We start from the raw sequence: 57,671 nt of genomic DNA on the forward strand, positions 1-57,671 counted from the left end.
TCTAAATTAAAAGTAAATATGAAGAATAAAACTATAGAAATAATAAAAAAACAAATAAAAAATAATAAAATCATATTATATATGAAAGGAACACCAAGTTTTCCAAAATGTGGTTTTTCAGCACAAGCTGTTAAATTTTTAGTAAAATACTTAAAAAACTTTACGTTCGTAAATGTTTTAGAAAATTTTAATATTAGATATGAATTACCAAAATTTTCTAATTGGCCTACATTTCCACAACTTTGGGTTAATTCTAAATTTATAGGAGGTAGTGATATTATGGCTGAAATGTATAAAAATGGTGAATTAAAAAAATTAATTAAAAATTTTAAATAGCTAAGGAAATTTTAATAATGTCTAAAAAAGTTATTCTTGCTTTTTCGGGTGGATTAGATACTTCTGCTATTGTTAAATGGTTACAAGATACATATGGTTATGAAGTAATTACTTATACTGCTGATTTAGGACAAGAAAAAAAAGATATTAAATCTGCTTATAATAAAGCAAAATTCTTAGGAATAAAAAAAATTTATATAGAAGATTTACGAGAAATTTTTGTAAAAAATTATATTTTTCCTATGTTTAGAGCTAATACGATTTATGAAGTGGGATATCTTTTAGGCACTTCAATAGCACGCCCTTTAATTATTAAAAGGTTATTAGAAATAGCTAAAATAAATAATTCAAATATTATATCACATGGATCTACAGGAAAAGGTAATGACCAACTCAGATTTGAATTAGGTGCTTATTCATTAAATCCATATATAAAGATAATTGCCCCTTGGCGTGAATGGAATTTAGATTCCCGTAAAAAAATTATAAAATATTGTAAAAAAAATAATATAATGATTGATTATTTTAAAAAAAATAAATCTTTATATTCTATGGATAATAATTTATTACATATTTCTTATGAAGGAGGTTTATTAGAAGATACTTGGGGTGAACCAGAAACTAATATGTGGAGATGGAGTAAGAATTTAAATATTACTCCAGATAAAGAAACTGTTATTGATATAACTTTCCAAAACGGGGATCCAATAGCAATTAATAATGAATATTTTAAACCACATGAATTAATAATAAAATTAAACAAATTAGGAAGTAAACATGGGATTGGTAGAATTGATATGGTGGAAAATAGATATCTAGGCATAAAATCGAGAGGGTGTTATGAAACACCTGGTGGTACCATATTATATAATGCACATAAAGCAATAGAATCTATAACTTTAGATCATGAATCTATTAAATTAAAAGATATTTTAATGCCGATCTATGCTGAAATAATTTATAATGGATATTGGTGGACCCTAGAAAGAAAAATGTTACAATCTTTAATTGATACTTCTCAAAAATATGTTAATGGAATAGTTAGATTAAAATTATATAAAGGTAATGTAATTATAATAGGTAGAAAATCTGATCAATCTTTATTTAATTCATCTTATGCTACATTTGAAGAAGATAAAGGTATATATAATCAAAAAGATGCAGAAAGTTTTATAAAATTAAAATCTATACGGTTAAAAATAGCATCAATTAAACAAAAAATTAAATGGAGTTAATTTTTTTATACTTGAAATTAAATTATTTATCCACAATAACTAAAAAAAAGTATAATTTTTAATTTATTTTGTAATTCAGGAGAACGGAAAATGAAAATACGTCCTTTGCATGACCGGGTTGTAGTTCGTCGTGTGGAACAGGAACAAAAAACTTCTGGGGGAATTGTGTTACCAGGTAATGCACAACAAAAACAAAAACGTGGTGAAGTAATAGCTACTGGAAAAGGAAAAATACTTGAGAATGGTGCTATTCGTCCGTTAGATGTTAAAATAGGTGATATAGTAATATTTAAAGAAGGCTTTGGAATAGAAAAACAAAAAATAGAAGGTGAAGAACTTTTAATAATGAGTGAATCTGATATTCTTGGTATATTAGAAGAATAATTTTTTATATTAGAAGAATAATTTTTTTTATTAAAGGTACAAATACTATGGCAGCTAAACAGATTAGATTTTCTGAAGATGCAAGAACTCGTATGGTACGAGGAGTTAATGCACTTGCTGATGCAGTTAGAACCACCTTAGGACCTAAAGGCCGGAATGTGGTTTTAGAAAAGTCATTTGGCGCACCTACAATAACTAAAGATGGAGTTTCTGTAGCAAAAGATATAGAATTAAAAGAGAAATTTGAAAATATGGGTGCTCAACTGGTTAAAGAAGTTGCCTCCAAAACAGCAGATGTAGCAGGAGATGGAACAACAACAGCTACCGTTTTGGCACAAGCCATAGTTAATGAAGGAATTAAACAAATTAATTCTGGAAGAAATCCTATGGATTTAAAAAGAGGGATAGATAAAGCAATAAGAGCTTCTGTTGAAGAAATAAAAAAAATATCTGTTAAATGTGCAGATTCAAGATCAATTGCTCAAGTTGGTACGATTTCAGCTAATGGAGATAGTAAGATTGGGCAGTTAATAGCAAAAGCTATGGAAAAAGTTGGAAAAAAAGGCGTAATAACAGTAGATGAAAGTAGGGGATTTGAAGATGAATTAGAGGTTGTAGAAGGTATGCAATTTGATAGAGGTTATATTTCTCCTTATTTTGTCACTAATCAAGAAAATATGACAGTAGAATTAGAATCACCATATATTCTTATAGTAGAGAAAAAAATTTCAAATATTCGGGAATTATTGCCGTTATTAGAAAGTGTTGCGAAATCAGGAAAGCCGTTAATGATAATATCAGAAGATATAGAAGGTGAAGCATTAGCCACATTAGTAGTTAATAATATGAGAGGGATAGTTAAAGTAGCAGCAGCTAAAGCGCCAGGGTTTGGCGATCGGCGTAAAGCAATGTTACAAGATATAGCAATCCTTACAGGAAGTACAGTAATTTCTTCAGATATAGGACTAAATATTGAAAAAGCAACATTAAATAATTTAGGGAATGCTCGTAGAATTACTATGTCTAAAGAAACTACTACAATAATTGATGGAGCAGGTTCAGAAAAAGATATAGAATCTAGGGTAAAACAAATTAGAAAACAAATAGAAGAAACTACTTCTGATTATGATAAAGAAAAACTTCAAGAAAGAGTAGCCAAACTAGCAGGTGGTGTAGCTGTAATTAGAGTTGGAGCAGCTACAGAAATAGAAATGAAAGAAAAAAAAGCTAGAGTAGAAGATGCTTTACATTCTACACGGGCTGCTGTAGAAGAAGGGGTTGTAGCAGGTGGAGGAACAGCTTTAATTAGAATATTAAATAAATTACAAAATTTAAAAGGTAAGAATGACGATCAAACTCATGGAATAAAAATTGCTCTAAAAGCATTTGAATCACCTTTAAGACAAATTGTTAAGAACGCAGGTGAAGAATCATCTGTTATACTTAATAAGGTTAAAGAAGGGGAAGGAAATTTTGGATATAATGTTAATACAGGGGAATTTGGTGATTTAATAAATATGGGTGTTTTAGATCCTGCTAAAGTTACAAGAACTGTTTTACAATCTGCTGGTTCAATAGGCGGAATGATAATAACAACAGAAGCAATGATAGCAGACCATACTGAAGATAATAAAAATAATACTAATAATCACCCTAATGCTCCAGAAATGAGTGGAATGGGTGGAATGATGTAAAGAAAAATATACCCGTTATTTAATTTTTCTTAAATAACGGGTTAGTTTATAATTTATCAGATAATGTTATTTTTCTATTTTTTCTATCAATATTAATAATATATGCAGAAATCTTATCACCAATTAGATAGCCGTTATTATTAATATTAGCAATAACATTATTATTTAATTTTACTAGTGTTTCATTTTCATTAATTTCTATAATTTCTCCATTTACTAAAGATCCTTTATAAAAAACTGTCAGAGGATCTTGTTTTAGATGTTTAATACTTAAAGAAATACGTTCCCTCTCAGGATCAATAGATAAAATTAAGGTTGAAATTATATCACCTTTCCTATATTTACTACGGATTACTTTATCATCTATTTCATTCCACGAAATATCTGATACATGAACTAAACCATCAATTCCTCCCTTCAAACCTACAAAAATCCCAAAATCTGTAATGGATTTTACTAGCCCTTCAACCCGATCATTTTTTTTGTATTTTAAACTAAACGTTTCCCATGGATTTAATTTACATTGTTTTAGACCTAATGATATTCTTCTTCTTAATTCATCTATTTCTAGAATCATAACTTCTACTATTTCACCGATATTTACTAATTTAGATGGATTAATATTTTTATTAGTCCAATCTAACTCAGAAACATGAACTAAACCTTCTATTCCATCTTCTATTTCTGCAAAACATCCATAATCAGTAATATTAGTAATACGTGCTTTTACTTTTTTGCCTACTGGATAACGTTCTTTTATATTTTTCCAAGGATCTTCACTTAGTTGTTTAAGGCCTAAAGAAACACGATTGCGTGCCCGATCAAATTTTAAGATTTTTACTTCAATTTCATCACCTAAAGAAACTATTTCAGAAGGATGTTTAACACGTTTCCAAGCCATGTCTGTAATATGAAGTAAGCCATCAATCCCACCTAAATCTATAAATGCACCATAATCTGTTAAATTTTTTACTATACCTTTAATAGATTTATCTTCATGAATTTTTTTATTTAATATTTCTTTTTCATTACCTATTTCTAATACAGCTCTTCTCGATACAACAACATTATTTCTTTTTTTATCTAATTTTATTAATTTAAAATCAATATATTTTTTTTCTAAATGTAATATATCTCTGACAGTCCGAATATCAACTAATGAACCTGGTAAAAAAGCACGTATTGAATTAATTTCTACAGTAAAACCACCTTTTACTTTACCAATAATTATTCCTTTAACTCTTTCATTATTATTAAAAGCTTTTTCTAAATTTTTCCAATTTTCTAATCTTTTTGCTTTTTCACGAGATAACCTTGTCTCTCCAAAACCATCTTCTATTGCTTCTATTACTACATTAATCTTATCACCTATTTTAACGCACACTTCATCTTTATCATTTTTAAATTGATCAATATTTATTTTTCCTTCTGATTTTAAACCTGCATTAACTTTTATCCAATCTTTATCTATATTAATTATAGTTGCTTTAATTATAGATCCTGGTTTAAGATTTATATTATTTAGTGATTTTTCATATAACTCAGCAAAGCTTTCGCTCATAATAATCCTACATAATTAACTTTTTAATAATTCCGTACTATAATATAAAAGCACGACCCATATATTAATATTAATTTATTTTATTTATTTAAGCTACTATATATTACTACTAAATTTTTACTTCTTTTATTTTTATACCTATATTATTTGATAGTTCTTTAAAATTAGGAAAGGAAGTAGATACATTTATACAATCATCAATAACTATTTCATCACTAGCTTTTAATGCTGCTATTGTGAAAGACATAGCTACACGATGATCCCCGAAACTATTAATATAACCTCCTTTATAATTTTTTGTTCCAATTATATCTATTCCATCTTCATATACTTTATTTTTTACCCCAATACAAGTAAAACCTTTAGCCATTGAAATAATTCTATCAGATTCTTTTACTCTTAATTCTGAAGCCCCACGTAATCTAGTTATTCCTTCTGCATTAGCAGCAGCAACTAACAAAATTGGTAATTCATCAATAGCTAATGGTACTTGATCTTTAGGAATATCAATTCCTTTTAGATTTGTATATTTTACACGAATATCTGCTACTGGTTCATTACACCAATTAGTTTCATTTAATAATTTAATATCTGCTCCCATATACCGTAAAATATTAATTACTCCAATCCGTGTAGGATTTATTCCAACTTTTTCTAATAATAATTCTGAATTAGGTATAATTGAAGCTGCTACTAAAAAAAAAGCAGCGGAAGAAATATCAGATGGTATCTTAATATTAGTAGCTTGTAAATTATACCCGCCAATTAAAGATATAGTACTATTTTTAGTTTTGATTTTATAACCAAAATTTTTTAACATCCGTTCTGTATGATCTCTTGTACAACCTTTTTCAATTATTTTAGTTTCACCTTTTGCATAAATTCCAGCTAACAATAAACATGATTTTACTTGAGCACTAGCTATTGGCATAATATATTTTATTCCTTGGAGCCTTTTACCAATTATTTTAAGTGGAGGTCTACCATTTTTATAAGTTTTTATTTTTGCTCCCATTAATCTTAATGGGATTGCAACTCTATTCATAGGCCTACTCGAAAGAGATTTATCTCCTGTAATTTGAGTCTTAAACTTTTGTCCTGATAATAATCCTGCTAACAATCTCATACTAGTTCCGGAGTTACCTAACTTTAATTTGTTTTTTGGATTTTTTAATCCATATATTCCAACCCCTTTAATACATAATTTTTTATTTTTAGGCCCAAAAATCGAAACTCCCATATCTTTAAATGCTTTTAAAGTAGCTAAACTATCATATCCTTCTAAAAAACCTTTAATATTAGTAATTCCATTTGACAAAGATCCAAACATAACTGCCCGATGTGATATCGATTTATCACCTGGTACTTTAATTCTACCTTTAATTGGTTTAATAACTTTTTTTACTATATATTTAACATTATTCTTCATAAGACTTATCTTCTCTTATTAATTGTTCTGGGTAAGAACCTAATATTTTTATTTCTGCCCCTCGCATATCTACTTCTTTTAATATTTTTTCTAACAACTTAGATTTCCGATGTCCTTTAATTTCAATAAAAAATATATAATTCCAAACTCCATTAGTTTCTGGAGCTGGCCTATTTATTAAACGTAAAATCTCAATCTTATAACGATAAAACGGTTCTATTAATAAATAAAAAGAACCTATTTTATTTTTAATTGATAACATTAATAATGTTTTATCATCTCCTGTTGCAGCAACATCTTTATCTGATAAAATTAAAAATCTTGTAAAATTATTAATACGATCTTCTATATTTTTAGCAATTATTTTTAAAGAATAATAACTAGCAGCAATATCTCCCGCAATTGCTGCACTCTTACTTTCAGTTTCAACTATTTTTGAAGCTTCTGCATTAGAAGATACTAAAATTCTTTTAGCACTAGGATAATTATTATTTAACCAATTTCTACATTGAGCAAATGATTGTTGATGTGAATAAATTTTTTCTATATTTTTATTTATATTTTTTTTTCCAACCATTAAATTCTGATGTATTGGTAATATTACTTCTCCACATATTTTTAATTTTGAATAAATAAAAGAATCTAAAGTATTATTTACTATACCTTCTGTAGAATTTTCTAAAGGTACAACTCCATAATTATATTTTTTATTTTCTATTGTATTAAATACATCTTTTACAGGGATACTTATTACAGATTTACCAAAATGTTTAATTACTGCTTTTTGAGTAAATGTACCCTCAGGCCCCAGATAAGCAACTTTTATTGGGAATTCTAAAGCTAAACAAGTAGACATGATTTCTCTAAATAATCTTGATATTTCTTCATTAGATAATGGCCCTTTATTATTTCTTATTATATTTCTTAATACCTGAGCTTCACGTTCTGGACTATAAAATTTTGTTTTTGGATCTTTAGATATTTTTATCTTTGCAACTTTTTTAGCACACCTAGCTCGTTGACTAATTAAATTTAATAATTGAATATCAATCTTATCTATATATTTTCTAATTTTTTTTAAATCTTTTTTTATTTTTAAAGACATTTTAGTAATCCTATCATATTTATTATTATATTACTTTAAATCAATCTTTTCACCTAATCTTACAACCGATACTAATTTTTCTTCTTTATTAACACGTATTAATTTAACCCCTTGGGTATCTCGGGAAATACAAGATATTTCTTTAACTCTAGTACGTACTAACTTCCCCCTATTTGTTATTAAAATAATTTCATCACTTTCTTTAACTTTTATCGCTGATACTAATTTACCATTTCGTTTTGAAGATCGCATTGCGATTACTCCTAGTCCACCACGCTTTCTTAAATTAAAATCTTCCAAAAGAGTACGTTTTCCATATCCTTTTTCTGAAGCTGTTAAAATATAATATTTTTGTAATTTTTTTTGATTTTTTATAATTATTAAACTAATAATTTTATTTTTAGGAAATAAACGCATACCCATTACACCTGTAGCATTCCTGCCCATTACACGGACTTCACTTTCTTTAAAATAAATAGATTTTCCATTCGAAGCAAGTAACATTACATTATCTTTGCCATAAGTAATAGCTGCACCTATCAACCTATCTCCTTCTTCTAAATTAAGTGCAATAATCCCACAATTACGTTGTCTGGCAAATTGTTTCATATACGTTCTTTTTACTTTACCCAAAGCGGTTGCAAAAAATATATAATTATTTTTATTACTATTTTCATCATTTATTGCAAGGATTGCTGTAATTTTTTCATTTTCATCTAAATAAAGTAAATTAACTAAAGGTCTCCCTCTATAACTTCTACTCTTTTGTGGTATTTCATAAACTTTAAGCCAATATACTTTGCCTTTATCAGAAAATAATAAAATTGTATCATGATTTGATGCTACTAATAAATGTTCAATTACATCTTCATCAGTTATTATTGTTGCTAATTTACCTCTCCCACCTCGTTTTTGTGCTTGATAAACTGAAATCGGTTGTATTTTAGCATATCCTGATCTAGAAACTGTAACTACCATTTTTTCTTCATTAATAAGATCAACTGTATTTATCTCATTACGAATAGCATTAATTTTAGTTTTTCTATTATCTCCATATTTAGAACTTATTTCAAATAACTCATTACGAATTATTTCCATTAAATAATCAAAGGAAGATAATATTTTTTTTAAATTAGTTATTTTATTCAAAGTATTTTTATATTCATAAATATAATTTTTACTTTCTAAACTTGTTAAACGATGTAATTTTAAATCCAGAATTGCTTTAATTTGATATTCAGTAAATATATATTCATCAATAATAATTTCTTTATATAATTTATTTTTTTTCCATTTTATATTAATTAATTTATTTTTAGCTTGTTCTAAAGAAGAAGCTGATTTTATTAATTCTATAACAACATCAATATTAGATATTGCAATTATTAAACCTTCTAGAATATGTTTACGTTTTTTTAATTTTTTTAATTCATATAAAGTACGTCGTGTTATTACTGAAATACGTTGATTAATAAAAGCTTCGATAATTTGTTTAATATTAAATTTTTTAGGTTTACCTTTATCTACAGCTACCATATTAATACTGTAAACTACTTCAAGTTGAGTATGTGCAAAAAGATTATTTAATATTACCTCACCTGATTCATAACGTTTTGTTTCAATAACTATCCTTAAACCATCTTTATCTGATTCATCTCTAAGCTCATTTATACCAAATAACCGTTTCTTTTTTACTAAATAAGCTATTTTTTCAATTAATCTAGCTTTATTAACTTGATATGGTAATTCTGTTATAATAATTTTTTCATTACCTGTTATCTTATTTTTTTCTATTATATATTTTGCACGTATATAAATCCTACCTTTTCCTGTTTTGTAAGCATCTAAAATTCCTGATTTTCCATGTATAATGCCTGATGTTGGAAAATCAGGCCCCTTTATATATTTCATTAAATCTTCTATTGAAATTTTGTTATTATCAATAAAAGCTAAACATGCATTAATAACTTCTTTTATATTGTGAGGAGGTATATTAGTTGCCATTCCTACAGCTATACCACTAGTTCCATTTATTAACAAATTAGGTATACGACTAGGTAAGAATTCTGGGATTTTTTCAGACCCATCATAATTATCTACCCAATCTACTGTAGATTTTTCAATATCATATAAAAATTCATTAGTTATCCGAGACATTCTTACTTCTGTATATCTCATAGCTGCCGCGTTATCACCATCTATTGATCCAAAATTTCCTTGCCCATCAATTAATACATATCTCATAGAAAACACTTGTGCCATTCTTACAATTGCATCATAAACAGCACAATCACCATGTGGGTGATATTTACCAATTACATCACCCACGACCCGTGCTGATTTTAAATACTTTTTATTCCATATATTATTTAATTCGTGCATAGCAAAGATCACGCGACGATGCACTGGTTTCAAGCCGTCCCGTATATCTGGAATAGCTCTGCCAATAATTACGCTCATTGCATAATCTAAATAAGATTGTTTTATTTCATCTTCAATTGTTTCATATTCATATGTAATTGGTAAACTTTCTTTATTTTTTTCAAACATATAATTCCTAAATTTTATACTTACTAAGTACACTTATTACATCAAATTTAATATTAATAATTAAATCTTTAAATAATTTAAATGCTTCTTTTTTATATTCTTCTATAGGATTTTTTTGTACATAGCCTCTTAAAGGTATACTACTCATTATATAATCCAACATATGTAAATGTTCTTTCCATCTTATATCAAAGACTTGTAATATAGTTTGTTTTTTTAAAATTTTTATTTTTTCTTTATCAACTTTTTTCCAATAAGATTTATATATTTTATTATATTTATCTTTTATTTTATTAATTATAATTATATATCCATTTTTATATGAGAAAATATATTTATTTTTTTTTATCCATTTATATATATTTATATTTAATATTTTTTTTATATTTATTACTAAATTAGTTATATTATATTTTTTATTTTTTTTGTAGTTATACACTATCTTATAAATTACTTCATTTCTAATATATTCTATATATTCAGAAATCTTATAACTAAATAAAATTTCATCTCTTAGTTTATATACAATTTTTCTTTGATAATTTGAAATTTTATCATATTCTAATATTTGTTTTCGTATATCAAAATTACGAAGTTCTATTTTTTTTTGAGCTTTTTCTACTGCTTTATTAATTAATTTATGTTCAATAGCTTCACCATAAGATAAACCTAAAATTTTTATCATCTTTTTTATGTTATTAGAACCAAATAACCTCATTAAATTATCTTCTAAAGAAATAAAAAACCTAGTTGATCCTGGATCACCTTGCCGTCCTGCCCTTCCCTTTAATTGGTTATCAATTCTTCTAGATTCATGTCTTTCTGTACCAATAACATGTAAACCTCCAGCGTTTTTTACAATTTTTTTATATATTTTATTTTTAAAATTTCCACCTAATAAAATATCTGTCCCTCTCCCTGCCATTTTAGTAGCGATCGTAATTGTACGTGAACGGCCAGCTTGAGCAATTATTTTAGCTTCATTCTCATGATTTTTTGCATTAAGTATTTTATGTGAAATTTTTTGTTTTTTTAACAGATAAGAAATATCTTCTGAAATTTCAATTGAAGTTGTTCCTACGACTACTGGCTGACCTTTATAAAATTTTTCTTTAATATCTTTATTTATAGCTTCAAATTTTTCTTTTGTAGATAAAAAAATTAAATCATTCATATCTTTACGTATTCTAGGTTTATTTGTTGGAATAACTAATACATCTAATTTATAATTTTTATTAAATTCATATAATTCAGTAGAAGCTGTTCCGCTCATACCTGCTATTTTAGCATAAAGTCTAAAATAATTTTGTAAAGTAATATAAGCTAAAGTATTACTTTCTTCTTTTATATTTACTCCTTCCTTTGCTTCTATAGCTTGATGCAAACCATCTGACCATCTTTTTCCTGGCATTACACGACCTGTATTTTCATCTACTATAATTACTTCATGATTTCTAATAATATAATCAACATTTTTTTTAAATAAATAAAGTGCTAATAAAGCTGCTTTTATTTTTTTTATAAAACCTATATTATTAGCTGAATAAAGAGAATCATTTTTTTTTATTATTTTATTTAATTTAAAAATCTCTTCTATATATTTATATCCTTTTTCAGTTAATTCAACTTGTTTATGTTTTTCATCTAAAATAAAATCTCCTTTTTCATATTCAGTAAATTTAGAACTTCTTAATTTTTCTGCTATATTTTTAATTACATAATATATTTTAGTATCTTCATATATTTGTCCTGAAATAATTAATGGAGTACGAGCTTCATCAATTAAAATAGAATCAACTTCATCAAGTAAAGCAAAGTTAAGTTTTCTTTGAAATTTTTCTTTAATTTTATAAACCATATTATTACGTAAATAATCAAAACCATATTCATTATTAGTACCATAAGTAATATCAGCTTTATAAGCATTAATTTTTTCTTTTAAATTTTGTTTTGCATAAATATTTTTTATACTTAATCCAAGAAATTCATATAATGTACGAATATTAGTAGAATCTCTTTTTGCTAAATATTCATTTATTGTTACGACATGTACTCCAAGACCAGTTAAGGCATTTAAATATGAAGGTAAAGTCCCAACTATAGTTTTTCCCTCTCCTGTTTTCATTTCAGAAATCATGCCTTTATGCAAAACTATACCTCCAATTATTTGTACATCAAAATGACGCATCCCAATTATACGTTTGCTAGCTTCTCTTACTGTAGAAAAAGCTTCAGGTAATAACATATCAAGTAAATCACCTTTTATTATCCTTTTACGATATTCTATAGTCTTATAACTTAATGAATGATTATTAAGTGAATTAAAATGAGTTTCTAAATCGTTGATTATATAAACTATCTTACTTATTCTTTTCAGTTCACGTTCATTTTTATTATAAATAAATTTACTTTTTAACATTTTAACAATTTTAATAAACTACGTCTGAAGGGACTTGAACCCATGACCTGTACCTTCGGAAGGTACTGCTCTCTCCAGCTAAGCTACAGACGTATATTTCCCCATAATAACAGATGCGCCCTGGTTAACTTCTATATCCATGTACAACAAAACTAGCTTTATAAAAAAATTATATGCTGTTCACTCAAATACTCTTGCTGTATTTCTTTTAAAATGATATTTAATATTTTATTAGATTTTTTTATAGATAAACCTGTGTTTTTAGTTATATATAAAGATAATTTTAAATTATACATTATCCTTTAATTAACTTAATGAAGCAACCATTACGGATTTTATTGTATGTATTCTATTTTCAACTTGATCAAAAGATATATTATATGATGATTCAAATACATCATCAGTAATTTCAAAACCATTAATTAATTTTTTTTTATTTTTTATAAAATCAAATTTTAATAATTTTTTTATAATTAATGTTTCATTATTATGAAAGGATGGTAAACAGTGCATTATTTTTACTTTATAATTATTAGTAGCTTCTATAATTTTTTTATTTACTTGATACTTTGAAAGCATTTTTATTCTTTCATCCCATACATCTGAACTTTCTCCCATTGATACCCATACATCAGTATATAAAAAATCTACATTTTTTATAGCTACATAAGGATCTTCTACTAAAAGTAATTTTGCTTTATTTTTTTTAGCTATCTTTTTACATAAAATATAAAACTTTTCTTCTGGCCACATTTTTTTAGGAGCTGCTATCCGTATATCCATCCCCAATTTGGCTGCTATTAATAATAACGATCTTCCAATATTATAACGTGCATCACCTAAATAAGCATATTTTATTTTATTTAATGATTTATTGTTAGAATGTTCCAACATAGTTAATACATCAGCTAAAACTTGTGTTGGATGAAATTCATTTGTTAACCCATTAAACACGGGTATTCCTGAATTTTTTGCTAATTCTTTTATTATTTTTTGACTATCTCCTCTATATTGAATTGCATCAAACATACGACCTAATACCTTTGCTGTATCTTTAATAGATTCTTTATATCCCATTTGCGAAGATTTCGAATCAATATAAGTTACATTAGCACCTTGATCAAAAGCTGCAATTTCGAAAGCACACCTAGTTCTAGTTGATGGTTTTTCAAAAATTAAAGCTATATTTTTACCTTTTAATCTTGGATATTCATTTCCTATATATTTTGATTGTTTTAAATAACTTGCTAAATTTATTAAATAAATTATTTCTTCTTTTGTATGATTAATTAAACTTAACAAATTCCTATTACGTAAATTCATTTTTTTATTTCCTTTTATTTTTTTTTTAATTTTTTTAAAATTTTTAATGTACGTAATCGAGAATTTGCTAAAGCTATATCTGCAATTGCACGTGAATAATTTATTTTTGATGATTTTTCTTTAATTATTTTTTTAGCTTTCTTAATACTTTTCTTAATTTCATATTCCTTAAGATCATTCGCTTTAATAATTGTATAAGCCAAACATGAAATAATATTTGATTCTACTTCAATTAAACCACCATCTAAATAAAAAATTTCTTTCTTCTCGTTAATATGTGTTATTATTAAAGGTCCGCAACTTAATTGTGTGATAATTGGAGCATGCCCTGATAATATTCCTAATTCTCCTTCAGTACCAAGAGCTGTTATCTGTTTAATTTTTTTTGAAAACATTAAACAGTCTATTCTCATAATCTCACATTGAATAATATTCATCTTTTCCAATTATAATTTATATTTATTTTTTAATTCTTCAATACTACCAATCATATAAAAAGCTTGTTCAGGAATCTTATCATATTCTCCATTTAAGATACTATTAACACCATTTATTGTATCTTTTAATTTTACATATTTCCCTAATTTTCCTGTAAAAATCTCTGCTACAAAAAATGGTTGTGATAAAAAATTTTGAATTTTACGTGCTCTATTTACAATCTTTTTATCTTCTTCAGATAATTCATCTAAACCTAAAATAGCTATTATATCTTTCAATTCTTTATAACGTTGTAATATATTGCGTACTTTTAAAGAAACATTATAATGTTTCCTACTAACAACTAAAGGATCTAATTGCCTCGAATTTGATTCTAAAGGATCAATAGCTGGGTAAATACCTAATTCTGCTATTTTTCGAGATAAAACTATTGTTGCATCTAAATGAGAAAATATAGCCACTGGAGATGGATCTGTCAAATCATCTGCTGGTACATATATTGCTTGAATTGATGTAATTGAACCTTTTTTAGTTGAAGTTATTCTTTCTTGTAAAACACCTATTTCTTCTGCTAAAGTTGGTTGATATCCAACAGCTGAAGGCATTCTACCTAATAACGCAGATACTTCTGTCCCTGCTAATGTGTATCTATATATATTATCTATAAATAATAATACATCTCTACCTTCATCTCTAAATGATTCAGCAATAGTTAGTCCTGTTAAAGCTGCCCGGAATCTGTTACCAGAAGGCTCATTCATTTGTCCATAAACTAAAGAAACTTTATCAAGTACTTTTGATACTTTCATTTCATTATAAAAATCATTCCCTTCACGTGTTCTCTCCCCTACCCCAGCAAATACAGAATATCCAGAGTGTTCTATTGCTATATTACGAATTAACTCCATCATATTTACAGTTTTTCCAACCCCAGCCCCGCCAAAAAGTCCTATTTTTCCTCCTTTGGTAAAAGGGCACATTAAATCTATAACTTTTATCCCTGTTTCTAATATATCATTATTTATAGATTGTTCTATATATTTAGGTGAGTTCTTATGTATTGCCATTATTTTTTTTTCATTTATTGGCCCTTTTTCATCTATCGGTTCACCTAAAACATTCATTATTCTACCTAATGTTTTAATTCCTACTGGTACTTTTATAGGAGAATTTGTATTAATAACTTTTAAATTACGTTTAAGCCCTTCTGTCGAACCCATCGCTAAAGTTCTTACTATATTATCACCGAGGTGTTGTTGTACTTCTAATATTAAATTTATTTTTTCTACTTTTAATGCATAATAAATTTTAGGTAATTTATTTTTTTTAAATTCTACATCAATTACTGCACCAATTATTTGTACAATTTTTCCACTCATTTAATTTCCTTTCTTATACTAATGCTGCTCCATTTACTATTTCAGAAATTTCTTGTGTTATATTTTCTTGTCTTAATTTATTATAAATATTATTTAAATCTCTTATTAACTCATTAGCATTTTCTGTTGCTTTTTTCATTGAAATCATTCGCAACGAATGTTCACTAGCTATATTCTCTAATATTGCTTGATATATTTGAGATTCAAGATATTTAGTAAATAAAGTTTTTAACAAAATATTAAAATCATAAGTTTCATAAATATAAACTATTTTCTTAATTTTTTCTTTTTTTCTTTTTAAAGGTAAAAGATTTTTTATTTTTGGTAATGATTTTATTGAATTTATAGATTTATTATATATGATTTTAATACAATCAATATGATTATTATCATATTGTTTAATTATTATTTTTATTAAATTATAAAATTCAATTATTTTTGGATAATCACCTAAATTATTTTTATTATATATGATTTCTCCACCATATTTTTTTATAAACTTTTTACCAATTTTACCTATTGTACAAAAACAATACTCTTTCTTATCTTTTTTTATATAATTTAATAATTTTTTAAATAACTTTATATTTAAACCTCCACATAAACCTTTATCACTAGTTATTATAATATAACAAATTTTTTTTATTTTTTTATTTATATTTATATAATTATTTTTCTCATTTATATTATCAGCAACTATACGATTACATATCTCTTTTATTTTTTTTGTATAATATCTACTTAATAACATTCTATTCTGTAACTTACGCATTTTAGATGCAGATACCATTTCCATTGCACTAGTAATTTTTTTTGTATTTTTTATGATTTCAATTTGTAATTTTATTTCTTTTGTGGCTATCAAAATTTTACCTATATTTTTCTTTAAATATTTTTAATATTTTTTTAAAGTTTTCTATATACTCTTCTTTACCATTATTATTTATTAAATTTATTAATGTTTTATAATTTCTATTATAATATTTTATTAGTTGTTTTTCAAAATCAAATATTTTATTTATATTTATATCATCTAAATAATTTTTATTTGCTGCATATAATAATATTGCAATTTCAGCAACACTCATTGTATTAAATTGTTTTTGTTTCATTAATTCTGTTATACGCTTCCCACTTTCTATTTGTTTTCTAGTTATTTCATCTAAATCTGAACTAAATTGTGCAAATGATTCTAATTCTCTATATTTAGCTAAAGATAAACGTATACCTGATCCTAATTTTTTTATTATTTGAGTTTGGGCAGATCCACCTACTCTAGATACAGACAATCCTACATTTATTGCTGGTCTTATACCTGAATTAAATAAATTTGTTTCAAGAAATATTTGACCATCTGTTATAGAAATCACATTTGTAGGTATAAATTCTGATACATCTCCACCTTTTGTTTCTATTATTGGTAATGCAGTCAAAGATCCTGTTTTTTTTATTTTTCCATTAGTAAATTTCCTAACATAATTTTCATTTACACGAGAAGCTCTTTCTAATAATTTTGAATGTATATAAAATATATCCCCTGGATATGCTTCACGACCTGGCGGCCTTTTTAATAACAATGATATTTGTCGATAAGCCCAAGCTTGTTTTGTTAAATCATCATATACAATTAATGCATTTTTTCCTCTATCCCGAAAATGCTCCCCCATTGTACACCCTGTATATGGTACTAGATATTGCATAATTGCTGGATCAGATGCTGATGAAGCTACTACTATTGTATAGTTCATAGCACCATATTCTTCTAATTTTTTTACAATCTTTACGATATTAGATTTTTTTTGACCTATCGCAACATAAATACATATTATATCTTTATTTTTTTGATTAATAATAATATCCATAGCAATAGAGGTTTTACCTACATTTCTATCCCCTATAATTAATTCTCTTTGGCCTAAACCTATTGGGATCATTGAATCTATTGCTTTAATGCCTGTATTTAATGGTTTGCTAACACTTTTTCTGAAAATAACACCAGGAGCTATTTTTTCAATCAAATCAGTATTTTTTGTTTTTATTTTTCCTTTCCCATCTAGAGACCTTCCTAATGTATCTACAACTCTACCAATTAATTCTAAACCGACAGGTACTTTTAATAATTTCCCTGTACCTTTACATTTCATTCCCTCTTTAAGTTGTTTGAAATCCCCTAATACCACAATCCCTACATTATTTCTTTCAATATTAAAAACCAATCCAATGATATTCTCAATAAATTCTATTATTTCACCATACATAGCCGAGTATAACCCATATACACGTACGATTCCATCAAACACATTAATAATTCTTCCTTCATTTTGCATTTCTAAATTAAAATTAATATTTTTTATTTCTTTTTTTATTATATTACTAATTTCAAAATAATTTAAATCTTTCATAAGATTATATTATCCTAATAAGGTTTTTTTTAATTTATTTAATCTATAAATTATAGAAAAATCTATAATATTCTTTTTTATTTTTATAATTAATCCACCAATTATCTTTTTATTTATTTCTATTTTTTTAATAAATATTTTTTTTTTAAATTTTAAACTTAAAATATTTATTATTTTTTTTTTATGAATATTTTTTAAGATAAACGCACTAATAATTTTTATATTTAAAATATTATATTTTTTAAAAATTTTTCTTTCATATTTATATAATATATACTTTATAATATTTATATTCTTATTTCTTAATATCTTAATTATCTTAAAACTTTCATTATCTAATATATGTTTTATATTTTTATTTTTATTAAAACTAAAACATTTTAATAAATTATTTTTTCTATAATAATTTATTATATAATCAATCATTTTTATTTTATTTTTCCATTCATCTAAATCTTTTGATAAAACAGATAATTCCCATATTGCATTAAAATATGGTTTATTATTTTTTAATTTTTCTGATATTTTCATATTATATTTTTTTTACTAATTTTTTAAAAATTTCTTCATTCACATTTATATCTATTGATTTTTCTAAAATTTTTTCTAATCCTATTAAAGATATTTTAATTATTTTTTCATGTAAATCTTTTTTTATATTTAACAATTCTTCTTCAAATATTTTTTTTCTATTTTTTATTAAATTCTCACTTTCTTTTTTTGCAATCTTTCTTATCTTTTCAATTATATAATTATAATGTAATTGTGCTTTTTCTATTATTAACTCTGCTTCATTTTTAGCTTTATATAAAATATATTTTGATTCTTTTTTTGCTTTATATAATTCTTTTTTTGCTGTATTAGCTGATTTTAAAGCATTCTTAATTTTCTTTTCTCTTTCTAATATATTTTTTATTATTGGAGGCCAAACATATTTTTTACAAACCCAGATTAATATAGCAAAATTTATAATTTCACCTAAAATAGTTAAATTTATATTCACAACTTTTACCTTAATTTAATTTTCACCCTGCTACTACAAATATTAAATATAAAGCAATACCTACTCCAATCATTGGCACTGCATCTATTAAACCTGTCATTAAAAATGTACGAGTTAATAACAAATTACTTAATTCAGGTTGTCTTGCTGTAGATTCTAATAATCTCCCTCCTATAATTCCAAAACCAATCCCTGTCCCAACTGCTCCCAACCCTATCATAATTGCAGCAGCTATATATATTTCCATTTTATTTCTCCATCTTATTTATTTCATGTGAATTTATCGTATTTGTTTTATAAGATTTCTTTAAATAAATTATCGTTAACATCATAAAAATAAAAGATTGTAAAGGTATTATTAATATATGAAATACACCCCATATTAAACTTAATACCCATTTTATCCAAAACGGTAAAATATTAATTAATATAAAAATTACTTCAGACGCAAACATATTTCCAAATAAGCGTAAAGATAAAGATAAAGGTTCGATTAATAAATTCAGACTTTCTAAAATAATATTAAATGGTATTAAAAAAATATTATTAAATGGTTTTATACAAATTTCTTTTATAAAACCAATTAAACCTTTATTTTTTATATTATAAAATAATATTATTATAAATACACTTATTGCCATACCGGCTGGTATGTTTATATCTGAGGTTGCTAAAATTTTAATATTTTGATTAATTTTTAATAAATATAAAAATATATTTATAATATCCATTGGAAATAAATCAATTAAATTCATTAAAAAAATACACATAAATATAACTAATGAAAGTGGACCTATTAATTCATTCTTATATTTTAAATTCTTAATTATTATATTATTTATAGTTTCACTTATATATTCTATTACATTAAATATCCCTTTTGGAGTTGTATTAGAATTTAATAAAAAAGAACATTTCTTAAAAATAAATAAAAATAAAATACCCATTAATATAGAAAAAAAAATAGAATCTAAATTTATTGAAAAAAATCCCATAGTTTTTATCTGGTCTATATTTTGTGCAATTATCCAACCTTTTTTTGGATAATATCCAAAAGTCAAATTTTGTAAATGATGTTTTATATATTTATTAAAATTATTCATAAAAATCTGTTCTTATTTTATTGTTTTTTTTTTAAATAAAACAATATTATTGAAATAGCAGCTGGAGTAACTCCTGGAATATTTTTTAGATCTGCTAATGTTAAAATTTTCTTTAATCTTATTTTTTGATATATTTCATTTGAAAGTCCAATACAATTAAAATCAAAATTTTTAGGGAAACATATTTTTTCATATTTCTTCATATTTTTTACTTCTTTAATTTGACGGGTAATATATCCTTTATATTTTATTTGTATTTGTATTTGTTCAAATATATCTTTAGGTAAATTTTTATTTGAGTTAATATCAATATATTTTATAGTTTTTTTTATATTAATTATACCATTTTTTTTTAATATTTTATTTGGAATAATATAATTTTTTTTTAATATATTTATTTCTTTTTTTATTTTTTTACTTTTTTTTATATAATAATAATAACGATAATTATTTATTAAACCTAATTTATAACCTCTTTCTGTTAACCGTAAATCTGCATTATCTTCACGTAATAATAATCTATATTCTGATCTAGATGTAAACATTCTATAAGGTTCATTTGTTCCTTTTTTTATTAAATCGTCTAACATAACCCCAATATAAGATTCATTACGTTTTGGATACCATTTTTCTAATTCTTTAATATTTATTGAAGCATTTATACCAGCTATTAATCCTTGAGCAGCTGCTTCTTCATATCCAGTTGTTCCATTAATTTGCCCTGCAAAATATAAATTTTTTATAAATTTAGTTTCTAAAGTATGATATAAATCACGTGGATCTATATAATAATATTCTATTGCATAACCAGGTCTAGTTATATAAGCTTTTTCTAAACCATATATACTATTTATAAGTTTTTTTTGGAAATTAAAAGGTAAAATAGTAGAAATGCCATTAGGATAAACTTCATTAAAATCTAAATTTTCTGGTTCTAAAAATATTTGATGTCTTTTTCTATTTGAAAATTTATAAATTTTATCTTCAATAGAAGGACAATATCTAGGTCCTTTGCCTTTGATTTTCCCAGTAAAAATAGGTGATTTATATATATTGTTTATTATAATTTCATGTGTTTTATTGTTTGTGTAGGTAATAAAACAATTTAATTGTTTTATTTTTTTTTTTTCTAAAGAAAAAAAAGACATCTTAGGAATCGGAAAAGTTCCTGATTGGTTTTCTAATTTTAAAATATTAATACTTTTAGCATCAATTCTAGGAGGAGTTCCTGTTTTTAATCTAGATATTTTAAAAGGTAATTGTTTTATTTTTTTTGCTAATAAATTTGAATTCTTGTCATTAATTCTACCACCTATAAAACTATTTAATCCTATATAAATTTTTCCACCTAAAAAAGTTCCATTACATAATATTACTTTTTTACTATAAAAACATATACCTTCAGAAGTTATAATACCTTTATTTATATTATTTTTTACAATTAAATCAACAACTGTTTGTTGTATTACACTTAAATTTTTTTGGTTTTTTATTATAGTTTTTATAAATCTTTTATATAAATTCCGATCTATCTGAACTCTTGTTGATCTTACAGCTGGTCCTTTACTCTTATTTAATATCCTAAATTGTATTCCAGAATAATCGGTTGCTAAACCCATTATTCCACCTAATGCATCTATTTCTTTTACTATTTGACTTTTCCCTATCCCACCAATTGCAGGATTACAAGAAAAAGTACCAATTGTTTCAATATTATCTGTTATAAGTAATGTTTTAACCCCTATTTTTGATGCAGCTAAACTAGCTTCTATACCAGCATGCCCACCTCCAACTACTATTACTTCATAAATATTCATAAAATCTTATTTACCTATACAAAAAGTTTTAAAAATTTTTTTTAAAATATTTTTTTTTACATTTTTTCCAATAATTTCTTCTAAATATTTTTGTATAAGATATAAATCTTCAGATAATATCTCATTAATTTCATTAAATTTATTTTTTATATAAGAATTTATTATATTAATTGTTTTTTCTAAATAATAAATTTGACGATTTTTTATACAAAATAAATTTTCATCTTTTATTTTATTTTTTTTTAAAATTATTTTTTTTATATTTTTTTTTAATTTATTTATTCCTTCTTTTGTTTTTGTTGAAATATTAATTATTTTATTATCTTTTATTAATTCTTTTTTTTTTATTAAATCTATTTTATTTCTTATTATAAGAATATTTTTTTTAAAAAATTTTTTAAATCTATCTATATTTGTTTCTTTATTATCTAATATTAATAAAATTAAATCTGCATTATTTATTTCTTTAATTGCACGTTTTATTCCTAATTTTTCTATTAAATTAATATTTTTTTCATTTTTTCTTATTCCAGCTGTATCACTTATAGAAATAGGTATTCCATATAAAAATATATTAATTTTTAATACATCTCTAGTTGTACCTTTTATATTTGTAATTATAGCATTATCTTTACCAGTTAAAAGATTAAATAAACTAGATTTACCTACATTAGGTTTTCCTGTTATTACTATTTTAAGAGTATTATTTATCAAGTAACCATTGAAAGCTTTTTTTTTAAATAAAGTTAATAAAAAAAATAATTTTTTTATTTTATTTAATATATTTTTTTTTGTTAATTTTTTTTTTATTATTAAATCTTCTTTATATTCATTTGGAAAATTTATCATTGCTTCTAGATTTATACGTAATCTTATTATTTCTTTAATTATTTTTTTTATATTATTAGAAAATATTCCGTCAAAAGAATTTAAAGCTATTTTTAAAGCTAATTTAGAATTAGCTTTTATTATATCTATTACCGATTCTGCTTGTATTAAATCTATTTTATTGTTTAAAAAAGCCCTTTCTGTAAATTCTCCTGGTTTTGCTAATCTAGCGCCTAATAGGATTATATATTCTAATAATATTTCTAAAATTATAGGACCGCCATGACTTTGCAATTCAAGTATATTTTCTCCTGTGAAAGAATTAGGAGATTTAAAATATATTACTATACCTTTATCAATTATTTTTTTATTTTTATCTAAAAAAGGAACATAATAAGCATATCTAGATTTAGGTATAAAACCTAAGATTTTTTTTGAGATAAATTTTATATTATCATTTCCAGATATTCTAATAATTCCAATACTAGAATAACCAGATGGAGTTGCTTTCGCACAAATAAGATCATTATAAAAAAAATTATTTAAATATTTTTTTTTATCCATTTTCTAATAAAATATTGTTGTATTATTGAGATTATATTATTAGTTATCCAATAAATTAATAAACATGAGGGAAACCATAAAAAGAAAAAAGTAAAAAATATAGGTAATAACTTTATTAAGTTATTTTTATAATAATTCTCTTTATTATTTAATTTTTGTTGAATTAATATAGAAAAACCCATAATTACTGGTAAAATAAAAAAAGGATCCATTACAGCTAAGTCTTTTATCCATAAAATAAATGGTGATTTTTTTAATTCTATTGAATTTCTTAAAGTCCAATATAATGAAATAAAAATTGGGGTTTGTATAATAAGAGGTAAACAACTATTTAATGGATTTATTTTTTCTTTTTTATATATTTTTATTATTTCTCTTGTTATTCTTTTTTTATCATTTTTATATATTTTTTCTATATTATTTAATATAGGTTTTATTTTACGTATTTTTATTACTGTTTTATAAGAGATATAGGATAAAGGTAAGAAAAGAATTTTTATTATAAGGGTTAATAATATTATTGAAAAACCCCAATTTAAAATAAAAAAATTTATTTTACAAAGTATCCAATATATTGGTTCTGATATAAACCATAACTTCCCATTATTTATTATTTTTTCCAAATTCTTTTCTTTTTTTTTATTTTTTAATTTATAATAAAATTAAAAATTTTTTTTAAAAATATTTTTATATTAAATTTTAATATATTATTTTTTATATGTAAAATAATATAAAGACTAATAATATTATATTGATACAATCTTATATATTCTTTAATAATTCTTTTAAAAAAATTACGATGTGTTGATTTATTAATATTTTTTTTTTTTATAAATATATAAAAATATATTTTATTATTTGGAAGACATCCAATAATAATTAAATTATTATTAATCAACTTAAAATTATAAAAATTTTTTATTTTCTTTTTGAATTCAGATTTATTTTTTTTTATTCTATATTTCATTATTTACATATTCTATTCCGCTTTTTTTTTCTACGATTTGAAATAATTTTTCTACCATCTTTAGTTGCCATGCGTTTTCTAAACCCATGAACTCTTTTTAATTTAATTTTACTAGGTTGAAAAGTCCGTTTCATTAATATATAATCTCCTTTAAAATAATATATATATATTATAAAATAATTTCTTAAATTCATATAATGAAATTTATAATTTCTAGAGAAAATTTAATTAAACCACTTAACTTATTAATAGGATTAATTACTAAGCAGCAAACTATACCTATTCTTTCTAATATTTTAATTAAAGTATATAAAAAGAATTTCATAAAAATGATTAGTTCTAATTTAGAAATGGAATTAATAAGTAATATATATATTAAAAAAAAGATAAAAAAAATTGGTTCTCTAACTGTATCAGCTATAAAATTAATGTATATCTGCAAATCTTTACCAGATAAAACAAATATTAAATTTGAAACTATAAATAATAAAGTATTTATTTCTACTAAAAATTCAAAATTTATTTTATCTACTATAACTTCAGAATTATTTCCAAAATTCGATATAAATAAGAAAAAAAATTTAAAAATAAAAATAAATAAAAATATATTAAAAAATTTAATAAAATTAACTTATTTTTCTATGGCTGAAGAAGATATAAGATATTATTTAAATGGTATGTTATTAGAAATAAATAAAAATACTATAATTTCTGTTGCTACAGATGGTCATAGATTAGCTTTATGTTCAAAATATATGATGAATAATTTTTATTATGGTTTAAAAAAAATAATTTTACCAAGAAAAAGTATTTTACTTTTAATACGTTTATTAAATGAAAATGATGAAATAATTAAAATAACTATTGGAATAAATTTTTTAAAAATAAAAATAAAAAATTTTATATTTATTACTAAAAAAATTAATGGGCAATTTCCAAATTATAAAGAAGTAATACCTACTTTATATAATAATCGTATATTAATAAATAAAAATGAATTACGTTTAGCTTTGATCCGTAGTGCGATTTTTTCAAAAGAAAAAAATAAAAATATAATTTTTAAATTTCTACCTAAAGCATTATATATTAAATCAATAAATTCAGAAAAAGAAATTGTAAAAGAATATCTTGAAATTAATTATAATGGTAAAAAAATAGAAATTGGTTTTAATGTAGATTATTTAATAGACGTATTAAATGTTATAGAAAATAAATATATATATATCTCTTTATATAATTCAAAAAATAGTATTTTAATAGAACCGATAATATCCAAAAAAAATATAATTAATTTTAATAATGAATATAAATATAAATATATTGTAATGCCTATTATTATTTAAAAATTAAAAACATGTCTAATTCTTCATATAATTCATATAATATAAAAATATTAAAAGGTTTAGATCCTGTAAAAAAAAGACCTGGTATGTATATTGGTAATACAGATGATGGGACTGGTTTACATCATATGATTTTTGAAATTATTGATAACTCTATTGATGAATATTTAGCTGGTTATTGTAATAAAATAATTATTAAGATTATTAAAAATCATATAATAAAAATTGAAGATAATGGAAGAGGAATACCTATTGATATACATTCTGAAGGAAGATCTGCAGCTGAAATAATAATGACAGTATTACATGCTGGGGGAAAATTTGATAATAAATCTTATAAAATTTCAGGAGGGTTACATGGGGTGGGTTTATCTGTTGTAAATGCTTTATCTGAATATATTATATTATTTATTTATAGAAATAATAAAATCTACAAACAAATTTATTTTAATGGTATCCCTTTAAAGCCATTAAAAATTTTTGGTAAAACAAAAAAAACAGGAACAAAAATAATTTTTAAACCTTCAAAAAAAATATTTATAAATACAAAATTTAATTATAATTATATATATAAAAGATTAGAAGAATTATCTTATTTAAATAACAAACTAAAACTACTTTTAATAAAAAAAGAAAAAAAAATCTTATTTTTTAATGAAGGCGGAATAAAATCTTTAATAAAATTACTTAATAAAAATGAAAATACAATATGTCCTATATTTTATTTAAAAACAAAAACAGAAAAGAATATATATATTGAAATAGCAATACAATGGAATAATTCTTATAATGAAATATTAAAATGTTATACAAATAATATACCACAAAATGATGGGGGTTCTCATTTAATGGGTTTTCGTACAGCATTGACTAAAAGTTTTAAACTTTACATTGAAAATGAAAAAATAAAAAATAAATATAATATAAATAGTGAAGATATAAAAGAAGGAATAACAGCAATAATAGCAATAAAAATGCAAAATCCAAAATTTTCTTCACAAACAAAAAATAAATTAATTTCATCAGAAATAAAAATAGCTGTAGAAAAAGAATTAAATAAAAATTTTTCTAATTATTTATTAGAACATCCTAAAGAATCAAAAAATATTATAAATAAAATTCTTAATTCTGCAAAAATAAGATATGAATCACGTAAAGCAAGAGAATTTGCAAAAAAAAGAATTGATTTAGATATTACTAAATTACCAGGTAAATTATCAGATTGTCAAGAAAATAATCCAAAAAAATCTGAATTATATATAGTTGAAGGTGATTCAGCTGGAGGTTCAGCTAAACAAGGTAGAGATAGACGTACACAGGCAATTTTACCATTAAAAGGTAAAATAATAAATGTAGAAAAATCAGGTTTTGAAAAAATAATATATTCAAATGAAATAAGTACATTAATCACGGCATTAGGTTGTGGAATTGGAGAAAAAGAATTTAATATAAAAAAATTAAGATATCATACAATAATTATTATGACAGATGCAGATGTTGATGGATCACATATTAGAACATTATTATTAACTTTTTTCTTTAGATATATGCCAAAAATTATTGAAAAAGGTTATATTTATATAGCTAAACCACCTTTGTTTAAATTAAAATATGAAAAAAAAGAAATTTATATAAAAAATGAAAAAGATTTAAATAAAAATATAATTAATATATGTTTAAAAGAAATAAAAATTTTAATTAATAAAAAAAAAATATGTATAAAAAAAATACTTTTATTTTATATTAAGTTTTATAAATTTTCAAAAAAATTAAAAATAAATAATTTAAAAAAATTAATTTTTTTAAAAAAAATAGAAAAAAATTATTTTAATGATATATATTATAAAAATATTTCTTTGATAAACGATAAGAATATTCTAAAAAATAAATTTTTTTTTAAATCTAAAAAATATTTATTATTAATAAAATTAAAAAAACAAATAAATAAATTAAATAATTTTAAAAATAAAATTTATTTATTTTTTAAAAATAAACAAAAAATCTTTTATAATATATATGATTTAATTCTTTATATAATTAATAAATTTTTATATAAAAATCTTAATATACAAAGATATAAAGGATTAGGAGAAATGAACCCTAAGCAATTATGGGAGACGACAATGAACCCATTAAAAAGAATAATATTAAAAATAACTATAAAAAACATTTTAAAAGCAAATTTAATTTTCAACAGCTTAATGGGTGATAAAGTTAAACCAAGGAGAACTTTTATAAAAAGTAATGCATTAATTGCTAATCTTGATATATGATAAAGATATTATTAGGCTTATAGCTCAATAGGTTAGAGCAGAGGACTCATAATCCTTTGGTTGTAGGTTCAAATCCTACTAGGCCTATAAAATCAGCTAGAGTTATAAAGATATTGTTTATATATATTAATAATAAAATATTATTTTTAGAAAAAATATTTTTAGTTCTAAAAATTTTTATATTATTTATAAAATAATTTGTTTTTTTATATATAAGATATATATAAAAAAATATATCTTTATAATTACAAATTCCTTTTTTTATTAAATAATAAAAATTATTTATATAAAAATTAATTGAATTAAATAAATTATATTCTAGATTTTTTTTAAAAAATTTAATATTTACTTTTTTAAATAGAAATAAAGTTTTATATAAATTTTTATATTTTTTTATAAAATTAATAATTCTTTTATTTAAAAAAATTATTTTATATATAAGTTTTTTTTTATTTAATAAAAAATTTATATTTTTAATACGTCTAAATAAATCATATGGACAAAAACTTGTAGATTTTATAGAAAAATATATTTTTTTATTCATATTATTTTTTTTTATTAAATATATTATTTTTTCCAATAAAAACTTTAATATTTGTTTTATAAAAATATTTTTATTTAAAATATAGTTATTATATTGAGAAATAGAATAATTAATTAATAAAAATAAATCTAAATTATATTCATTAAAAATAATAATTTTTAATATTCTATATGCTATTCTTCTTGTAAAAAAAATATCTGCACTACTGCTGGGTATATAACCTATATAAAAATAACCTATTAAATCATCAAATTTATTTGATAATGATAAAGATATTCCTTCTTTAGTATACGGTAATAAATTATTATATTTATTTGGTAAATATTGTTGATAGATTGTTTTATAAACTTCTTTTTTTTCTTTGTTTATAAAAGAATAATAAGAACCAATAAACCCTTTAAAAAAATTAAATTCTTTAACAAAAGATGTAATAAAATCACATTTTGATAAATATGCAGATCTTATAGCAAGTTTTAGATTCCCCCCTATATATAGAATATATTTTTTTATAGAATTTATAATTCTACGAGTTTTATCAGCTAAACTACCTAATTTATATTGAAAAATTACTAATTCTAAATCTTTATATCTTTCATATAATTTTTTTTTAAAATCATATAATAAAAAAAATAAAATATCATTAAAAAAAATATTAATATTTTTTTCATTATTTAATATTAATTTATGTTTATTTAAAGTATTTAAATTAACAATAATAATATATTTATTTGTTATCAAGTTTTTTTTATAAAATAAATTAAAACTTTTTTTTTTATCTTTTATAAGAAATATTAATATTTCTTTAGGTAATTTTTTAAAAATTTTATTAAAAGTTATAATCATAGCTACTGGCCATTCTACTAACTTAGCAATATATACTAATATCTTTTTATCTAAATTTACTAATAAATTATTTTTTTTAGCAAGATATAAAATCATATTCCTAATAATTTCAAGTCTATAATTAAAATCAACAAGTGTATAACCTGGATATTTTAATTTTAATAAATATTCATTACTATTATTTAATATAATCTCTTTATTATAATGTATTACATGTCCATAAGATTTTCTATTTGAAATAAAATTGAATAAGTTTATTTTTATGACATCATTATTAAATAATACTAATAACCAATTTACAGGTCTTATAAATTTATAATTATTTTTTCCCCATCTCATTTTTTGAAAGTTTGATTTATTATTTAATAATATATTTAAAGAAATTTGTATTATATTTTTTATATATAATTCTTTTTTATAAACTAATTCTTTTTTAGAAAGAATATTATTAATTAATAATGCAATACGTTTAGAAGTTGTAAAAATCTTAATACTTTTAAAAGAAAAATATTCTTTATAAAAATTAGTTCTTAAATTTTTTATAAAATTATTAAGAAGATTATGATAATTATTTGGTAAATCCTCAAACCCAATTTCAATAAGTAAGTTATTCATTATATTTTATAATTTTTTCTAATTTTTATATATTTGTTTTTATATATTTTTTTGCAATTTTACAAGCCATAGACCTGACACGATATATATATATTTTTTTTTCTAAAAAATCTATAACATTACAAGAATCTAATAAATTTAAAATATGTGATGATTTTAATAATTTTTCATAAGCAGGTATTATTAAATTTTTTTTTAATAAATTTATACAATCTTTCTCATAATTTATAAATTTTTTTAATAAAATTCTTTTATTTAAAAAATTTAAATTATAATTTGATTGTTCTTTTTCATTTTTAAAAAAAATTTCACCATAAGTTATATTATTATTCCATTTTATATCATAAATATTATCTAGTTCTTGTAAATGCATAGCTATTCTTTCTAGACCATAAGTAATTTCACCTGTAACAGGATAACAATCTATCCCTCCTATTTGTTGAAAATAAGTAATTTGTGTAATTTCTATATTATTTAACCAAACTTCCCAACCTAAACCCCAAGCACCTAAACTAGGTGATTCCCAATTATCTTCTATAAATTTTAGATCATTTATTTTTAAATTTATACCTAAATCTTTTAAAGAATTTAAATAAATTTTTTGAAAATTTTTTGGTGAAGGTTTAAAAATCACTTGAAATTGGTAATAATGTTGTAATCTATTTGTTTTATTTCCATATCTACCATCTTTAGGTCTTCTACAAGCTTGTATATAACACGTTTTAATAATTTCTTTTTTTTTATTTATAGAATTAAAAAAAGTAAAAGGATGAAATGTAGCTGCTCCTACTTCTATATCTAAAGGTTGTATAATTATACAACCAAATTTTAACCAATAATTTTTTAATTTAAATATTAACTTTTCAAAAGTATTAAAAGTTATTTTCATATTGTTTATTATATAAAAAAAATAATTTATTTACTATATTATTTATAAATATATATAATAAGAAATATGAAAAAAATAAAATCTAATCCTAGTTTAGAACTTTATGTAAAAAAAATACTTAATTCAAAAGTATATGAACTTGCTAAATTTACACCTTTATCTTTTACACCTTTACTTTCAAAAATTTTAAAAAACAAGATTTTTATAAAACGTGAAGATTTACAACAAATATTTTCTTTTAAAATTAGAGGCGCATATAATTGTATGATTAAACTATCTAAAAATAAAATAAAGAAAGGAGTAATTACAGCTTCTGCAGGCAACCATGCGCAAGGTGTCGCTTTATCTGCAAAAAAATTAGGTATTAAATCTATTATTGTTATGCCTAAAATAACACCTGAAATTAAAGTTTTATCTGTACAAGCTATCGGTTCTGAAGTATTAATAAAAGGTAATAATTTTAATTCATCTTTAAAATATGCATTAAATTTAGTTAATAAATATGGATATACTTATATTCCTCCATTTGATAATACCGAAGTAATTGCAGGACAAGGAACTTTAGCAATGGAACTTTTAAAACAATATAAAAATAAAATTTATGCAATATTTGTTCCTGTTGGTGGAGGAGGATTAATTGCAGGAATTACAGCATATATAAAATATTTACGTCCTAAAATAAAAATAATAGGTGTCGAGCCTGAAGATTCTGCTTGTTTAAAAGAAGCAATAAAATTTGGTTATCCAATTACATTAAATACTTTAGATATGTTTGCGGAAGGAGTGGCAGTATCTCGGATTGGTAATAAACCTTTTAAATTAATAAAAAATATTATAGATGAGATTATCACTGTTAATATAGATGAAATGTGTTCTGCAATAAAAGATATGTTTGAAAATACAAGAGCTTTAGCAGAAGTTTCAGGAGCTTTATCTTTAGCTGGATTAAAAAAATATATAATAAAAAAAAAAATTATAAATAAAACTTTAATTTGTATAAATACTGGAGCAAATATTAATTTTGAGAAATTACAATATATAGCAAACAGAACAGCTTTAGGAGAAAATAAAGAATTAATATTAGCGATAAAAATACCAGAATCAATAGGTAGTTTAAAAAACTTATGTAATATAATAGGTAAAAATAAAATGTTTACTGAGTTAAATTATCGTTACTTTAATAAAAGTAAAGCAAATATATTAATAGGTTTAAAAATTATTCCAGGTATTGAAGATAAAAAAAATATAATAAAGAATATACGTAATGCTAATTTTTTAGTTAAAGATATGAGTTATAATGAATTAATAAAATTACATATTCGTTATTTTATTGGAGGAAACTTTAAAAGTTATACAAAGAAAAATAATTATAAAGAAGAATTATATTGTTTTGAATTTCCAGAAAAGCCAGGTGCTTTAATAAAATTTTTAAATAGTTTACCTGAAATTTTTAATATTTCTTTATTTCATTACCGAAATTATGGGTATGCGTATGGTCGTGTTTTAATAGCTATACAATTATATAAAAATAAAATAAAAAAATTAGAAAAAAATTTAGACAAAATAGGGTATAGATATTGGAAAGAAAGTAAAAATATAGCGTATAAACTTTTTTTAAAATAAAAAAATGAATAAGAAAATTATTATGGCTTTTGATTATGGGATAAAAAAAATAGGTATAGCATTAGGTAATAATATAATTAATACTATTACTATACTAAAAACTATTTCATCTATAAATGGTAAACCAAATTGGGATAAAATTTCTAAATTAATAAAAAATTGGATACCTGATTTATTATTAGTTGGGTTGCCAATAAATATAGATAATACTGAGTCTAAAATGAGTTTATTATCTAGAAAATTTGGAAAAGAATTAAAAAAAAAATATTCTTTACCATATCACCTGGTAGATGAACGGATTTCAACTTATGAAGCTAAATATCTTGCTAAAGAAGAAATATTCTATACGAAAAAAAATTTAGATGGGATAGCCGCTAGTATCATAATTAACGATTTTTTAAATAAATAATTTAGATTGGAGAAAGTTTTGAAAAAATTCTATATTGAAAAAATTTTAAATGTTTTTCATTGGAATAAGAATTTATTTAGTTTTTATACAACAAAAAATAAAAACTTACGGGTTAAAAATGGGCAATTTTTAATTATTGGTTTAAATATAAATAAAGATTTTAAGTTAATAATAAGAGCATATTCATTAGTAAGTCCTAATTATTCTAATTATCTTGAATTTTTTTCAATAAAAATAGAAAATGGTAAATTTACATCATTATTAAAAAATATAAAAATTGGTGATTATATATTAATAAGTAAAAAATCTACAGGAACATTAACAATTGATAATATAAAAAGTGGGAAAAGTTTATTTCTATTAGCTACTGGGACTGGCTTAGCACCATTTATAAGTTTAATACAAGATCCAATATTATATTGTCGGTTTAAAAAAATTATTTTAATACATGGAGTAAGTTATATAAATGAATTAGCATATAAAAAATTTATTAATAAAAAAATTTTTTATAAAAAAAATTTAAAAAAAAAAATAAAAAAAAAATTAATTTATTATCCAACAATTACTCGTGAAAATTATATAAATCAAGGTAGAATTACTGAAATTATTATTAAAGGAAAATTATTTAAAGAATTAAAATTACCTTTTTTTAATTTAAATTCTGATAGATTAATGTTATGTGGTAATAAAAATATGTTAAAAGAAATATCAGAATATTTAAAAAATTTAGGATTTAAAAAATCATTAATTAATAATCCTAATGATTATGTTTTTGAAAATTCTTTTATAAATAAAAAAACCAGATGGGATAGATTTTATATAAATGAATAATTTATTTCTTTTTTTTATAATAACAACAATATTAATATTAATAATAAATATTATTTCATATTTTTTAGGTGGGTATAGTTGGTCACCAAATAAAGAAATACCTTTCGAATCTGGCATAATTTCTATTGGGTCAATAAAAAAAATCAATTACTTTGCAAAATTTTATATTTTAGCAATATTATTTGTGATATTTGATTTAGAAGTTATATTTTTATTTTGTTGGGCAATTGCAATTAGAGAATTAGGATGGCAAGGTTTTATAGGGATAATAATATTTATATTTATATTATTAATAGGATTATTATATGATATATGTAATGAGATATTTGATTAAAAATGGAGAATATATATGAAATATATATTAATAGAACAAATAAAAAATAATATTCTTTTCTGTAAACTAAAAAAAGTTTCTAATTTATTAATAACTTGGGGAAGAAAAAATTCTATATGGCCTTTTAATTTTGGCTTATCTTGTTGTTATGTAGAAATGACAACTTCTTTTACATCACCTCATGATATCTCAAGATTTGGATCAGAAGTTATTAGATCTTCCCCAAGACAATCTGATTTAATGGTAATTGCTGGAACTTGTTTTATAAAAATGGTACCAGTTATCCAACATTTATATGATCAACTGTTAGAGCCAAAATGGGTTATATCAATGGGTTCTTGTGCAAATTCAGGTGGGATGTATGATAGTTATTCAGTTGTACAAGGAGTTGATAAATTTTTACCAGTAGATCTTTATATACCTGGCTGCCCACCTAGACCTGAAGCTTTTTTACAAGGTTTACAGTTATTACAAAATTCAATTACTAAAGAAAGTCGTCCATTATCTTGGGTATTAGGTGATCAAAAAGTCTATAAGGATGAAATGCCTAATCAAAAACAAATAAAACATAAAAATTATATTAAAACAAAAAAATTACGTAAGAACAATGAGATTTAATAAAAAAAAATTAAAAAAACATGAACAAATTATATTAAAATTATTATATTTAAAGTTTGGGAAAAAAAATATTTTATATTCACAAAATACTATTATGGGTATGCCAGTGATATGGGTCAAACCTTATAAATTATTTGAGATAATGAAATTTTTACGTTATGGAAATGAAAAATTTGATATGTTGTTTGATTTAAATTGTATAGATGAAAGATTAAGAAATAATAGAAAAAATTTACCAAATTCAGATTTTACAATATTTTATCATTTGTTATCTTTTAAAAAAAATTATGATTTACTAATAAAAGTCGGTTTAGGAGAACAAAAATTATTATTACCTTCTATTGTTAAGATATGGCCAAATGCTAATTGGTATGAACGAGAAGTATATGATATGTTTGGAATTAAATTTTATGGACATCCAAATTTAAGAAGAATTTTGATGCCTTTAAATTGGAAAGGATACCCATTACGTAAAGATTACCCATCACGTGCCTCTGAATTTAAGATTTTAAATATTGATCGGTATAATCAAGATAAAGAACAATCTTCATTATGTTTTATTGCTGAAGAATGGGGTTTTTCAAAAAATAAAAATAATATGTTTTTAAATTTTGGCCCTAATCATCCTTCTGCTCATGGGGCTTTTAGAATAATATTACAAATTTATGGAGAAAAAATATTAAAATGTATACCTGATATTGGGTTTCATCATCGTGGGGCAGAAAAAATGGCAGAACGGCAAACATGGCATAGTTATATACCTTATACTGATCGTATTGATTATACTGGTGGAGTAATAAATAATTTACCTTATATCTTAGCAATTGAAAAACTTGCAAAAATAAATGTTACTGAAAAAACAAAAGTAATACGTATTATCATGATGGAAATATTTAGAATAAATTCACATTTATTATTTTTAGGTACTTTTTTACAAGATTTAGGTGCAATGAGTACAGTTTTTTTTACGTTTACAGATAGACAGAAATGTTACGAAATAATAGAATCAATAACAGGTTTTCGTATGCACCCAGCCTGGTTTCGTATAGGTGGTTTAGCTCATGATTTACCAAAAGGATGGTGTAAATTAATAAAAAATTTTATTAATTGGATAAATAAAAGACTTAAAGAATATAAAAAAGCGATGATGAATAATTACATATTACGAAAACGGACTAAATTTATTGCATCTTATACAACATCAGAAGCATTAGAATGGGGTATTACTGGACCAAATTTAAGAGCTACTGGTTTTAATTTTGATGTAAGAAAAAATAGACCTTATTCAGGTTATGAAAATTTAGATTTTGATATACCTATTGGGATTAATGGAGATGTGTTTGATAGAGCAAATATTAGAGTTGAAGAAATGTATCAAAGTTTACGTATTATAAAACAATGTATAAATAATATACCAGAAGGAAATATAAAAATCGAACATCCTTTAGTTATTCCTCCTAATAGAAAAAATATGTTAAAAAATATAGAAACTTTAATAACACATTTTTTACAAATTTCTTGGGGACCAATAATTAAACCAAATGAAACGTTCCAAATGATAGAAGCAACTAAAGGAATTAATAGTTATTATTTGATATCTGATGGTAATACAACAAGTTATCGTACTAGAATACGTACTCCTAGTTATTCTCACTTACAACATATATCCTCAATAATGCAAGGAGCATATATCCCAGATCTGATTGCTCATATTGCAAGTATTGATTTTGTAATGGCTGATGTAGATCGTTAAAATAAAAAATTATATAAATGGAAGAAATTATGGAAATTTATTTAATAAAAAAAAATAAATCTAAATTAAAAAATAAAAAAAAAAATTTAAGTAAAGAAGAAATAACAGAAATTATTATTGAAAAAAATAACTATAAAAATAGTAAAGCTGCTTCAATTGGTGCTTTAAAAATAGTACAAAAATATAGAGGATGGATATCAGATAAAATTATTAATGAAATTGCAAAGTTAATAGGAATAAATCCAACGGAATTAGATAGTATCGCTACATTTTATAGTTTAATTTATAGAAAACCGGTTGGTAATAATATAATTTTTTTATGTGATAGTATTACTTGTTATATAAATGGCTCTGAAATTATTTATCAGAAATTAAAAAAAGAATTAGGAATAATTATGGGAGAAACAACTAATGATAAACGGTTTACCTTATTGCCAATATGTTGCTTAGGTAATTGTGATAAATCACCAAATATAATGATTAATAAAGATATTTATTATAATTTAATAAAAAAAAATATAAGTAAGATATTGGAGCTTTATAAATAATGAGAAATAAACGTCTTCCTTCTTTTGGTACAGCTAATTTAATAAAAAAATCAAAAGAAACTCATCCGTTAACTTGGAGATTAAATAAAGAAGGTAATACAATTTGGTTAAAAGAATATATAAAAAAAGATGGATATCTAGCAATTAAACGTACTTTAAAAGAATTAACTCCAGAAGAAGTAATAAAACAAATAAAAAGTTCTGGGTTAAAAGGTAGAGGAGGAGCTGGTTTTATAACAGGTATAAAATGGAGTTTAACTAATAAAAAAAATGTAAAAACTTTTTTATTATGTAATGCTGATGAAATGGAACCTAATACTTACAAAGATAGGTTATTATTAGAACAAGAACCTCATTTATTAATAGAAGGTATGATAATTGCAGCGTACGCAAATAATTCTAATAAAGGTTATATTTTTATAAGAGGAGAATATATTGATGCAATTAATATTATTAATATTGCTATAAAAGAAGCTCGTAATAAAAATTTTCTAGGTAAAAATATTTTAAAGTCTGATTTTTCTTTTGATATATTTATACATTCTGGTGCTGGAAGATATATTTGTGGTGAAGAAACTGCATTAATTAATTCTTTAGAAGGATATAGAGCAAATCCTAGAAATAAACCACCATTTCCAGGTCAAATTGGGGTATGGGGGAAACCAACCGTAGTAAATAATGTTGAAACGTTATGTAATATTCCTTCTATTATAACCAATGGTGTTAACTGGTATCATAAATTATGTTTACCTGGATCAGAAGATAATGGGACAAAACTTATGGGATTTTCAGGTAAATTAAAAAATCCAGGATTATGGGAATTGCCAATGGGTATAACTGCTATGGAAATATTTGAAGATTATGCTTTTGGAATGATTAATGGTTATAAATTAAAAGCTTGGCAACCTGGAGGGGCTAGTACAGGAATTTTGTTACCTCAACATTTGAAAGTCCAGATGTGCTCGAATGGAATACTGAAATTAGGAACCCGAATTGGAACTGCAATATTATTAGCTATTGATAATACTATTAAGATAGTATCTTTTTTAAAAAACATAGAAAAATTTTTTTATAGAGAATCTTGTGGATGGTGTTCACCTTGTCGTGAGGGCTTACCATGGATTGTTAATATATTAAAAAATTTAGAAAATAATAAAGGAAAATATAAAGATATTGATATATTAATAGATTTAACAAGACAATTAACTAATGGGAAAACTTTTTGTGGGCACGGACCAGGCGCAGCAGAACCTTTAATTAGTGCAATAAAATATTTTCGTAATGAATTTGATAAATTAATGGTTTAATTATGACAATATTAAATGTAGATAATAAAGATTATAAAATAAAAAATAATAAGAAAAATTTATTAGAAATATGTTTATCTTTTGGAATTGATATACCTTATTTTTGTTGGCATCCAAAGTTGGGCAGTGTAGGTTCATGTCGGCAATGTATAATTAAAAGATACAATAAGAGAGATGATACAATTGGTCATTTTATTATTTCCTGTATGACAAAAGTAAAAAAATATGACTTTATATCTACAAAAGATAAAGAATCGAAGGATAGTCGTTCTAAAATAATTGAATTAATGATGATAAATCACCCGCATGACTGCCCTGTATGCGAAGAAGGGGGTCAATGTCATCTTCAAGATATGACTGTTATGTTAAAACATAATATTAGAAGATATAAATTTTATAAAAGAACTCATAAAAATCAATATATAGGGCCTTTTATAAATCATGAAATGAATAGATGTATTACTTGTTATCGTTGTATAAGATTTTATAAAGATTATGCAGGTGGTAAAGATTTAGAAGTATTTGGTAGTAAAAATAATTTATATTTTGGGAGGGTTAGTAATGGGAAATTAGAAAATGAATTTTCTGGAAATTTAATAGAAATATGTCCAACGGGTGTATTTACAGATAAACAATATTCTTTACATTATGCGAGAAAATGGGATTTACAATATGCCCCAAGTATTTGTAATGGATGTTCTTGTGGTTGTAATATCAATATAGGTGAACGGTATGGGAAAATTCGTAAAATAGAAAATCGTTATAATAGTAAAATAAATAATTACTTTATATGTGATAGAGGCCGGTTTGGGTATGGTTATATAAATAGTGTAAATCGAAATCGGATACCTTATATAAATAAAAATCCTATTACATCAATAGATATAGCTATTGATTATAGTGCTGATATGTTAAGGACAGCTTATAGAATTATTGGGATAGGATCTCCAAGAGCAAGTATAGAAAGTAATTTTGCTTTATGTAATTTAGTTGGAAAAAAAAATTTTTCTAATGGGATTGAAAAAAATGAATTAGAATGTTTAAAATTAATTATAGATATTTTATATAAAGGTGCTTTACCTTCTTCTTCAATAAGTGATATAGAATCTCATGACCTAATCATTATATTAGGTGAAGATCTTACTCAAGTTTCAGCAAGAATTGCATTGGCTGTACGTCAATCTGCTAAAAGAACATCTTTTAATATTGCAAAAAAATATAAGATTCCTGAATGGGATCTTAATTCTGTTCAGAAATTTTATAATGGGTATAAAAATCCTATATATATGTTTACAACAAATAAAACAAAATTAGATGAGATAGCTTATGAAAAAGTTATTTGTACAAAAGAAGAAATTGCAATATTTGGATTTGCTATCGCTAATTTCATAGATCAGAACGCACCAAAAATAAAGTTAGAATCATTTTATAATAAAAATAAAAAAATTTTATTAAAAATTTTAAAAAAATTACGATGTTCAAAAAGACCATTAATTATTAGTGGTTGTTCACTTAAATATTCTTTAATTTTAAAATCTGCTTATAATATATCTCGTGCTTTAAATTTTTTAAATAAAAATGGTTCTATAGTTTTAACTCCTAATGAATCTAATAGTCTTGGTGTTACTATGTTAGGCAGTAATTCTTTAAATTGGGCAATAAATAAGCTTATAAAAAATAAAGCTGATGCAGTAATAATATTAGAAAATAATATTTATCGTCGTATTAAATCATCTTTAGTTTTTAGTGCTTTAAAAAATAAAAAAGTTATTCTAATTGATTATCAAAGAAATATAACATTTGAAAATGCTAATGTTATTTTACCTGCAGCTACTCTAGCTGAAGGTAATGGTACATTAATAAATTATGAAGGTAGAGCGCAAAGATTTTTTAAAGTTTATGAACCAAGTTATTATAGGACTGGAGAATTAACTAAAGAAAGCTGGAGATGGCTACATGCTTTAAAAATAGCACTTAAAAATTGTAAATTAGAATGGATACATCTAAATGATGTAATAAAAGTATGTTCTAAATATAATCCTATTTTAAGTAAGATATTAAAATTATCAAATTTAAAAATAAAAATAAAAAAATTAGCACGGTTAACTCATAGGGTAAGTGGGCGAGCAGCTATTAATTCTAATATCCAAATAAATGAAAAAAACATTCCTAATGATATCGATACAAATTTTACGTTTTCAACTGAAGGTTATAATTATATTAATTGTTCTGAAATAGCTTTTGCTTGGTATCCAGGATGGAATTCTACTCAAGCATGGAACAAATTTCAAAATGAAGTTGGTGTAAATTTATATGCTGGTAATCCTGGAATAAAGTTAATAAATTATTGTAAGATGAAAAATGACTTATCTTATTTTAATACTAACTTTTATAAAATCAAAAATAAAAAATGGCAAGTTATACCTATATATCATTTATTAGGTAGTGAAGAAAATAGTGCGGTAACTAGTTCTATAAAAAAATGTATTCCAAAGCCTTATATAAGGATAAATAAACATGATATAATTTTGCTAAAGTTAATTCCAGAATCTAAAATTCAAGCAGTTATTAATGATATTGAATTAAAAATTATAATTAAAAGTACTAATAATATGCGTAATGGGATAATAGGTTTGCCTTTTGGTATTAATGGGATACCAATAGAAATATTTGGTATGTGGGTTAAGTTTATAATAAAAAAATAAAATTATGATGAATAATATAATACAAACTACTATCGTTATAGTTTTTATATTTATAATTGGTGCTTTCATGAGTTTTATAGAACGTAAAGCTTTAGGTTTATGGCAAGATAGATATGGACCAAACCGCGTAGGTTATTTTGGGATCTTACAATTTATAGCTGATGTTATTAAAATTATATTTAAAGAAGATTGGATTCCGCCTTTTTCAGATAAGAAATTATTTTGTTTAGCCCCAATAATATCTTTATTAACTATATTTTTGTCTTTTATTATATTACCACTTAAAAAGTTATTTTTTGAAACTGATTTAAATAATGTTGGAATATTATTTTTTTTAGCTTTGGCTGGTCTTAATGTATATTCAATTCTTTTTGCTGGATATTCTAGTTGTAATAAATATGCTTTAATAGGTGCAATTAGAGCTTCAGCTCAATCAATTTCTTATGAGGTATTTATAGGTCTTTCTTTGATGGGCCTAGTTTCTATTTCAGGATCGTTTAATATAATGAATATTATTGAATATCAAAACCAACATTTATGGTTCATAATATCTCAAATAATAGGATTTATTACTTTTTTAATTTCTGGAATAGCTGTAACACATAGACATCCTTTTGATCAACCAGAATCTGAACAAGAATTAGCTGATGGATATCATATAGAATATTCCGGTATGAAATGGGGTATCTTTTTTATTTCCGAATATGTTAATATTATTTTTATTTCTATTTTAATTGTAAATTTATTTTTTGGTGGTTATCTTAATTCAAATTTCCCTTCATTTTTATGGTTTATTTTTAAAATCTTTTTTTTTCTTATATTATTTATTATTATTCGTGCTTCTATACCAAGACCAAGATATGATCAAGTAATGAAATTTGGTTGGAAATATTGTTTACCTTTAAATTTAATAAATTTACTAATAACAAGCAGTATAATTTTATATTATAATACATAAAAAATGATAATAAAATTAATAAATTCAATTTTTAGTATTTTTCGTACTATTTATATAATATTTTTACATTCATTTAAAAAAAGAGTAACATTACAATATCCAGAAGAATCTGTATATTTAGCACCACGATTTAGAGGTCGGATTGTATTAACTAGAAATAATAATGGGAAAGAACGATGTGTTGCTTGTAATCTTTGTGCAGTAGTCTGTCCTGTTGATTGTATATTTTTACAAAAATGTGAACGAAAAGATGGAAGTTGGTATCCTATATTTTTTAGAATTAATTTTTCGCGGTGTATTTTTTGTGGTTTATGTGAAGAAGCTTGTCCAACTTCAGCTATTCAGTTAACCCCTGATTTTGAATTAGGGGAATACAAACGTAAAGATTTAGTTTTTGAAAAAGAAGATTTATTAATTTCTGGTACAGGAAAAGATCATTATTATAATTTTTATGAAATTACAGGAATATCTATTAATGGTAAAAATAAAGGATCTGGTAAAAAAGAAAAAAAACCAATTAATGTAAAATCATTATTACCATAAAGAAAAAGGTTTTATTTGTGTTATTTTATATTTCAGCATCCATTGCAATATTTTCAACATTAAACGTTATTTTTAGTAAAAATATTATACATGCTTTATTAAATTTTATTGTATCATTAATTTCAATAGCAATGATATTTTTTTTAATTGGTGCAAAATTTGCAGGAGTTTTAGAGATTATAATTTATGCTGGTGCGATAATGGTATTATTTGTATTTGTTGTAATGATGTTACTTAATCCTATTAATAAAAAATTAAGTTTTATTAAGTTAAAAATTTGGATAATTCCAACCATAATGACAATCACTTTATTAGGTTTATTATTATTAACTATAAATAAATATGGTTTAAATAATCGTAATATCTTATTAGTAAGTAATATACCACATAATCCACATCCTTTGAGTGTTTTATTATTTACTACTTATTTAATCACTGTAGAATTATCAGCTCTAATCTTATTAACAGCATTAATTGTTGCTTCTTATTTGGGACGAAAATAATGATTTTAATTCCAATAGATCATGTTTTAATATTATCTTTTATTTTATTTTTAATAGGTATATTAGGAATATTAATTCGTCGTAATATAATTTTTATATTTATTTGTTTAGAAATAATGTTAAATTCTGCTGCTTTTGTTTTTGTTATATCTGGGGAATTTTGGGCTCAGCCAGATGGTCAAATTATGTTTATTTTAATTATGACTTTAGCTGCAGCTGAAATAAGTGTTGGGTTAGCTTTATTAATTCAATTACAAAAATATTTTAAAAGTTTTGATATAGATATAATTAGTAGGTTAAAAGGATGAAGAATATATTATTTTTTATTTGTTTATTTCCTTTAATTAGTACTATATTACTAGCTCTATTTAGACACATGTCAAGAATATTAGTAATTATTATTGGGGTTGGCTCAATACTTTTATCTACATTATTTACCATGTTAATTACAATTAATTATTATTTAATACCTAATCCTTTTGTAGAACATATATATAATTGGATTAGTATATATGATTTAAAAATTAATTTTAATTTTTATATTGATGGGTTAACTATAATTATGATTTGTATAGTAAATGGAGTAGGTTTGTTAATTCATTTTTTTGCAACTTGGTATATGTATGAAGATTTAAAATATAATAAAGATTATTTATTATCTAGATTTTTTATGTATATGAATTTATTTATGTTTAATATGTTAATTTTAGTATTAGGTGATAATTTAATTTTATTGTTATTAGGTTGGGAAGGTGTTGGTTTATGTTCATATTTATTAATTAGTTATTATTATCGTATAAATTATAATGTCTTAGCTGGGTTTAAGGCTTTTATTACTACAAAAATAGGAGATTTATTTTTTGCAATAGGTATATTTTTAATATGGGACAAGTTTAATACTTTAGATATTCAATTTTTTTTAAATAAAGCATCTATATTAAATAATAATTATTATTTAATAAATGAATTTATTGCTTTTCTGCTTATGCTTGGCGCGATAACTAAATCTGCACAAATACCGTTACATACCTGGCTAATTGATGCAATGGCAGGACCAACACCTGCTTCTGCCTTGATTCATGCTGCAACTATGATTACTTCAGGTGTATATATTATAGCTAGAACACATATATTATTTGAACTAGCACCAATAACAATAAAGACAATAGGAATTATTGGAACAATTACTTTATTATTAGCTAGTTTATCTGCATTAACTCAAAAAGATATTAAACGGATTTTAGCATGTTCAACACTAAGTCAAGTAGGTTATATGTTTTTAGCTCTAGGATTTAAAGCATGGAATGCTGCTATATTTCATGTGATGATTCATGCTTTTTTTAAAGCTTTATTATTTATATTAGCTGGTTCTTTAATAATTACATGTAAACATGAACAAAATATTTTTAAAATTAGATCAATTTTTTTATCATTAACTAATAAAATAAGAAAAAAATATTATTTTTGTTTTATTATAGGTAGTTCAGCTTTATCTGCATTACCAATCATTTCAGCAGGGTTTTATTCTAAAGAAAAAATTATTTGGTTATCTTATATTAGTGGGAATATAAGATTTTGGATATTAAGTTTATTTGGTGCATTTATAACATCTATTTATACATTTCGTACTATATTTATTATTTTTAATAAAAATATTAATAAATTTATTATTTATTTTAATAAACAAAAAAAATTAAGATATAATCTATCACATAATTTACCTTTATTAATATTATTAATATTATCTACTTATTTAGGTTCTTTAATAAAAATACCTATGCAAAATGAATTACAAATATATAAGATATTTAATTCTAATATAGAAATGATGTTTAATATAATTTCTTCAATAATTGTAATTTTTGGTATTATTTTAGCTGCTAAAAATTTTTTATTTTCTAATATATATAATATTGATATAATTGAACTTAGTTTAGGAAAACTAGTTAGAAATTTAATATATAAGATTGGGGGATTTGATTGGTTGTATAATAACTTATTAATTAAACCTTATTTATATTTAGTTAGGAAAAATAAATTTGATTGTATTAATTTAATATTTAATAATTTTATTAAATTTATTTTATTTACTAATACTATAATCATAAAAATACATAATGGGAAATTAAGTCTTTATTTAACAATCTTTATTAGTGGGATTATTTTTATGATAACGACATTTTTAATGAGTAATATCTAATGATATTGTTATGGTTTTTATTAATCCCTTTTATTGGTGGTTTATTTTCTTTAAGTTTAGAAAAAATAAATATTAAATATACACGTATTTCAGCTATTATTACTATGCTAATACTTTTATTTTTATCAATATATTTATATTTTTTAAATATAAATACAAAAAGTATATGGATATTACAATACCGAACAATATGGATTGAGAGATTTGGTATTTATATTAATTTAGCATTAGATGGTATATCTTTAATTATGGTATTATTAACAGTATTTTTAGGTTTGTTAGCAGTAATTTTTTCTTTTAAAGAAATTAATAAATGTATTGGATTATTTTATTTTAATTTATTATGGATTCTCGGTTCAATTATTGGTGTATTTATTGCAATAGATCTTTTTTTATTTTTATTTTTTTGGGAAATAATGATATTTCCAATGTATTTTATCATTTTTCTATGGGGTAATTCATATAAAGAAAAAATAGCTATTAAATTTTTTATTTATACTCAAATTTCAGGGTTGTTATTGTTAATTACAATATTAACTTTAGTAGTTAGTAACTATTATGTAACGGGAAAAATGATTTTTGATTATCAATCATTATTAAACACACCTATTGGAAACAAATTAGGATTTATAATAATGTTAGGTTTTTTTATTTCGTTCGCAATAAAATTACCAATAAGCCCATTACATAGTTGGTTGCCAGATGTAATGGCTAAAAATCCTAAATATGGAAGTTTAGATTTAATAGGGATATTAATTAAAACAGCAGCTTATGGTTTATTAAGATATAATTTATGTTTATTTCCAAAACAAGCAATAGAATTTGCACCTTTTGCAATGATAATTGGTATTATTAGTATATATTATGGTGCAATTTTAGCTTTAGCTCAGATAAATATTAAAAGATTATTGGCTTATTCCAGTATTTCACATATGGGATATTTATTAATAGCTATTTATTCAAATAATATATTATCATTACAAGGCGCGATTATGTTTATCATATCTAATTCATTATCTTCTGCAGGATTAATAATTATTAGTGGATTAATTTATGAACGGGTAAATACATTTGATATGCGATTTATGGGTGGGTTATTTGGGAAATTAGGAGCAATTCCTGGATTCGCTTTAGCATTAACAATAGCTTCATTAGGAATACCAGGAACAGGAAATTTTATAGGGGAATTTTTCATTTTATTAGGTAATTTTAAACGATATCCAATAATAACTATATTTTCTAGTGGAGGTTTAATATTAACAGCGATTTATTCATTAAAATTAATACATAAAGTATATTATGGAAAAACAAAAAATAAAAATATAAAAAATATATTTTTAAGTTTAAGTGAAGTAAATATATTAAGTATTATAATATTATTAATATTTCTTTTTGGTTTTTACCCACAAATTATATTTGATATATCAATTAAATCCATAACAAAAATTGCACAAAAAACAATGTTTTTTTATTAAAAAATGATTAAGAAATTACATGATTAATAAATTACAATTATATGCTATTTCACCTATTATTTTATTATTTATAACATTAATAATATTACTAATTACTATATCTTTTTATCGGAATAATTTAAGTATATTTATAATTACTATAATAGGATTTTTAATTTCAATTATATCTATAATATGGATATATTATAATAATCTTAAACCTACTTTAATTTATCCTTTAATAATAATAGACAATTATTCGTTATTTTATTCTTTATTAATTTTAATATCAGCTTTATATTGTTCTATTTTTTCTTATACATATATTATAAAAAAAAATAAAAAAGATAAAAATGAAGAATTTTATATGTTATTAATATGTTCAACTATTGGAGCTATAATATTAGTTAGTAGCATGCATCTGGCAACGTTATTTATTGGATTAGAATTAATGTCTATCGCTTTATATGGATTAATAGTTTATTTACGTAATGATTTAAAAGCATTAGAATCTGGAATTAAATATATGGTACTCTCTTCGATTTCATCTTGTTTTTTATTATTTGGTATGGCTTTATTATATTTTTATTATGGAAATTTAACGGTTACTAATTATTATTTTCTTATAGATAACCAGATAGCAAGATGGACAATAATAGGAATTATATTAATATTAATTAGTTTAGGTTTTAAATTATCTATTATACCTTTTCATATGTCAACACCTGATATTTATGAAGGTTCAATAACACCAATTTCTGCTTTTATCGCTACTGTTAGTAAAATCTCAGTATTTGCAGCGCTAATTCGCTTTTTATTAATATTACCAAATATAAATATTTTTTTGAAGAATGTAATTACTATAATTTCTATTGTTACAATAATATTTGGGAATCTTTTAGCACTTAAACAAAATAATTTAAAACGTATATTAGGTTATTCATCAATAGCTAATTTGGGTTATTTACTTACAGGAATAGTTGCTATGCAACATAGTAAATTTATACTAGAAACAATAAATATTTACTTATTAACTTATAATTTAACAAATTTAGGGATATTTGGTATATTAAGTATACTTAATAATGAAAAATTATCTTATTATAAAGGTTTGTTTTGGAGTCAACCAGATTTAGCTATTATATTAACGATCATGTTATTATCTTTAGCTGGGATTCCAATAACAGCAGGTTTTATAGGGAAAATTTATATACTTCTAACTGCTATAAATTATCAATTATGGCTTATCATTATATCTATAATTATAGGCAATTCTATAGGTATTTATTATTATTTAAGAATAATTTCATATTTATATATGGATATTAGAAATGATAAAAAAATATTTAATAGAAGGATATTTATTATTTATTTTTTTGTTTTATTTTTAGCTTTAATAATATTATTAATTGGAATATTTCCACAAAATTTAATATCTTTAATTAGATCACTAAGTTAAGAATATACAACCATCAAAAACTTTTTTTACAGATCCAATCATATATAAAGAATGATTTAATCCTCCTGTCCAGTTAATTTTTAATTTTCCTCCAGGTAAAACTACTTTAATATTTTTATGTAAATACCCAAGAGTTATACCAACAGATACTGCGGCACAAGCCCCTGTTCCACAAGCCAGAGTTTCTCCTACCCCCCTTTCAAAAACACGTAATTTTATTGAAAAAGGAGATATTATTTGCATAAAACCAACATTAAATTTTTCTGTAGAAAATAAATTATTTTCAATAAATTTACCTATAATATTTACAGGTATTTTATTTATATTAGATACTATTAAAACCGCATGTGGATTACCAATTCTTACTATAAATAATTCAAGCAATTTAAAATAAGATATATTAGTTTTTATTTTTTTAAAACCCTTAATTAAAGGTTTCCCCATATTTACACTAATTATATTAGTTTTCTTTATATATAGTATTAACTTTCCTCCATAAGTTTCTACATGTATTAGATTTTTTTTTGTTAATCTTTTTTCAAATAAAAATTTAGCTAAACATCTTGCACCATTCCCACAATTTTCTACTTCACTACCATTTGCATTAAAAATTCTATAAAAAAAATCAAAATTACGATTATTATGTTTTTCAACTAAAAGTAATTGATCAAAACCAATTCCTAAATTTCTATTTGATAATTTTTTTATAATTTTTTTACTTAATAAAAAGTTTTGATTAAGATTTTCTATAATCATAAAATCATTTCCTAAACCTTGCATTTTACTAAAATAAATTAACATTTTTTACATACCTATTTATATATTCTTGTTTCCAAAGTGATTTTAAACAGTCAAATTCTCTTATTAAAAAAATTTTATTTTTATCAACAATTATTTCAGAAGGTCTTTTTCTAGTATTATAATTAGAACACATAACAAATCCATATGCTCCAACTGAATGTATTACTAATAAATCTTTTTGTGATAATTTATTTAAATATCTTTTTTTACCTAAAAAATCACTAGATTCACATATTGGACCTACAATATCATAAAATAAATTTTTATAATATTTAACCTTATTAAGATCTACAACTTTTATATTATGCCAAGCATTATAAAAAGCGGGACGAATAAAATCATTCATCCCTGCATCTACAATAGCAAAATTTTTAAAATTTATTTTTTTTATAATTTCAATTTTAGTTAATAATACACCAGTATTAGCTAATATAGATCTACCTGGTTCTAATATTATTTCTATATTATGAATATTAGCAAATATTATTTCACATATAGTTGAAAAATATTTTTTTATTAAATATTTATATAACTTTATTTTTTTATAATTTATTCCTAATCCTCCACCTAGATCTAAGATATTAAGTTTGATTTTTTTTTTATATAATTTTTTTATTAATAATATTATATTATCTAATGCTTCTAGAAATGGATTAATCTTTAATATTTGTGAACCAATATGAAAATCTATACCTAGAATTTTTATATTTTTTAATGACTTAGCATAAATATATGCTTCTTCAGCTTTATCAATAGCTATACCAAATTTATTGGTTTTTAATCCAGTAGAAATATATGGATGTGTTTTAGCATCTACATTAGGGTTTATACGTATTGATATATTTGCTTTATTTTTTAATTTTATAGCAATTAAATTTAATCTATCCATTTCTTGAAAAGATTCAACATTAAAACATTTAATTCCTACTTTTAATGCTCTTTTAATTTCTTGTTTTTTTTTAGCAACTCCAGAATAAACTATTTTTTTAGGATCCCCTCCAGCAGTTAAAACTTTTTCTAATTCCCCAATAGAAACAATATCAAATCCAGATCCAATTTTTGATAAAATATTAATAATAGCAATATTAGAATTCGCTTTAAGTGCATAACAAATTAGATTTGGATGATTAATCAAAGATAATTGAGATTTATAATAATTAAAATATTTAATTAATTTTTTTTTAGAATAAACATAACAAGGCGTTCCAAATATTTTAGCTATTTTTAAAAAATTAATATTTTCTACACATAAAATACCTTTATCTCTTTTGAATGTCATTTTTTTATTTATCCTAATAATTTTTTCAGATATTTTTTAGCACGTAATGCTGCAGATCTAACTTGGCTGGGAGCAGTAGCACCAATATGATTACGTGTATTAATAGAACCTTCTAACGTTAATACTTCTAAAAGTTCTTCATCAATTTTATTATAAAAATTACGTAAATTATCAAGATATATTTCATTAAAATTTTTTTTATTTTTTATTCCATAATAAACTACTTTCCCAACTATAGAATGAGCATCCCGAAAAGGAACTCCACGTTTTACTAAATAATCTGCAAAATCTGTTGCTGTAGAATAATTACATAAAGCTGATAAATACATTTTTTTTGGTTTAATTTTTAAATTCGTAATAATTTTAATAAAATTATCTATACAATTTTTTACTGTTTCAGTAGTATCAAATAATGGTTCTTTATCTTCTTGATTATCTTTATTATATGCTAATGGTTGTGATTTCATTAAAACTAATAAATTTAATAAATTCCCATATATCCGACCTGTTTTACCTCTAATTAATTCAGGAATATCTGGATTTTTTTTTTGAGGCATAATTGAAGAACCAGTACATAAAAAATCTGGTAATTCTATAAAATCAAAAGGTAAACTTGTCCATAATATTAATTCTTCACACATTCTTGACAAATGCATTAATAAAATACTAGAAAATGATGTAAATTCAATTGCAAAATCTCTATCACTTACAGCATCTAAAGAATTTTCTGTTATATTATCAAAACCTAATAATTCTTTAATTAGATTACGATTAATAGGATATGTAGTGCCAGCTAAAGCGGCTGAGCCTAAAGGCAAGATATTAATTCTTTTACGACATTCTAAAATACGAGAATGATCTCGAGAAATCATTTCATGCCAAGCTAATAGATGATGTCCAAAAGTAACTGGTTGTGCTATTTGTAAATGAGTAAATCCAGGCATAATAGTATCAGATTCAGAAATAGCTAATTTAATTAACCTTTTTCTTAAAGTAGTTATTTTTAATTTAATTTTATCTATTTCTTCTCTTAAATAAAGACGTATATCTGTAGAAATTTGATCATTACGTGATCTCCCAGTATGTATTTTTTTTCCAATATTTCCTATTTTTTTTATTAAATTTACTTCTAAATTCATATGAACATCTTCAAGTTTAATAAACCACTTTATTTTTTCATTATTAATATCTTTTTCAATTTCTTTTAACCCATTAATTATTAATTTACTTTCTTTAGAAGTTAATAAACCTACAATTTCTAACATTTTTGCATGTGCGATAGAGACTTTTATATCATGATAATAAAGACGACAATCAAAATTTATTGAAGCAGTAAATTTTTCTACTAATTTATCTGTAGATTTTTTAAAACGACCAATCCATGGTTTTTTTAATCTTATCATTTTTTTCCCTTTTTTTAAAAATTATATTATTATATCTATGGCCGGAGTAGCTCAAATGGTAGAGTAGCGCATTCGTAATGCGGAGGTTGTAGGTTCAAGTCCTATCTGCGGCATCCAGTTTTATATTAATTTTTCATTTTTTAATTCACTTTTTAAATATGCATAATACAGAGGAGCTGCTATTAAACCTGAAAAACCAAAAGCAGCATCAAAAAATAACATAGCAAATAATAATTCCCAGGCATTTGAGTTGATCCGCATCCCTATAATTCGAGCATTTAAAAAATATTCTAATTTATGAATAGCTATCAAATAAGTAAGGATTATAACTGCAGACCAGATAGATACTGAAAGTGATACAATAAAAATTAATAGGTTAGAAATAATATTTCCTATTAATGGAATTAATCCCATGATAAAAGTAATAAGTATTAAAGTTTTAGTTAAAGGTAAATATACATTAAATAATGGTACAAATAATAATAAAAAAATAGCACTTAATATAGTATTTACTAATGAGATTTTAAGTTGTGCAAAGACAACATTATGAAAGGCTTTACTGAATATAATTGATCTTTGTAATAAAGCATTAGTAAATGGAGTAATTGATTTTCTATCAGGTATATTTTGTAAAGCAATAATTGCTCCTAAAATCATCCCTCCTAATAATGTAAAAAAAATATGTAATGCACCTCTACCAAAACTTTGAATTTCATTAATATGGGAATACACCCATTCATTTATAATTTGACGAAATTCATCTGCACTTTCTGGTAAATAAATTACAATAGAAGGAGGTAATTGATGTCTAGCTTTATCAAAAATTAACATAAATCTTTGAATAACTTTCTCAGGGTTTTTAATTTCATGTAATATTAAACTAATAACAGTAAAAAAAAATATACTTAAAATTGTAACTATACTAGTTCCTAATAAAACTACTGAAAAAAATCTTGCTTTATTTACTGGTATAAATTTTTGTAATAAAGGTGTAATTGCATTAACTAATTCAAATACTAATAAACCAGATAATAAACATGGTAAAAGATGTAAAGGAAATATTAATAATAAACCAATAAAAAAAAGAAACAAACTAACAAGAGTACTTTTACTAATTTTAAACATATAACTGTTCCTAAAAATATAAAAAATTAACTAATTTAAAGAGGGTAAATGTTTATTACAACGAGAAATTAAAATATCTCTATATTTTTTAGGTTCTTTAGGTTTTAATTTCTGAAAACCAGGAAAAATATTTATTACTAATAAACGAGAAATCCAATATCTTAAAGCTGTTAAACATAACATTTTAGGCCAAATATATAATTCTTGTTTTGTAAAAGGACGTTCAATAATATAATTCTTTAATATTGCTTTATATTTATATTCTATAATCTTACCATATTTATCACTACACCAATCATTTATTAAAATAGCTAAATCAAAAAGTAAATTTCCTGTGCATCCATTATAAAAATCTATTAAACCACAAATATTATTACCATAAAATAAAGTATTATCTCTAAATAAATCACCATGCAAAATACCTTGGGGTATTTTTAAATTTTTTACTAAATTTTTTAATAAATATATTTGATTAAACATTAATTTTTGATCTGTTTTATTTAAAAAAAATATAACTTTATAATAATTTAAAATAATCCAATTCAGATCTCTTAAATTTTGTTTCTTTAATTTAAAATATTTAGATATTGAATGTAATTTCCCTAGTGTTTTACCAATTATAGAACATTGTTCTATATTAGGTTTTTTTGGATGGCGCCCATATAACTTTGGAAATAATAAAGCGTTTTTACCAGATAGTTTTTTTATTCTTATATTATTTTTATCTTTTAAAGGCACAGCTACTGGGAAACAATGTGAATAAAGAAATTTTAATAAATCTATAAAAAAAACTAAATCCTTATATTCACCTTGTTCAAATAATGTTAATACAAATTTTTTATTTTCTGTATTAATAAAAAAAGTAGAATTTTCTGTACCTTGATTTACTTCTTTAAATTTTCTTATTTTTTTTATATTAAAACTGTTTAAAAATAAAATTAATTGTTTTTTTTTTAATTTAGTAAATACAGCCATTTAATAGTTTCAAGTAAATAATTCATTTGTTGTATAGTACCGATAGATATACGTAGATAATCATTTAGATTATTAAAATATCTAACTAGTATACCATGATTACGTAATTTAATAAACAAATCTTTTGCTGATATATTAATTGGTTTAACTAAAATAAAATTAGCTTTAGATGGTAGAACTCTAAAGCCAATAAGTTTTAATTTTTTTGATAAATTCTCACGTATATAAATAATATAATTACATTTATTTTTTAAATATTTAATATCTTTAATAGCTTCAACAGCTATTAATTCACTAATTATATCAATCGGATATGAATTAAAAGAATTTTTTACTTTTTCTAATCCTTTTATTAAATGATTAGATCCTATTGCAAAACCAATTCTTATTCCCGCTAAGCTATGAGCTTTTGATAAAGTATTTACAATTAATAAATTTTTATATTTTTTTATAAGTGGAATTGCACTTTCAGAACCAAAATTAATATATGCTTCATCAATTAAAACGACAGAGTCATTATGACTCTCAATCAAATTAATAATCTCTATATAAGATATTGCATGACCTGTTGGTGTGTTAGGATTAGCAAATATTATACCACCATTAGGTATATTCATTTTATTTAAAGTTATTTCTAAATTTTTATTTAATGGTATTGTTTTATATTTAATATTATATAGTTTACAATAAACAGGATAAAAACTATAAGTTATATTTGGTATTATTAATGGTAACTTTTGACAAAAAAAAGCCAAAAACGATAAAGCTAATACTTCATCAGAACCATTACCAACAAAAATTTGTTCATATTTTATCTTATATCTTTTTGCAATATTTTTTCTAAGATTACTAGTTGTTGGATCTGGATAAAGTCTTAAATTATAAGAATTAAAATTTTTTAATAAATTCTTTATTTTTTGAGTAGGAGGATATGGATTTTCATTTGTATTTAATTTTATCATTTTTTTATATGGTTGTTCGCCTGGGATATATGGATTTAATTTCTTAAGTTTATAACTCAAAAATTTTATCATTTTTTATTATTACCTTAAATTTATAATCTAACAGATATTCCTTTTTTAGCCATATATTTTTTAGCTTGATCAATTGTATATTCACCAAAATGAAATATACTAGCTGCTAAAACTGCATCTGCTTTACCTTTTTTTATACCATCTACAAAATGATTTAAATTACCTACTCCACCTGAAGCTATGATAGGTACTTTTACTCTTTTACTAATATTTTTTATAAGATTTATATCAAAACCAAGTTTAGTACCATCTCGATCTATACTAGTTATCAATAATTCACCTGCTCCATATTTTACCATTTTACAAGCCCAATCTATCGCATTTATACCACTAGATTTTCTTCCACCATATATTAATATTTCCCAATCTTCTTTTATATTTTTATATTTTTTTCTTTTAGCATCAAGAGCTACAACTATACATTGACTTCCAAATTTTTCAGATGCTTCACGTACTATATTAGGATTTAATACAGCTGCAGTATTTATTGAAATTTTATCTGCACCTGCATTAAGTAAATCTCTAATATTCTTACAATTTTTTATTCCACCCCCTACAGTTAATGGGATAAAAATTTCATTTGCTATTTGATTAACTACTTTTAAAGTATTATATCTGCCAGTTTGACTTGCTGTAATATCTAATAAAGTAATTTCATCTGCATTTTGGTCATTATAAAATTTTGCAATTTCTAAAGGATCACCTGCGTAACGAAGATTTTCAAATTTTCTACCTTTTACTACTTTTCCACAATCGAGATCTAAGCAAGGAATAATACGTTTAGATAAACTCATAAACAACCTAAATTTTATTTATTAATAATTGTGCTTTATATAAATCTATTTTTCCTTCATAAAAAGCACGACCTATAATAGTACCTAATATAATATTTTTATTATATTTTTTTAAATAAGTTATATCAAAAATATTACTTAATCCTCCAGAAGCTATAATTGGTAGATTAACTATCTTAGCTAAATTTATTGTATTTTTTATATTTAATCCTTGCATCATCCCATCTCTTGAAATATCAGTATATATTATTGAACTTATACCACAATTAGAAAACTTTTTTGCTAAATCTATAGATTTTATATTTGATAATTTTTTCCACCCATCTAGAGCTACATATCCATTATATGAATCAATACTTAAAATAATATGTTTACCAAATTTTTTACATATTTTATATATTTTATTTGGTTTTTTTATTGCTAAAGTACCGATAATTATATATTTTATACCAATATCTAAAGATTTTTTTATTGTATCACTATTTCTTATTCCACCACCTAGTTGTATAATCAACTTAGGAAAAATTTTTACAATTTTTTTTATAATATAAAGATTTACTGGTTCTCCTAATACAGCACCATTTAAATCTATAATATGTAATCTTTTTATGCCTAATGTTACAAAATCCTTTATAATATTTAAAGGATTACCATAATCTGTTACCTGGTACATACGCCCTTGTTTTAATCTAACACATCTCCCATTTTTTAAATCTATTGCAGGTATTATTAACATTTTAATTTCTCTTTTAAGGTTCCCATCTAATAAAATTTTTTAAAAATTTAAGTCCTATGAAAGAACTTTTTTCTGGATGAAATTGAACAGTAATAATAGAATTATATCCAATAATTACATTAGCACGTCTGCCCCCATATTCAGTAATACCAAAAATATTCTTTTTAAATTTTGATTTTACATAATAACTATGTACAAAATAAAATCGTGATCCACTTTTTATACCTCTCCAAATTGGATGGTCATTATATTTATATACAACATTCCAACCAATATGTGGAATTTTAAAATTTAAATTATAATTTTTATTATTATATTTTTTTACAATACCTGGAATGTAATTTATACAAAATACACTATTATTTTCTTCACTAGATTCCATAAATAAATGTTGACCTATACATATCCCTAATATTGGTTTATTATTTTTATATATTAAATCTTTTATTAACCAATATAATTCTTTTTTTTTAAGTCCATTAATACAATCTTTTATTGCACCTTGACCAGGCAATATAATCCGATTAGCATTTTTTATATCTTTAGCTTTATTACTAACTATCACATTTTCATTAGTAACTTTTTTTATTGCATTTGCTACTGAATATAAATTCCCAACACCATAATCTACAATTATTATTGTCATATAATATATATTTTTATAAACTACCTTTAGTAGAATATAATTTATTTTTTATACGTCCATCTAATGATATTGCCATACGGATAGCAACACCAAAAGCTTTAAATATACTTTCTATTTGATGATGTGAATTATATCCTTTTAAATTATCAATATGTAGTGTACTCTTTGAATTATTAACCCAAGCTTGAAAAAATTCTCTAAAATTTTGAAAATCAAAATTCACTAAATTTTTATAATTTAAATTTTTCATATATAATGATGGTCTACCAGAAAAATCAATAACTACACGTGATAAAGATTCATCCATCGGTATATAAGCAAAACCATACCTTTTAATTCCAATTTTATTTCCTAAAGCTTTCTGAAAAGCTTTGCCAATAGCTATCCCTATATCTTCTACTGTATGATGATTATCAATAGGTGTATAAACTTTTGTCTTTATTGTAATATCTATTTGTCCATTATTAGTTAATTGATCTAGCATATGTTCTAAAAATTCAATTCCGCAATTAGTGTTTAAATTACCTTTCCCATCTAAATTTATATAAACTCTAATTTTAGTTTCATTCGTTTCTCTATATATACTAGC

At 22.8% G+C, this 57,671-nt stretch carries 53 protein-coding genes and 3 tRNA genes (1 of these 56 running past the window's edge); 24 read left to right on the forward strand and 32 right to left on the reverse strand.

What is annotated here, in order from left to right:
• Positions 1 to 18: 18 nt before the first annotated feature.
• From grxD to groL, 4 genes are all read left to right on the forward strand, one after another.
• The gene (gene grxD, locus PAD_RS01285; protein WP_219848650.1) at positions 19 to 336 is read left to right on the forward strand and encodes a Grx4 family monothiol glutaredoxin; all 318 of its coding nucleotides are present in this window, start codon (positions 19 to 21) and stop codon (positions 334 to 336) included.
• 17 nt (positions 337 to 353) lie between these two features.
• Complete coding sequence (locus tag PAD_RS01290) at positions 354 to 1,571, forward strand: argininosuccinate synthase (RefSeq protein WP_219848651.1); 1,218 nt, start codon at positions 354 to 356, stop codon at positions 1,569 to 1,571.
• Between the two features lie 90 nt (positions 1,572 to 1,661).
• Positions 1,662 to 1,955 carry a co-chaperone GroES gene (locus PAD_RS01295; RefSeq protein ID WP_219848652.1) on the forward strand — a complete coding sequence of 98 codons (294 nt, stop codon included), beginning with the start codon at positions 1,662 to 1,664 and terminating at the stop codon, positions 1,953 to 1,955.
• A gap of 47 nt (positions 1,956 to 2,002) precedes the next feature.
• Positions 2,003 to 3,649, forward strand: coding sequence for a chaperonin GroEL (groL, locus tag PAD_RS01300; RefSeq protein ID WP_219848653.1), 1,647 nt, complete (start codon positions 2,003 to 2,005; stop codon positions 3,647 to 3,649).
• A 46-nt stretch (positions 3,650 to 3,695) separates the two neighbouring features.
• On the opposite strand, the gene rpsA is transcribed toward groL, so the two are convergent.
• The 20 genes from rpsA to rpmH form a co-directional block, all read right to left on the reverse strand.
• On the reverse strand, positions 3,696 to 5,210 hold the full coding sequence (rpsA, locus tag PAD_RS01305; RefSeq protein WP_219848654.1) for a 30S ribosomal protein S1: 1,515 nt from the start codon (positions 5,208 to 5,210) through the stop codon (positions 3,696 to 3,698).
• A gap of 109 nt (positions 5,211 to 5,319) precedes the next feature.
• Complete coding sequence (gene aroA, locus PAD_RS01310) at positions 5,320 to 6,639, reverse strand: 3-phosphoshikimate 1-carboxyvinyltransferase (RefSeq protein ID WP_219848655.1); 1,320 nt, start codon at positions 6,637 to 6,639, stop codon at positions 5,320 to 5,322.
• Complete coding sequence (gene pheA, locus PAD_RS01315; RefSeq protein ID WP_219848656.1) at positions 6,629 to 7,744, reverse strand: prephenate dehydratase; 1,116 nt, start codon at positions 7,742 to 7,744, stop codon at positions 6,629 to 6,631. The genes aroA and pheA overlap by 11 nt, the downstream gene beginning before the upstream one ends.
• Before the next feature lie 30 nt (positions 7,745 to 7,774).
• Positions 7,775 to 10,294 (reverse strand): DNA gyrase subunit A, encoded by a 2,520-nt coding sequence (gyrA, locus tag PAD_RS01320; protein ID WP_219848657.1) that lies wholly within the window; start codon positions 10,292 to 10,294, stop codon positions 7,775 to 7,777.
• 7 nt (positions 10,295 to 10,301) lie between these two features.
• Positions 10,302 to 12,713, reverse strand: a complete 2,412-nt coding sequence (gene secA / locus PAD_RS01325; protein WP_219848658.1) for a preprotein translocase subunit SecA — start codon at positions 12,711 to 12,713, stop codon at positions 10,302 to 10,304.
• A gap of 19 nt (positions 12,714 to 12,732) precedes the next feature.
• Positions 12,733 to 12,806 (reverse strand) — tRNA-Arg (locus tag PAD_RS01330).
• A gap of 213 nt (positions 12,807 to 13,019) precedes the next feature.
• Positions 13,020 to 14,036, reverse strand: coding sequence for an ornithine carbamoyltransferase (gene argF / locus PAD_RS01335; protein ID WP_219848659.1), 1,017 nt, complete (start codon positions 14,034 to 14,036; stop codon positions 13,020 to 13,022).
• A gap of 14 nt (positions 14,037 to 14,050) precedes the next feature.
• Complete coding sequence (gene atpC, locus PAD_RS01340; RefSeq protein ID WP_219848660.1) at positions 14,051 to 14,473, reverse strand: ATP synthase F1 subunit epsilon; 423 nt, start codon at positions 14,471 to 14,473, stop codon at positions 14,051 to 14,053.
• A gap of 9 nt (positions 14,474 to 14,482) precedes the next feature.
• Positions 14,483 to 15,853 carry a F0F1 ATP synthase subunit beta gene (gene atpD / locus PAD_RS01345; protein ID WP_219848661.1) on the reverse strand — a complete coding sequence of 457 codons (1,371 nt, stop codon included), beginning with the start codon at positions 15,851 to 15,853 and terminating at the stop codon, positions 14,483 to 14,485.
• A gap of 13 nt (positions 15,854 to 15,866) precedes the next feature.
• A complete protein-coding gene (gene atpG, locus PAD_RS01350) occupies positions 15,867 to 16,718 on the reverse strand; it encodes an ATP synthase F1 subunit gamma (RefSeq protein WP_258172083.1) in 852 nt (283 codons plus the stop codon).
• Between the two features lie 4 nt (positions 16,719 to 16,722).
• A complete protein-coding gene (gene atpA, locus PAD_RS01355) occupies positions 16,723 to 18,255 on the reverse strand; it encodes a F0F1 ATP synthase subunit alpha (RefSeq protein ID WP_219848662.1) in 1,533 nt (510 codons plus the stop codon).
• 9 nt (positions 18,256 to 18,264) lie between these two features.
• Complete coding sequence (atpH, locus tag PAD_RS01360) at positions 18,265 to 18,786, reverse strand: ATP synthase F1 subunit delta (RefSeq protein WP_219848663.1); 522 nt, start codon at positions 18,784 to 18,786, stop codon at positions 18,265 to 18,267.
• 1 nt (position 18,787) lies between these two features.
• Complete coding sequence (locus tag PAD_RS01365; RefSeq protein WP_219848664.1) at positions 18,788 to 19,258, reverse strand: F0F1 ATP synthase subunit B; 471 nt, start codon at positions 19,256 to 19,258, stop codon at positions 18,788 to 18,790.
• A gap of 22 nt (positions 19,259 to 19,280) precedes the next feature.
• A complete protein-coding gene (gene atpE, locus PAD_RS01370) occupies positions 19,281 to 19,505 on the reverse strand; it encodes a F0F1 ATP synthase subunit C (RefSeq protein WP_014894946.1) in 225 nt (74 codons plus the stop codon).
• Position 19,506: 1 nt separating this feature from the next.
• On the reverse strand, positions 19,507 to 20,361 hold the full coding sequence (gene atpB, locus PAD_RS01375; protein WP_219848361.1) for a F0F1 ATP synthase subunit A: 855 nt from the start codon (positions 20,359 to 20,361) through the stop codon (positions 19,507 to 19,509).
• Between the two features lie 17 nt (positions 20,362 to 20,378).
• A complete protein-coding gene (gene mnmG, locus PAD_RS01380) occupies positions 20,379 to 22,178 on the reverse strand; it encodes a tRNA uridine-5-carboxymethylaminomethyl(34) synthesis enzyme MnmG (protein WP_219848665.1) in 1,800 nt (599 codons plus the stop codon).
• Positions 22,179 to 22,184: 6 nt separating this feature from the next.
• The gene (mnmE, locus tag PAD_RS01385; protein ID WP_219848666.1) at positions 22,185 to 23,570 is read right to left on the reverse strand and encodes a tRNA uridine-5-carboxymethylaminomethyl(34) synthesis GTPase MnmE; all 1,386 of its coding nucleotides are present in this window, start codon (positions 23,568 to 23,570) and stop codon (positions 22,185 to 22,187) included.
• Positions 23,549 to 24,193: a membrane protein insertase YidC gene (gene yidC / locus PAD_RS01390; RefSeq protein ID WP_219848667.1), complete on the reverse strand. Its 645-nt coding sequence runs from the start codon at positions 24,191 to 24,193 to the stop codon at positions 23,549 to 23,551. Before yidC ends, mnmE begins: the two co-directional genes overlap by 22 nt.
• Before the next feature lie 23 nt (positions 24,194 to 24,216).
• Entirely contained in the window at positions 24,217 to 24,537 is a 321-nt protein-coding gene (locus PAD_RS01395) for a ribonuclease P protein component (RefSeq protein WP_219848668.1), read from the reverse strand.
• Positions 24,537 to 24,671, reverse strand: a complete 135-nt coding sequence (rpmH, locus tag PAD_RS01400) for a 50S ribosomal protein L34 (protein ID WP_219848547.1) — start codon at positions 24,669 to 24,671, stop codon at positions 24,537 to 24,539. Before rpmH ends, PAD_RS01395 begins: the two co-directional genes overlap by 1 nt.
• 63 nt (positions 24,672 to 24,734) lie before the next feature.
• Between rpmH and dnaN the strand changes: the two genes are divergently transcribed.
• From dnaN to PAD_RS01415, 3 genes are all read left to right on the forward strand, one after another.
• Positions 24,735 to 25,880, forward strand: coding sequence for a DNA polymerase III subunit beta (dnaN, locus tag PAD_RS01405; protein ID WP_219848669.1), 1,146 nt, complete (start codon positions 24,735 to 24,737; stop codon positions 25,878 to 25,880).
• Between the two features lie 11 nt (positions 25,881 to 25,891).
• Entirely contained in the window at positions 25,892 to 28,153 is a 2,262-nt protein-coding gene (locus PAD_RS01410; RefSeq protein WP_219848670.1) for a DNA gyrase subunit B, read from the forward strand.
• A gap of 13 nt (positions 28,154 to 28,166) precedes the next feature.
• A tRNA-Ile gene (locus tag PAD_RS01415) sits at positions 28,167 to 28,240 on the forward strand.
• Here the strand turns inward: PAD_RS01415 and glyS are convergent.
• Positions 28,200 to 30,155 (reverse strand): glycine--tRNA ligase subunit beta, encoded by a 1,956-nt coding sequence (glyS, locus tag PAD_RS01420; protein ID WP_219848833.1) that lies wholly within the window; start codon positions 30,153 to 30,155, stop codon positions 28,200 to 28,202. The two genes, PAD_RS01415 and glyS, sit on opposite strands and share 41 nt — an antisense overlap.
• A 25-nt stretch (positions 30,156 to 30,180) precedes the next feature.
• Positions 30,181 to 31,044, reverse strand: a complete 864-nt coding sequence (locus tag PAD_RS01425; protein ID WP_219848671.1) for a glycine--tRNA ligase subunit alpha — start codon at positions 31,042 to 31,044, stop codon at positions 30,181 to 30,183.
• A gap of 66 nt (positions 31,045 to 31,110) precedes the next feature.
• On the opposite strand from PAD_RS01425, the gene ilvA reads away from it, so the two are divergent.
• The 16 genes from ilvA to PAD_RS01505 are packed head-to-tail and all read left to right on the forward strand — an operon-like array spanning position 31,111 to position 48,289.
• Positions 31,111 to 32,667, forward strand: a complete 1,557-nt coding sequence (ilvA, locus tag PAD_RS01430) for a threonine ammonia-lyase, biosynthetic (protein ID WP_219848672.1) — start codon at positions 31,111 to 31,113, stop codon at positions 32,665 to 32,667.
• Positions 32,668 to 32,671: 4 nt separating this feature from the next.
• The gene (gene ruvX, locus PAD_RS01435; RefSeq protein WP_219848673.1) at positions 32,672 to 33,076 is read left to right on the forward strand and encodes a Holliday junction resolvase RuvX; all 405 of its coding nucleotides are present in this window, start codon (positions 32,672 to 32,674) and stop codon (positions 33,074 to 33,076) included.
• Positions 33,077 to 33,094: 18 nt separating this feature from the next.
• Positions 33,095 to 33,907 carry a ferredoxin--NADP reductase gene (locus tag PAD_RS01440; RefSeq protein WP_219848674.1) on the forward strand — a complete coding sequence of 271 codons (813 nt, stop codon included), beginning with the start codon at positions 33,095 to 33,097 and terminating at the stop codon, positions 33,905 to 33,907.
• Positions 33,900 to 34,241, forward strand: a complete 342-nt coding sequence (gene ndhC, locus PAD_RS01445) for an NADH-quinone oxidoreductase subunit A (protein WP_219848675.1) — start codon at positions 33,900 to 33,902, stop codon at positions 34,239 to 34,241. Before PAD_RS01440 ends, ndhC begins: the two co-directional genes overlap by 8 nt.
• A gap of 15 nt (positions 34,242 to 34,256) precedes the next feature.
• The gene (locus PAD_RS01450) at positions 34,257 to 34,859 is read left to right on the forward strand and encodes a NuoB/complex I 20 kDa subunit family protein (protein WP_219848676.1); all 603 of its coding nucleotides are present in this window, start codon (positions 34,257 to 34,259) and stop codon (positions 34,857 to 34,859) included.
• Positions 34,849 to 36,612 carry an NADH-quinone oxidoreductase subunit C/D gene (gene nuoC, locus PAD_RS01455; RefSeq protein WP_219848677.1) on the forward strand — a complete coding sequence of 588 codons (1,764 nt, stop codon included), beginning with the start codon at positions 34,849 to 34,851 and terminating at the stop codon, positions 36,610 to 36,612. The genes PAD_RS01450 and nuoC overlap by 11 nt, the downstream gene beginning before the upstream one ends.
• A 17-nt stretch (positions 36,613 to 36,629) precedes the next feature.
• Positions 36,630 to 37,160 (forward strand): NADH-quinone oxidoreductase subunit NuoE, encoded by a 531-nt coding sequence (nuoE, locus tag PAD_RS01460; RefSeq protein ID WP_258172084.1) that lies wholly within the window; start codon positions 36,630 to 36,632, stop codon positions 37,158 to 37,160.
• Entirely contained in the window at positions 37,160 to 38,467 is a 1,308-nt protein-coding gene (nuoF, locus tag PAD_RS01465; protein ID WP_308726230.1) for an NADH-quinone oxidoreductase subunit NuoF, read from the forward strand. Before nuoE ends, nuoF begins: the two co-directional genes overlap by 1 nt.
• 2 nt (positions 38,468 to 38,469) lie before the next feature.
• Positions 38,470 to 41,172 (forward strand): NADH-quinone oxidoreductase subunit NuoG, encoded by a 2,703-nt coding sequence (gene nuoG, locus PAD_RS01470; RefSeq protein WP_219848678.1) that lies wholly within the window; start codon positions 38,470 to 38,472, stop codon positions 41,170 to 41,172.
• 7 nt (positions 41,173 to 41,179) lie between these two features.
• Positions 41,180 to 42,130 (forward strand): NADH-quinone oxidoreductase subunit NuoH, encoded by a 951-nt coding sequence (gene nuoH, locus PAD_RS01475; RefSeq protein WP_219848679.1) that lies wholly within the window; start codon positions 41,180 to 41,182, stop codon positions 42,128 to 42,130.
• Positions 42,131 to 42,133: 3 nt separating this feature from the next.
• Entirely contained in the window at positions 42,134 to 42,673 is a 540-nt protein-coding gene (gene nuoI, locus PAD_RS01480) for an NADH-quinone oxidoreductase subunit NuoI (protein ID WP_219848680.1), read from the forward strand.
• Between the two features lie 17 nt (positions 42,674 to 42,690).
• Positions 42,691 to 43,176: an NADH-quinone oxidoreductase subunit J gene (locus PAD_RS01485; RefSeq protein WP_219848681.1), complete on the forward strand. Its 486-nt coding sequence runs from the start codon at positions 42,691 to 42,693 to the stop codon at positions 43,174 to 43,176.
• Positions 43,176 to 43,484, forward strand: a complete 309-nt coding sequence (gene nuoK / locus PAD_RS01490; protein ID WP_219848682.1) for an NADH-quinone oxidoreductase subunit NuoK — start codon at positions 43,176 to 43,178, stop codon at positions 43,482 to 43,484. Before PAD_RS01485 ends, nuoK begins: the two co-directional genes overlap by 1 nt.
• Positions 43,481 to 45,376 (forward strand): NADH-quinone oxidoreductase subunit L, encoded by a 1,896-nt coding sequence (gene nuoL, locus PAD_RS01495; RefSeq protein WP_219848683.1) that lies wholly within the window; start codon positions 43,481 to 43,483, stop codon positions 45,374 to 45,376. The genes nuoK and nuoL overlap by 4 nt, the downstream gene beginning before the upstream one ends.
• Complete coding sequence (locus tag PAD_RS01500) at positions 45,376 to 46,851, forward strand: complex I subunit 4 family protein (RefSeq protein ID WP_219848684.1); 1,476 nt, start codon at positions 45,376 to 45,378, stop codon at positions 46,849 to 46,851. Before nuoL ends, PAD_RS01500 begins: the two co-directional genes overlap by 1 nt.
• A 19-nt stretch (positions 46,852 to 46,870) precedes the next feature.
• Positions 46,871 to 48,289, forward strand: a complete 1,419-nt coding sequence (locus PAD_RS01505) for an NADH-quinone oxidoreductase subunit N (protein ID WP_219848685.1) — start codon at positions 46,871 to 46,873, stop codon at positions 48,287 to 48,289.
• Here PAD_RS01505 and dapF read toward each other — a convergent pair.
• The 3 genes from dapF to argH are packed head-to-tail and all read right to left on the reverse strand — an operon-like array spanning position 48,281 to position 51,772.
• Complete coding sequence (dapF, locus tag PAD_RS01510) at positions 48,281 to 49,090, reverse strand: diaminopimelate epimerase (RefSeq protein WP_219848686.1); 810 nt, start codon at positions 49,088 to 49,090, stop codon at positions 48,281 to 48,283. The genes PAD_RS01505 and dapF overlap by 9 nt on opposite strands.
• A complete protein-coding gene (gene lysA, locus PAD_RS01515) occupies positions 49,074 to 50,369 on the reverse strand; it encodes a diaminopimelate decarboxylase (protein ID WP_219848687.1) in 1,296 nt (431 codons plus the stop codon). The genes dapF and lysA overlap by 17 nt, the downstream gene beginning before the upstream one ends.
• A gap of 8 nt (positions 50,370 to 50,377) precedes the next feature.
• Entirely contained in the window at positions 50,378 to 51,772 is a 1,395-nt protein-coding gene (argH, locus tag PAD_RS01520; protein ID WP_219848688.1) for an argininosuccinate lyase, read from the reverse strand.
• A 40-nt stretch (positions 51,773 to 51,812) separates the two neighbouring features.
• Between argH and PAD_RS01525 the strand changes: the two genes are divergently transcribed.
• Positions 51,813 to 51,885: transfer RNA gene (locus PAD_RS01525), tRNA-Thr, on the forward strand.
• A 7-nt stretch (positions 51,886 to 51,892) separates the two neighbouring features.
• Here PAD_RS01525 and PAD_RS01530 read toward each other — a convergent pair.
• The 7 genes in view from PAD_RS01530 to hisB are tightly spaced (at most 30 nt apart) and all read right to left on the reverse strand, a layout consistent with a single transcriptional unit that may run on beyond the window.
• Entirely contained in the window at positions 51,893 to 52,897 is a 1,005-nt protein-coding gene (locus PAD_RS01530) for an AI-2E family transporter (RefSeq protein ID WP_219848689.1), read from the reverse strand.
• Positions 52,898 to 52,927: 30 nt separating this feature from the next.
• Positions 52,928 to 53,872, reverse strand: a complete 945-nt coding sequence (locus PAD_RS01535; RefSeq protein ID WP_219848690.1) for a homoserine kinase — start codon at positions 53,870 to 53,872, stop codon at positions 52,928 to 52,930.
• On the reverse strand, positions 53,851 to 54,906 hold the full coding sequence (gene hisC / locus PAD_RS01540; protein ID WP_219848691.1) for a histidinol-phosphate transaminase: 1,056 nt from the start codon (positions 54,904 to 54,906) through the stop codon (positions 53,851 to 53,853). The genes PAD_RS01535 and hisC overlap by 22 nt, the downstream gene beginning before the upstream one ends.
• A gap of 20 nt (positions 54,907 to 54,926) precedes the next feature.
• The gene (hisF, locus tag PAD_RS01545) at positions 54,927 to 55,700 is read right to left on the reverse strand and encodes an imidazole glycerol phosphate synthase subunit HisF (protein WP_219848692.1); all 774 of its coding nucleotides are present in this window, start codon (positions 55,698 to 55,700) and stop codon (positions 54,927 to 54,929) included.
• 7 nt (positions 55,701 to 55,707) lie between these two features.
• Positions 55,708 to 56,436 carry a 1-(5-phosphoribosyl)-5-[(5-phosphoribosylamino)methylideneamino]imidazole-4-carboxamide isomerase gene (gene hisA / locus PAD_RS01550; protein ID WP_219848693.1) on the reverse strand — a complete coding sequence of 243 codons (729 nt, stop codon included), beginning with the start codon at positions 56,434 to 56,436 and terminating at the stop codon, positions 55,708 to 55,710.
• Between the two features lie 13 nt (positions 56,437 to 56,449).
• Positions 56,450 to 57,082 carry an imidazole glycerol phosphate synthase subunit HisH gene (gene hisH, locus PAD_RS01555; protein WP_219848694.1) on the reverse strand — a complete coding sequence of 211 codons (633 nt, stop codon included), beginning with the start codon at positions 57,080 to 57,082 and terminating at the stop codon, positions 56,450 to 56,452.
• Positions 57,083 to 57,095: 13 nt separating this feature from the next.
• On the reverse strand, positions 57,096 to 57,671 hold the 3' portion of the coding sequence (gene hisB, locus PAD_RS01560; RefSeq protein WP_219848695.1) for an imidazoleglycerol-phosphate dehydratase HisB. 48 nt of this gene lie beyond the right edge of the window; 576 of the gene's 624 nt are visible here — the last part of the coding sequence; its start codon lies off the right edge, out of view — the gene reads right to left on this strand; it ends in the stop codon at positions 57,096 to 57,098.

It is taken from the genome of Candidatus Portiera aleyrodidarum, from assembly GCF_000953295.1.
In the GTDB taxonomy this organism is placed as follows: Bacteria; Pseudomonadota; Gammaproteobacteria; order Johnevansiales; family Johnevansiaceae; genus Portiera; species Portiera aleyrodidarum_A.

Excerpts from the sequence above, each read along its gene's own strand:
- grxD (WP_219848650.1), top strand. The coding sequence starts at position 19 with ATGAAGAATAAAACTATAGAAATAATAAAAAAACAAATAAAAAATAAT.
- PAD_RS01290 (WP_219848651.1), top strand. The coding sequence starts at position 354 with ATGTCTAAAAAAGTTATTCTTGCTTTTTCGGGTGGATTAGATACTTCT.
- PAD_RS01295 (WP_219848652.1), top strand. The coding sequence starts at position 1,662 with ATGAAAATACGTCCTTTGCATGACCGGGTTGTAGTTCGTCGTGTGGAA.
- groL (WP_219848653.1), top strand. The coding sequence starts at position 2,003 with ATGGCAGCTAAACAGATTAGATTTTCTGAAGATGCAAGAACTCGTATG.
- rpsA (WP_219848654.1), bottom strand. The coding sequence starts at position 5,210 with ATGAGCGAAAGCTTTGCTGAGTTATATGAAAAATCACTAAATAATATA.
- aroA (WP_219848655.1), bottom strand. The coding sequence starts at position 6,639 with ATGAAGAATAATGTTAAATATATAGTAAAAAAAGTTATTAAACCAATT.
- pheA (WP_219848656.1), bottom strand. The coding sequence starts at position 7,744 with ATGTCTTTAAAAATAAAAAAAGATTTAAAAAAAATTAGAAAATATATA.
- gyrA (WP_219848657.1), bottom strand. The coding sequence starts at position 10,294 with ATGTTTGAAAAAAATAAAGAAAGTTTACCAATTACATATGAATATGAA.
- secA (WP_219848658.1), bottom strand. The coding sequence starts at position 12,713 with ATGTTAAAAAGTAAATTTATTTATAATAAAAATGAACGTGAACTGAAA.
- argF (WP_219848659.1), bottom strand. The coding sequence starts at position 14,036 with ATGAATTTACGTAATAGGAATTTGTTAAGTTTAATTAATCATACAAAA.
- atpC (WP_219848660.1), bottom strand. The coding sequence starts at position 14,473 with ATGAATATTATTCAATGTGAGATTATGAGAATAGACTGTTTAATGTTT.
- atpD (WP_219848661.1), bottom strand. The coding sequence starts at position 15,853 with ATGAGTGGAAAAATTGTACAAATAATTGGTGCAGTAATTGATGTAGAA.
- atpA (WP_219848662.1), bottom strand. The coding sequence starts at position 18,255 with ATGAAAGATTTAAATTATTTTGAAATTAGTAATATAATAAAAAAAGAA.
- atpH (WP_219848663.1), bottom strand. The coding sequence starts at position 18,786 with ATGAAAATATCAGAAAAATTAAAAAATAATAAACCATATTTTAATGCA.
- atpE (WP_014894946.1), bottom strand. The coding sequence starts at position 19,505 with ATGGAAATATATATAGCTGCTGCAATTATGATAGGGTTGGGAGCAGTT.
- atpB (WP_219848361.1), bottom strand. The coding sequence starts at position 20,361 with ATGAATAATTTTAATAAATATATAAAACATCATTTACAAAATTTGACT.
- mnmG (WP_219848665.1), bottom strand. The coding sequence starts at position 22,178 with ATGAATATTTATGAAGTAATAGTAGTTGGAGGTGGGCATGCTGGTATA.
- mnmE (WP_219848666.1), bottom strand. The coding sequence starts at position 23,570 with ATGGATAAAAAAAAATATTTAAATAATTTTTTTTATAATGATCTTATT.
- PAD_RS01395 (WP_219848668.1), bottom strand. The coding sequence starts at position 24,537 with ATGAAATATAGAATAAAAAAAAATAAATCTGAATTCAAAAAGAAAATA.
- rpmH (WP_219848547.1), bottom strand. The coding sequence starts at position 24,671 with ATGAAACGGACTTTTCAACCTAGTAAAATTAAATTAAAAAGAGTTCAT.
- dnaN (WP_219848669.1), top strand. The coding sequence starts at position 24,735 with ATGAAATTTATAATTTCTAGAGAAAATTTAATTAAACCACTTAACTTA.
- PAD_RS01410 (WP_219848670.1), top strand. The coding sequence starts at position 25,892 with ATGTCTAATTCTTCATATAATTCATATAATATAAAAATATTAAAAGGT.
- glyS (WP_219848833.1), bottom strand. The coding sequence starts at position 30,155 with ATGAATAACTTACTTATTGAAATTGGGTTTGAGGATTTACCAAATAAT.
- PAD_RS01425 (WP_219848671.1), bottom strand. The coding sequence starts at position 31,044 with ATGAAAATAACTTTTAATACTTTTGAAAAGTTAATATTTAAATTAAAA.
- ilvA (WP_219848672.1), top strand. The coding sequence starts at position 31,111 with ATGAAAAAAATAAAATCTAATCCTAGTTTAGAACTTTATGTAAAAAAA.
- ruvX (WP_219848673.1), top strand. The coding sequence starts at position 32,672 with ATGAATAAGAAAATTATTATGGCTTTTGATTATGGGATAAAAAAAATA.
- ndhC (WP_219848675.1), top strand. The coding sequence starts at position 33,900 with ATGAATAATTTATTTCTTTTTTTTATAATAACAACAATATTAATATTA.
- PAD_RS01450 (WP_219848676.1), top strand. The coding sequence starts at position 34,257 with ATGAAATATATATTAATAGAACAAATAAAAAATAATATTCTTTTCTGT.
- nuoC (WP_219848677.1), top strand. The coding sequence starts at position 34,849 with ATGAGATTTAATAAAAAAAAATTAAAAAAACATGAACAAATTATATTA.
- nuoE (WP_258172084.1), top strand. The coding sequence starts at position 36,630 with ATGGAAGAAATTATGGAAATTTATTTAATAAAAAAAAATAAATCTAAA.
- nuoF (WP_308726230.1), top strand. The coding sequence starts at position 37,160 with ATGAGAAATAAACGTCTTCCTTCTTTTGGTACAGCTAATTTAATAAAA.
- nuoG (WP_219848678.1), top strand. The coding sequence starts at position 38,470 with ATGACAATATTAAATGTAGATAATAAAGATTATAAAATAAAAAATAAT.
- nuoH (WP_219848679.1), top strand. The coding sequence starts at position 41,180 with ATGAATAATATAATACAAACTACTATCGTTATAGTTTTTATATTTATA.
- nuoI (WP_219848680.1), top strand. The coding sequence starts at position 42,134 with ATGATAATAAAATTAATAAATTCAATTTTTAGTATTTTTCGTACTATT.
- nuoK (WP_219848682.1), top strand. The coding sequence starts at position 43,176 with ATGATTTTAATTCCAATAGATCATGTTTTAATATTATCTTTTATTTTA.
- nuoL (WP_219848683.1), top strand. The coding sequence starts at position 43,481 with ATGAAGAATATATTATTTTTTATTTGTTTATTTCCTTTAATTAGTACT.
- PAD_RS01500 (WP_219848684.1), top strand. The coding sequence starts at position 45,376 with ATGATATTGTTATGGTTTTTATTAATCCCTTTTATTGGTGGTTTATTT.
- PAD_RS01505 (WP_219848685.1), top strand. The coding sequence starts at position 46,871 with ATGATTAATAAATTACAATTATATGCTATTTCACCTATTATTTTATTA.
- dapF (WP_219848686.1), bottom strand. The coding sequence starts at position 49,090 with ATGTTAATTTATTTTAGTAAAATGCAAGGTTTAGGAAATGATTTTATG.
- lysA (WP_219848687.1), bottom strand. The coding sequence starts at position 50,369 with ATGACATTCAAAAGAGATAAAGGTATTTTATGTGTAGAAAATATTAAT.
- argH (WP_219848688.1), bottom strand. The coding sequence starts at position 51,772 with ATGATAAGATTAAAAAAACCATGGATTGGTCGTTTTAAAAAATCTACA.
- PAD_RS01530 (WP_219848689.1), bottom strand. The coding sequence starts at position 52,897 with ATGTTTAAAATTAGTAAAAGTACTCTTGTTAGTTTGTTTCTTTTTTTT.
- PAD_RS01535 (WP_219848690.1), bottom strand. The coding sequence starts at position 53,872 with ATGGCTGTATTTACTAAATTAAAAAAAAAACAATTAATTTTATTTTTA.
- hisC (WP_219848691.1), bottom strand. The coding sequence starts at position 54,906 with ATGATAAAATTTTTGAGTTATAAACTTAAGAAATTAAATCCATATATC.
- hisF (WP_219848692.1), bottom strand. The coding sequence starts at position 55,700 with ATGAGTTTATCTAAACGTATTATTCCTTGCTTAGATCTCGATTGTGGA.
- hisA (WP_219848693.1), bottom strand. The coding sequence starts at position 56,436 with ATGTTAATAATACCTGCAATAGATTTAAAAAATGGGAGATGTGTTAGA.
- hisH (WP_219848694.1), bottom strand. The coding sequence starts at position 57,082 with ATGACAATAATAATTGTAGATTATGGTGTTGGGAATTTATATTCAGTA.